General features: G+C 66.4%; 61 protein-coding genes and 1 tRNA gene (1 of these 62 only partly in view). 38 read left to right on the top strand and 24 right to left on the bottom strand.

Annotated elements, in window-relative coordinates:
* Positions 1-1477: the 3' end of a glutamate synthase large subunit gene (gene gltB / locus N0B15_RS01895; protein ID WP_263017647.1), read on the top strand. It extends 3074 nt beyond the left edge of the window; 1477 of the gene's 4551 nt are visible here — the last part of the coding sequence; the start codon falls outside the window, past its left edge; its stop codon occupies positions 1475-1477.
* A gap of 85 nt (positions 1478-1562) precedes the next feature.
* Here gltB and N0B15_RS01890 read toward each other — a convergent pair whose 3' ends face one another.
* The 3 genes from N0B15_RS01890 to N0B15_RS01880 all read right to left on the bottom strand — a co-directional run bounded on the left by N0B15_RS01890 (position 1563) and on the right by N0B15_RS01880 (position 4369).
* Positions 1563-3113: a hypothetical protein gene (locus N0B15_RS01890; RefSeq protein ID WP_263017646.1), complete on the bottom strand. Its 1551-nt coding sequence runs from the start codon at positions 3111-3113 to the stop codon at positions 1563-1565.
* 90 nt (positions 3114-3203) lie between these two features.
* Complete coding sequence (locus tag N0B15_RS01885; RefSeq protein ID WP_263017645.1) at positions 3204-3854, bottom strand: class I SAM-dependent methyltransferase; 651 nt, start codon at positions 3852-3854, stop codon at positions 3204-3206.
* A gap of 71 nt (positions 3855-3925) precedes the next feature.
* Complete coding sequence (locus N0B15_RS01880; RefSeq protein WP_263017644.1) at positions 3926-4369, bottom strand: universal stress protein; 444 nt, start codon at positions 4367-4369, stop codon at positions 3926-3928.
* Between the two features lie 95 nt (positions 4370-4464).
* Here N0B15_RS01880 and N0B15_RS01875 point away from each other — a divergent pair, with 95 nt between their 5' ends.
* Positions 4465-4902 carry a universal stress protein gene (locus tag N0B15_RS01875; protein ID WP_263017643.1) on the top strand — a complete coding sequence of 146 codons (438 nt, stop codon included), beginning with the start codon at positions 4465-4467 and terminating at the stop codon, positions 4900-4902.
* Here N0B15_RS01875 and N0B15_RS01870 read toward each other — a convergent pair.
* The 4 genes from N0B15_RS01870 to N0B15_RS01855 form a co-directional block, all read right to left on the bottom strand.
* Positions 4890-5303 carry a hypothetical protein gene (locus tag N0B15_RS01870; RefSeq protein WP_263017641.1) on the bottom strand — a complete coding sequence of 138 codons (414 nt, stop codon included), beginning with the start codon at positions 5301-5303 and terminating at the stop codon, positions 4890-4892. The two genes, N0B15_RS01875 and N0B15_RS01870, sit on opposite strands and share 13 nt — an antisense overlap.
* A gap of 85 nt (positions 5304-5388) precedes the next feature.
* Positions 5389-6087, bottom strand: coding sequence for a DUF4336 domain-containing protein (locus N0B15_RS01865; RefSeq protein ID WP_263017640.1), 699 nt, complete (start codon positions 6085-6087; stop codon positions 5389-5391).
* A gap of 42 nt (positions 6088-6129) precedes the next feature.
* Positions 6130-6978, bottom strand: coding sequence for a universal stress protein (locus tag N0B15_RS01860; protein WP_263017639.1), 849 nt, complete (start codon positions 6976-6978; stop codon positions 6130-6132).
* Between the two features lie 111 nt (positions 6979-7089).
* Complete coding sequence (locus N0B15_RS01855) at positions 7090-8502, bottom strand: sulfatase family protein (protein WP_263017637.1); 1413 nt, start codon at positions 8500-8502, stop codon at positions 7090-7092.
* A gap of 143 nt (positions 8503-8645) precedes the next feature.
* Between N0B15_RS01855 and N0B15_RS01850 the strand changes: the two genes are divergently transcribed.
* Positions 8646-9068 carry a universal stress protein gene (locus N0B15_RS01850; RefSeq protein WP_263017635.1) on the top strand — a complete coding sequence of 141 codons (423 nt, stop codon included), beginning with the start codon at positions 8646-8648 and terminating at the stop codon, positions 9066-9068.
* Between the two features lie 45 nt (positions 9069-9113).
* On the top strand, positions 9114-9530 hold the full coding sequence (locus N0B15_RS01845) for a universal stress protein (protein ID WP_263017633.1): 417 nt from the start codon (positions 9114-9116) through the stop codon (positions 9528-9530).
* Between the two features lie 6 nt (positions 9531-9536).
* Here N0B15_RS01845 and N0B15_RS01840 read toward each other — a convergent pair whose 3' ends face one another.
* From N0B15_RS01840 to N0B15_RS01825, 4 genes are all read right to left on the bottom strand, one after another.
* Positions 9537-10169, bottom strand: coding sequence for a universal stress protein (locus N0B15_RS01840; RefSeq protein ID WP_263017631.1), 633 nt, complete (start codon positions 10167-10169; stop codon positions 9537-9539).
* 79 nt (positions 10170-10248) lie between these two features.
* On the bottom strand, positions 10249-10710 hold the full coding sequence (locus N0B15_RS01835) for a hypothetical protein (protein WP_263017629.1): 462 nt from the start codon (positions 10708-10710) through the stop codon (positions 10249-10251).
* Positions 10707-11654 carry an eCIS core domain-containing protein gene (locus N0B15_RS01830; protein WP_263017628.1) on the bottom strand — a complete coding sequence of 316 codons (948 nt, stop codon included), beginning with the start codon at positions 11652-11654 and terminating at the stop codon, positions 10707-10709. The genes N0B15_RS01835 and N0B15_RS01830 overlap by 4 nt, the downstream gene beginning before the upstream one ends.
* Before the next feature lie 306 nt (positions 11655-11960).
* Positions 11961-12509 carry a hypothetical protein gene (locus N0B15_RS01825; RefSeq protein ID WP_263017627.1) on the bottom strand — a complete coding sequence of 183 codons (549 nt, stop codon included), beginning with the start codon at positions 12507-12509 and terminating at the stop codon, positions 11961-11963.
* Positions 12510-12644: 135 nt separating this feature from the next.
* Between N0B15_RS01825 and N0B15_RS01820 the strand changes: the two genes are divergently transcribed.
* Entirely contained in the window at positions 12645-12830 is a 186-nt protein-coding gene (locus tag N0B15_RS01820) for a hypothetical protein (protein ID WP_263017626.1), read from the top strand.
* Here the strand turns inward: N0B15_RS01820 and N0B15_RS01815 are convergent.
* Both N0B15_RS01815 and N0B15_RS01810 read right to left on the bottom strand, forming a co-directional pair.
* Entirely contained in the window at positions 12818-13198 is a 381-nt protein-coding gene (locus tag N0B15_RS01815) for a hypothetical protein (protein ID WP_263017625.1), read from the bottom strand. The two genes, N0B15_RS01820 and N0B15_RS01815, sit on opposite strands and share 13 nt — an antisense overlap.
* Before the next feature lie 148 nt (positions 13199-13346).
* Entirely contained in the window at positions 13347-14084 is a 738-nt protein-coding gene (locus N0B15_RS01810; protein WP_263017624.1) for an SDR family NAD(P)-dependent oxidoreductase, read from the bottom strand.
* Between the two features lie 85 nt (positions 14085-14169).
* Here N0B15_RS01810 and N0B15_RS01805 point away from each other — a divergent pair, with 85 nt between their 5' ends.
* From N0B15_RS01805 to N0B15_RS01740, 14 genes are all read left to right on the top strand, one after another.
* Positions 14170-14622 (top strand): universal stress protein, encoded by a 453-nt coding sequence (locus tag N0B15_RS01805; RefSeq protein WP_263017622.1) that lies wholly within the window; start codon positions 14170-14172, stop codon positions 14620-14622.
* A gap of 158 nt (positions 14623-14780) precedes the next feature.
* The gene (locus N0B15_RS01800; RefSeq protein ID WP_263017620.1) at positions 14781-15758 is read left to right on the top strand and encodes an ROK family protein; all 978 of its coding nucleotides are present in this window, start codon (positions 14781-14783) and stop codon (positions 15756-15758) included.
* Positions 15759-15800: 42 nt separating this feature from the next.
* Entirely contained in the window at positions 15801-17387 is a 1587-nt protein-coding gene (locus N0B15_RS01795) for an LVIVD repeat-containing protein (RefSeq protein ID WP_263017618.1), read from the top strand.
* A 103-nt stretch (positions 17388-17490) separates the two neighbouring features.
* A complete protein-coding gene (locus N0B15_RS01790; RefSeq protein ID WP_263017616.1) occupies positions 17491-17847 on the top strand; it encodes a NifU family protein in 357 nt (118 codons plus the stop codon).
* A 161-nt stretch (positions 17848-18008) separates the two neighbouring features.
* Positions 18009-18584 carry an amino acid-binding protein gene (locus N0B15_RS01785; RefSeq protein ID WP_263017615.1) on the top strand — a complete coding sequence of 192 codons (576 nt, stop codon included), beginning with the start codon at positions 18009-18011 and terminating at the stop codon, positions 18582-18584.
* Complete coding sequence (locus N0B15_RS01780) at positions 18584-19531, top strand: homoserine dehydrogenase (RefSeq protein WP_263017614.1); 948 nt, start codon at positions 18584-18586, stop codon at positions 19529-19531. Before N0B15_RS01785 ends, N0B15_RS01780 begins: the two co-directional genes overlap by 1 nt.
* A 201-nt stretch (positions 19532-19732) precedes the next feature.
* Positions 19733-20998, top strand: coding sequence for a translation elongation factor EF-1 subunit alpha (tuf, locus tag N0B15_RS01775; protein ID WP_263017612.1), 1266 nt, complete (start codon positions 19733-19735; stop codon positions 20996-20998).
* A 3-nt stretch (positions 20999-21001) separates the two neighbouring features.
* Positions 21002-21310, top strand: coding sequence for a 30S ribosomal protein S10 (rpsJ, locus tag N0B15_RS01770; protein WP_263017610.1), 309 nt, complete (start codon positions 21002-21004; stop codon positions 21308-21310).
* Positions 21311-21484: 174 nt separating this feature from the next.
* On the top strand, positions 21485-22096 hold the full coding sequence (locus N0B15_RS01765; RefSeq protein WP_263017608.1) for a rhomboid family intramembrane serine protease: 612 nt from the start codon (positions 21485-21487) through the stop codon (positions 22094-22096).
* Between the two features lie 46 nt (positions 22097-22142).
* Positions 22143-22214 (top strand) — tRNA-Ala (locus N0B15_RS01760).
* Positions 22215-23706: 1492 nt separating this feature from the next.
* Positions 23707-23859 carry a hypothetical protein gene (locus tag N0B15_RS01755; protein ID WP_263017606.1) on the top strand — a complete coding sequence of 51 codons (153 nt, stop codon included), beginning with the start codon at positions 23707-23709 and terminating at the stop codon, positions 23857-23859.
* Positions 23860-24018: 159 nt separating this feature from the next.
* A complete protein-coding gene (locus N0B15_RS01750) occupies positions 24019-25998 on the top strand; it encodes a heavy metal translocating P-type ATPase (protein ID WP_263017604.1) in 1980 nt (659 codons plus the stop codon).
* Between the two features lie 55 nt (positions 25999-26053).
* Positions 26054-26422 carry an LWR-salt protein gene (gene lwrS / locus N0B15_RS01745; RefSeq protein WP_263017602.1) on the top strand — a complete coding sequence of 123 codons (369 nt, stop codon included), beginning with the start codon at positions 26054-26056 and terminating at the stop codon, positions 26420-26422.
* A gap of 84 nt (positions 26423-26506) precedes the next feature.
* The gene (locus N0B15_RS01740) at positions 26507-27223 is read left to right on the top strand and encodes an HAD family hydrolase (protein ID WP_263017600.1); all 717 of its coding nucleotides are present in this window, start codon (positions 26507-26509) and stop codon (positions 27221-27223) included.
* On the opposite strand, the gene N0B15_RS01735 is transcribed toward N0B15_RS01740, so the two are convergent.
* Positions 27220-27867, bottom strand: a complete 648-nt coding sequence (locus tag N0B15_RS01735; protein WP_263017598.1) for a helix-turn-helix domain-containing protein — start codon at positions 27865-27867, stop codon at positions 27220-27222. The genes N0B15_RS01740 and N0B15_RS01735 overlap by 4 nt on opposite strands.
* Positions 27868-27955: 88 nt before the next feature.
* Positions 27956-29836: a molybdopterin biosynthesis protein gene (locus tag N0B15_RS01730; protein ID WP_263017597.1), complete on the bottom strand. Its 1881-nt coding sequence runs from the start codon at positions 29834-29836 to the stop codon at positions 27956-27958.
* A 224-nt stretch (positions 29837-30060) separates the two neighbouring features.
* Here N0B15_RS01730 and N0B15_RS01725 point away from each other — a divergent pair, with 224 nt between their 5' ends.
* On the top strand, positions 30061-30774 hold the full coding sequence (locus N0B15_RS01725; RefSeq protein WP_263017596.1) for a YIP1 family protein: 714 nt from the start codon (positions 30061-30063) through the stop codon (positions 30772-30774).
* A 24-nt stretch (positions 30775-30798) separates the two neighbouring features.
* On the opposite strand, the gene N0B15_RS01720 is transcribed toward N0B15_RS01725, so the two are convergent.
* Complete coding sequence (locus tag N0B15_RS01720; RefSeq protein WP_263017595.1) at positions 30799-32079, bottom strand: molybdopterin molybdotransferase MoeA; 1281 nt, start codon at positions 32077-32079, stop codon at positions 30799-30801.
* 90 nt (positions 32080-32169) lie between these two features.
* Between N0B15_RS01720 and N0B15_RS01715 the strand changes: the two genes are divergently transcribed.
* From N0B15_RS01715 to N0B15_RS01685, 7 genes are all read left to right on the top strand, one after another.
* The gene (locus N0B15_RS01715; RefSeq protein WP_263017594.1) at positions 32170-32991 is read left to right on the top strand and encodes a GIDE domain-containing protein; all 822 of its coding nucleotides are present in this window, start codon (positions 32170-32172) and stop codon (positions 32989-32991) included.
* Positions 32992-33129: 138 nt separating this feature from the next.
* Positions 33130-33492: an Hsp20/alpha crystallin family protein gene (locus tag N0B15_RS01710; protein ID WP_263017593.1), complete on the top strand. Its 363-nt coding sequence runs from the start codon at positions 33130-33132 to the stop codon at positions 33490-33492.
* Between the two features lie 16 nt (positions 33493-33508).
* On the top strand, positions 33509-35170 hold the full coding sequence (locus N0B15_RS01705) for an ABC1 kinase family protein (RefSeq protein ID WP_425494205.1): 1662 nt from the start codon (positions 33509-33511) through the stop codon (positions 35168-35170).
* A gap of 34 nt (positions 35171-35204) precedes the next feature.
* Positions 35205-36266: an enolase-like domain-containing protein gene (locus tag N0B15_RS01700; protein WP_263017592.1), complete on the top strand. Its 1062-nt coding sequence runs from the start codon at positions 35205-35207 to the stop codon at positions 36264-36266.
* Between the two features lie 49 nt (positions 36267-36315).
* Entirely contained in the window at positions 36316-36543 is a 228-nt protein-coding gene (locus N0B15_RS01695; protein WP_263017590.1) for a DUF8074 family membrane protein, read from the top strand.
* A gap of 165 nt (positions 36544-36708) precedes the next feature.
* Positions 36709-37587 carry a prohibitin family protein gene (locus N0B15_RS01690; protein ID WP_263017588.1) on the top strand — a complete coding sequence of 293 codons (879 nt, stop codon included), beginning with the start codon at positions 36709-36711 and terminating at the stop codon, positions 37585-37587.
* A complete protein-coding gene (locus N0B15_RS01685) occupies positions 37580-37744 on the top strand; it encodes a hypothetical protein (RefSeq protein WP_263017587.1) in 165 nt (54 codons plus the stop codon). The genes N0B15_RS01690 and N0B15_RS01685 overlap by 8 nt, the downstream gene beginning before the upstream one ends.
* A 7-nt stretch (positions 37745-37751) precedes the next feature.
* Here the strand turns inward: N0B15_RS01685 and N0B15_RS01680 are convergent, their stop codons facing one another.
* The 4 genes from N0B15_RS01680 to N0B15_RS01665 all read right to left on the bottom strand — a co-directional run bounded on the left by N0B15_RS01680 (position 37752) and on the right by N0B15_RS01665 (position 39812).
* Positions 37752-37916 (bottom strand): hypothetical protein, encoded by a 165-nt coding sequence (locus N0B15_RS01680; protein ID WP_263017586.1) that lies wholly within the window; start codon positions 37914-37916, stop codon positions 37752-37754.
* Between the two features lie 439 nt (positions 37917-38355).
* Positions 38356-38796, bottom strand: coding sequence for a hypothetical protein (locus N0B15_RS01675; RefSeq protein WP_263017585.1), 441 nt, complete (start codon positions 38794-38796; stop codon positions 38356-38358).
* A gap of 5 nt (positions 38797-38801) precedes the next feature.
* Positions 38802-39218 carry a type II toxin-antitoxin system death-on-curing family toxin gene (locus tag N0B15_RS01670; RefSeq protein ID WP_263017584.1) on the bottom strand — a complete coding sequence of 139 codons (417 nt, stop codon included), beginning with the start codon at positions 39216-39218 and terminating at the stop codon, positions 38802-38804.
* Between the two features lie 96 nt (positions 39219-39314).
* On the bottom strand, positions 39315-39812 hold the full coding sequence (locus N0B15_RS01665) for a hypothetical protein (protein ID WP_263017583.1): 498 nt from the start codon (positions 39810-39812) through the stop codon (positions 39315-39317).
* 157 nt (positions 39813-39969) lie between these two features.
* On the opposite strand from N0B15_RS01665, the gene N0B15_RS01660 reads away from it, so the two are divergent.
* Complete coding sequence (locus N0B15_RS01660) at positions 39970-40344, top strand: translation initiation factor IF-5A (RefSeq protein WP_263017582.1); 375 nt, start codon at positions 39970-39972, stop codon at positions 40342-40344.
* Positions 40344-41165, top strand: coding sequence for an agmatinase (speB, locus tag N0B15_RS01655; RefSeq protein WP_263017580.1), 822 nt, complete (start codon positions 40344-40346; stop codon positions 41163-41165). The genes N0B15_RS01660 and speB overlap by 1 nt, the downstream gene beginning before the upstream one ends.
* 40 nt (positions 41166-41205) lie before the next feature.
* Here the strand turns inward: speB and N0B15_RS01650 are convergent, their stop codons facing one another.
* The gene (locus N0B15_RS01650) at positions 41206-42027 is read right to left on the bottom strand and encodes a hypothetical protein (protein WP_263017579.1); all 822 of its coding nucleotides are present in this window, start codon (positions 42025-42027) and stop codon (positions 41206-41208) included.
* A 95-nt stretch (positions 42028-42122) separates the two neighbouring features.
* On the opposite strand from N0B15_RS01650, the gene N0B15_RS01645 reads away from it, so the two are divergent.
* Together N0B15_RS01645 and N0B15_RS01640 are read left to right on the top strand one after the other, a co-directional pair.
* Positions 42123-42899 (top strand): Nif3-like dinuclear metal center hexameric protein, encoded by a 777-nt coding sequence (locus tag N0B15_RS01645; RefSeq protein ID WP_263017578.1) that lies wholly within the window; start codon positions 42123-42125, stop codon positions 42897-42899.
* A 49-nt stretch (positions 42900-42948) separates the two neighbouring features.
* Positions 42949-43980, top strand: coding sequence for a deoxyhypusine synthase (locus N0B15_RS01640; RefSeq protein WP_263017577.1), 1032 nt, complete (start codon positions 42949-42951; stop codon positions 43978-43980).
* Between the two features lie 7 nt (positions 43981-43987).
* On the opposite strand, the gene N0B15_RS01635 is transcribed toward N0B15_RS01640, so the two are convergent.
* Positions 43988-45487: an MATE family efflux transporter gene (locus N0B15_RS01635; RefSeq protein ID WP_263017575.1), complete on the bottom strand. Its 1500-nt coding sequence runs from the start codon at positions 45485-45487 to the stop codon at positions 43988-43990.
* Positions 45488-45943: 456 nt separating this feature from the next.
* On the opposite strand from N0B15_RS01635, the gene N0B15_RS01630 reads away from it, so the two are divergent.
* Positions 45944-46354 carry a DUF5518 domain-containing protein gene (locus N0B15_RS01630; RefSeq protein WP_263017573.1) on the top strand — a complete coding sequence of 137 codons (411 nt, stop codon included), beginning with the start codon at positions 45944-45946 and terminating at the stop codon, positions 46352-46354.
* Between the two features lie 227 nt (positions 46355-46581).
* Here the strand turns inward: N0B15_RS01630 and N0B15_RS01625 are convergent, their stop codons facing one another.
* Positions 46582-47298 (bottom strand): glycosyltransferase family 2 protein, encoded by a 717-nt coding sequence (locus N0B15_RS01625; protein ID WP_263017572.1) that lies wholly within the window; start codon positions 47296-47298, stop codon positions 46582-46584.
* A 98-nt stretch (positions 47299-47396) separates the two neighbouring features.
* Between N0B15_RS01625 and N0B15_RS01620 the strand changes: the two genes are divergently transcribed.
* The 4 genes from N0B15_RS01620 (at position 47397) to N0B15_RS01605 (ending at position 50620) form a co-directional block, all read left to right on the top strand.
* Positions 47397-47771, top strand: coding sequence for a CBS domain-containing protein (locus tag N0B15_RS01620; RefSeq protein WP_263017571.1), 375 nt, complete (start codon positions 47397-47399; stop codon positions 47769-47771).
* 86 nt (positions 47772-47857) lie between these two features.
* Complete coding sequence (locus tag N0B15_RS01615) at positions 47858-48949, top strand: hypothetical protein (RefSeq protein WP_263017570.1); 1092 nt, start codon at positions 47858-47860, stop codon at positions 48947-48949.
* Between the two features lie 57 nt (positions 48950-49006).
* Complete coding sequence (locus tag N0B15_RS01610; protein WP_263017569.1) at positions 49007-49759, top strand: hypothetical protein; 753 nt, start codon at positions 49007-49009, stop codon at positions 49757-49759.
* Positions 49760-50083: 324 nt separating this feature from the next.
* Positions 50084-50620, top strand: coding sequence for a hypothetical protein (locus N0B15_RS01605; protein WP_263017568.1), 537 nt, complete (start codon positions 50084-50086; stop codon positions 50618-50620).
* Positions 50621-50643: 23 nt separating this feature from the next.
* Here N0B15_RS01605 and N0B15_RS01600 read toward each other — a convergent pair whose 3' ends face one another.
* Complete coding sequence (locus N0B15_RS01600; RefSeq protein ID WP_263017566.1) at positions 50644-50766, bottom strand: hypothetical protein; 123 nt, start codon at positions 50764-50766, stop codon at positions 50644-50646.
* Between the two features lie 12 nt (positions 50767-50778).
* On the opposite strand from N0B15_RS01600, the gene N0B15_RS01595 reads away from it, so the two are divergent.
* Together N0B15_RS01595 and N0B15_RS01590 are read left to right on the top strand one after the other, a co-directional pair.
* Complete coding sequence (locus N0B15_RS01595) at positions 50779-50943, top strand: hypothetical protein (protein WP_263017564.1); 165 nt, start codon at positions 50779-50781, stop codon at positions 50941-50943.
* Positions 50944-51728: 785 nt separating this feature from the next.
* The gene (locus tag N0B15_RS01590; protein WP_263017563.1) at positions 51729-54509 is read left to right on the top strand and encodes an N-6 DNA methylase; all 2781 of its coding nucleotides are present in this window, start codon (positions 51729-51731) and stop codon (positions 54507-54509) included.
* The last annotated feature ends 91 nt before the right edge of the window (positions 54510-54600 follow it).

Genomic DNA, 54600 nt, shown 5'->3' with positions numbered 1-54600 from the left:
CGGCACCATCGCCGCGGGCGTCGCGAAGGCCAACGCCGACGTCGTCCACATCTCCGGCGACTCCGGCGGGACCGGCGCGTCACCGCGCACCTCGATCAAACACGCCGGTCTCCCGTGGGAACTCGGTCTCGCCGAGGCGAACCAGATGCTCTGTCAGACCGGTCTCCGAGACCGCATCCGCGTCTCGGCCGACGGCGGGATGAAGACCGGCCGCGACGTCGCCGTCGCCGCCCTCCTCGGCGCAGAGGAGTACATCTTCGGCACCGCGAGCCTCGTCACGAGTGGCTGTGTGATGGCCCGCCAGTGTCACAAGAACACCTGCCCCGTCGGCGTCGCCACCCAGCGCGAGGACCTCAGAAAGCGCTTCCCCGGCGAACCCGAGCACGTCATCAACTACATGACGTTCCTCGCCGAGGAACTGCGCGAGATCATGGCCGACCTCGGCTTCCGCACCGTCGAGGAGATGATCGGTCAGGTCGACGTCCTGACCCAGCGCACCGACGTCGACCACCCCAAGGCCCGCCACGTCGACCTCTCGGCAGTCATCGCCCCGCTCGAGGGCGAGGCGCGGACCAAACGCCGCGAGCAGGACCACGAACTCGAGGACCAGCTCGACCGCGTCCTGATCGAGCAGGCGCAGACGGCCATCGACGAACAGGTTCCGACCACGCTCACCACCGGGATTTCGAACGTCGACCGCTCGGTCGGCGCGATGGTCTCGAACCGGGTAACCCGCCGGTACGGCGAACCCGGTCTCCCGGAGGACACCCTGACGGTCGACCTCGAGGGCACCGCCGGACAGAGCTTCGGGGCGTTCCTCGCCAGCGGCGTCTCGATGCACCTCACCGGCAGCGCCAACGACTACGTCGGCAAGGGTCTCTCCGGCGGCAAGCTCTCGGTGCGCACGCCCGCGACGGCCGCCTACACCGCCGCGGAGAACATCGCCATCGGCAACGTCGCCCTCTACGGAGCGACCGGTGGCGAGTGTTACGTCAACGGTCTCGCGGGCGAGCGTTTCGCCGTCCGCAACTCCGGCGCGAAAGCCGTCGTCGAGGGCGTCGGCGACCACGGCTGTGAGTACATGACCGGCGGCGTCGTCGCCGTCCTCGGTGAGACGGGCAAGAACTTCGCCGCGGGCATGTCCGGCGGCGTCGCCTACGTCTACGACCCCGACGGGTCGTTCGCCGACCGCGCCAACACCGAGATGGTCACCCTCTACGACGACCTCGACGAGTCCGACGAGAGCATGCTCCGACGGCTCGTCGAGAACCACGTCGCCTACACCGGCTCAGAGCGAGCCACGGCCCTCCTCGAGCACTGGGAGCGCGAACTCGAGTCGTTCGTCAAGGTGATGCCCGACGCCTACCACGACGCAATCACCGAGGACGGCCGTGACGACGTCCGCGAGACGCTCCCCGAGAGCGCGTCGGCCCCCGTCGAGGCGAGTTCGACGGAGTTCGCGACGAGCGACGACTGACACGGCGACCTGGTCTTTTTCGCGTACGATCTCTCGGAGACCACTGTGTACCTGTGAGAATATTCACGGTCTGTACTGAGCCGTCTCAGTAGACGACCAACCGCCAGGCCAGTTCACCCAGGTGCGGTGTTCCGACCTCTTCGGGTCGGTCGATGCCGATCTCGTCGACGGTGTACGTCTGTCGCGCGTGGTGGTCGATGTGAGTCTCGAAGCCTTCACGGTCCGGTTCACCGACGGTCACGTTCACCCGTAGCTCGGTCTCGAGGAGCGTCTCACGCTCCGTATCGACCGTCGCCCGTGCCCACGATTCGTTCACATCGGTGACTTCTCTGTGAGCACTGGAATCGGCGAGTGGGTGCAGTTGGTCGTGGTCGTCGACTTCGAGGGTGATCGTGTTCTCGTCGCTCGCTACGATCGTCCACCCCGTCACGCCCGGGAACGGATCGTAGAGTTCGTACTCGTTGGCGGTGTAGACGTAGCCAGGTTCAGCCGAGCCGATTCGGCCGTCTTCCATCTCCCACGTGCCGAGTGAGAATCCCCGAACGCCCGGCCCAGCAGCCATCACGCCGGTCGAGTGATACGCCCACTCGGTGGCGTCGTCACTCGCCCAGTACAGTACGAACTGACGTGTGTCCCGGTCGATTTTCTGCACGAAGACGGACGACTCGTCCGAACTGGGGGACCACGAGCGAGTGTCGTGATTCGCCCGGTCGGTGTTCTCGAGTGCCGTCGCATAGAGACCGTCCGGATCAGCCGGAAGGGGTTCGGGTGCGGTGTCGACTGGCCGTACCTCCCCCATTCGGACGGCTCCCGCGGCCGTAACGAGGGCCGTGAGGACGAGACACACCACGAGGAGGCGCACGAGCGGGAGCGGCCGGTCGCTCGAGGACGGAAGCGACGTGGCGGCCAGGGCGAAAAACGCCGCGAGTCCGATCGAAACCGCAGCAGCGATAGGCAGGAGGAATACCCAGGTGACGACGTGCGAGTAGAGTCCGGCGCGAACTGCACCGAGACCATCGCTGACCGACTCCACGGCGACTCCGGTGAGCACCGCGAGCGCACCGAACCCTCCGGCACACACCGCAAGTAGGAGGAGGGCACGTGGCTGCTCGAGCGCCACTGTCACTGTCTCACGGAGTGCCTCTCTCGCGCTCGCACCGCGCTCGAGACGGACCACCGTCAGTGTCGGCAGTGACCAGCAGGCGGCCGTACAGATGGCGATACCCAGCAACGGTCCCAGAAGCGTCCACTCGAGCGTGATCCACTCCTGGACACCGAACCAGTACAGACCGTACCGGATCGGCGTATCGACGAGGACGAAGAGCGCGCTCCCGAGAACGAGTGCAACGGCGTGGCCGACGACGGCGACGATACCAACCGCCACGAGTCGCCTCGTCCACCCCGGACGGCCACTCCCTTCTGGACCGGATTCGACACCGAGGTCGGCTCGTACCGGTGGCACCACCGTGGCCATCGCGAGCACGGCGAACACCGGTGGCCAGCAGACGAACAGTAGCGGGTGGATTCCGGCGAGCACGGATCTGAGCAGTATCTCGCCGAGTCCTGCTGCGAGAGCAACGGCGAACAGTCGTTCGTCTTCGAGAGTCACCCCGAGGGCGGTGCGGAGGGCTGCCATATCCTCTGGTTTGTGCGACGATAGATGTATATTTCGCAACAAGTGTCCGAATAGATGTACAGCCGATTGTATCGAATACGGGCTACTCGCTCACGCGACTCGAGCGTGCACGTACGAGAACCGCGCCTCGTCCTCGACCATGCCGCTGTCGACCTCGCCGCGCTCGAGGACGGTGAAGCCCGCTCGTTCGAGGTGTCGGCGGGTCTGTTCGCGGCCTGCCATCTGCCAGCGCATCTCGACGCCGGCGTCGAGCCAGTCCGGGTTGGTGCCGGTCCAGGGCGTGCACCCACCGGTGAGGAGTAGCCGGCCGCCGGGGCGGAGGACGCGGGCGAACTCCGAGAGGACGGCACCGTCCTCGGCAACGGGGACGTGAATCAGTGAGTGGAGGGCGACGACGACGTCGAAGGATGCTGCGGCGAACGGGAGCCGTGCCATCTCTCCCTGACACAGCGATGCCGCGGGTGCGCGCCCGCGGGCGATCTCGAGCTGGCCACTCGAGAGGTCGAGACCGACGGCGTCTACCCCGTCTGGCTCCGGCTCCGGACTGCTCACCGCCGTCAGTACTGGTTCACCGACGCCACAGCCTGCGTCGAGGAGGCGGTCGCCTGGCTCGACCGTCTCGAGGAAGTCAGTGACGACGGCCGACTCGAGCGGCGTCTCGGCCCGTCGCTCCGCGTAGGTTGGGGCGAGTCGGTCGTAGCCGCGCCTGATAGCGGTTTTTTCGCGAGTGGCGTCGTCCATACTGCTCGGCAATGGGGATGGGAGACATGCCTCTTCCGGTGGTGTGTGCCTCCTTCCCACGGGCTGGTGGGTTAGTTGTCGCCGTGCTCGTCCGCCAGGGCAGGAGGCACCACCGTCACCGGCACCGACGCGAGTCGCGTCACCCGGTCGGCGGTGCTCCCAAGGATGGCTTCGGGGAGCGTCTGGTCGCCGTGGCGGCCGAGGACGATCGTTTCCGCCCCGATTTCTGCTGCGTACTCGAGGATCACGGTGTCCGGACGGCCCCGACGGATCTCGACGTCGAACGCCGGTCCGTTTCCGTCGTAGGCGTCGACGACGCCCGCGACCGTCTCCGTGACGGTTCGGTTGAGGTCGTCGACCTCGTCGACGCCGAACCGGAGCGGGTTCGCCCCGGAGTCGACGACCGAGAGGACGCTGACGGTCGCCTCGACGCTCCGCGCCAGGTCGATCGCGTGCGCCAGCGCCGCGGCCGCCGTCTCGCTGTCGTCGATCGCGACCAGAATCGTGTCGTACATACGGACGCTACGGTGCGTGCAGTGAAATCGGTACCCCTCCTCGAGCGCACCCCGCCTGGGCAGTGATTTACCGTGCTCGAGGTCGATGGGGGCGTATGTTCGAGACGATACTGGTTCCGACCGACGGGAGCGAGCACGCCGCGGCCGCCGTCGACCGGGCGCTCTCGCTCGCGGCCGAACACGACGCGACCGTCCACGCCGTCTGCGTCGCCGAGACCGGCCCGCTCGGCTACCTTCGGTTGCCGGGAGAGACCGAGAGTGCCGAGGAGGCGATCAACGCCCAGGCGAGACGCGTCGTCGGCGCGGTGGCGGACCGGCCGGCCGCCGGCGGTCTCACGGTGGAGACGGCAGTGCTCACGGGACCGCCCGGAACGGCGATCCTCGAGTACGCCGGCGAGGTGGACGCGGACCTCATCGTGATGGGGTCGCGTGGACGCGGTGGGGTCCACCGTCTCGCGGTTGGGAGTGTCACCGACCACGTGATCCGCTTCGGTGACCTCGACGTGTTCGTGACCACGGCTCACTCGTCGTGAGCGAACCGGTTGATCGCGTTCGTTCTGACGCCGATCGACCAGCCGACGAGCGCGAGACCGACGTAGATGCCGACCGCCGGCAGGGCGTAGGCCTCGAGGACGAGTTCCGGTGTGAACCCGAGCGTGTCGAGTCCCAGTCCGAGCAACAGCGAGCAGAGAAACAGCGCCACGCCGACGTCGAGCGAGCGAAGCGACGGCACCGGACCGGGATCCGAGAAGAGGCGACCGATGGCGTACCAGCCGACCGTGTACGTCGCCCAGCCGAGGACGAGGACGGCAGACACTGTCAGGCGCTCGTCGGGGAAGTACCGCGGCAGGTACGCGAGGTGGAGGATACACGTCGCGACGAGTGCGCTCACGCCCACGACGAACACCGTGGCTGTCTCCGACCGGGAAGTCATCGACCGTCCCAATGTGGTGCGCCGACAAAGGCGTTCTCACGTCAGCCGTGAACGCACGGATGCTCTCGCAGCCGTCGTGATGACTTCACCACAGCCAGCCGAATCCCTCGAGTACCGCCCGTTTGCCGCCGGTCTCGAGGACGTCACCGTGGCCCGGAACGACCCGATCGAACTCCCACGCGAGGACCTCGTGCATCGACCGCCGGAGCGTCGCCTCGTTGGTCACCGTCAGCCGGTAGTCGATCGGTGGACCGATGCGCCGGTAGACGCCGACGAGGCGCGCGTAGAGGCGCGTCCGGAGCGGGCTCCCCGGGCCGATGTGGTAGCCGATATCGCCCAGCAGGAGCGTCCGACTCGGCCGGTGGACGAACGCGAGTTCGGTCAGCAGCCGGTTGCCCATGATCGCGACCTGGTCGATGTCCGTCGCCCACCGGGGATCCGGCGTGTCGCCCAGCAGGCCGTCGAAGGTGAGGTCGGTTCGGCGCCCGTCGAGTCCGGGCGCGGCGAACAACTCGACGTCCGGCCACGCCGCCCGGTACTGCTCCATGTACAGGTGGCCGTGGAGTTTGCTCGCGGGAACGACGAAGCGCACCGCTCCGAGACGCTCGAGTGCCGCATGGAGCTGTGGCGTCAATTCGGCCGGCGAGTGAACGAAGAGTCCCCCGCTCGAGAGTCGGACCACGGTCATGATCCGGCCGATTTCGACTCCGAGAAACCGGAGCGGCTCCTCGTAGGTCCAGAGATTCGGTCCGCGCTGTCTGAGTCCGTCCGGTGCGGTGACCATCGTCGGTCCAGTTCACCGCCCGTCTCGAAACGCCTACTGGTCTCACTCGTCGCCGTCGCTCGCACGGACCGTCAGGACCGGGATCTCGGCGGTTCGCAACACGTCCTCGGCGACGCTCCCGAGAACCATCCGGCTCAGCCCGCCACGCCCGCTCGTGCCGACGACGAGGAGGTCGGCCTCGGACTCTGCGGCCCCCGCACGGATCTCTTCTGCGGCCTCGCCGAACCGCACCTCGCTGGTGACCGCTTCGAGTCCGGCCTCGCTCGCGAATTCTTCGGCCCGCTCGATCGCCTCGCGGGCACCGGACTCGAGGCGGCCGATCCGGGTGTCGTCGGGACCGTTCGATTCGAGGTCCTCGGGTGGCACGTCGGCGACCGACAGCAGGTGGACGGCCGCGTCGTGCTCGCGTGCGAGGGACACCCCCGCAGTGACTGCCGCGGTCGCGGCCTCGCTCCCGTCGGTCGCGATGGTGACGTGACGGTAGGGGTACTCGTGGCTGGCGTGGCCGTCGGCACCGACGACGATGACGGGGACGGGTGACTCGCGGACGACGCCTTCGGTGACGCTCCCGAGGACGAGACGCTCGAGTCCCGCCCGTCCGCACGACCCCATGACGATGGCGTCGACGGTGGCGTCCCTGGCGGTCTCGAGGATCGTCTCCGTGGGGTCGCCCCCGCGGACGTCCTCGATCGCGTGTGCGCCGCGGTCGTCGACGAGCGTTCGGCCGTCGCCAGCGATCGCTGCACCGGTCGTATCGACGGTATCGTCTCCGTCGCCGACGTGGAGGACGTGGACCGTCGCGCCCACGGCCGCCGCGAGGTCGCCTGCGTGCTCGAGCGCTGCGGTCGCCGTCTCGCTGCCGTCAGTTGGGACGAGAATCCGATCGTACATGGTCGGGGGATTCTCACCGGAGGTACTTGGATTCGTGCGTTCGCTCGCCGCCGAACGCCGCCAGCGGACTCTCGTCCGTGGCCGGGTCGAGCACCTCTCAGACGGACCGTTTCACGTCGTGTCCGTCGGCCAGCTGGTGATCTCTTCGTAGTCGCCGGGTGGGAGTGGCCCCTCGAGCAGCGGGTCGTCGGTCGCCTCCATCCACTCGCGGAGTGTCTCGGAGAGGTCGGCGACGACGTCTTCGTAGCGTGGCTCGCGGACCACGTTGTCCTGTTCCTGTGGATCCTCGTGGAGGTCGTACAGCTCCTCGTACGCCCGTGGGGGCGTCGCCCAGTCCTCTCTGACCTCGCGGCCGGCCTCGCTCGCGAAGATGTCCTTGGTGAAGTACACCTCGGGGAGGTGCCAGAAGTTCTTGATGAACTTGTAGCGCTCAGTGCGGACGGCCCGGACCGGGTCGTACATGTCGTGCCAGGTCATCTCGGCGAACAGATGCTCGTGTGGCCGGTAGCCGTCCTCATCGCCGCCGCCCGCACTTCCGTCCTCACCCGCACTCCCGTCGGCTCTCCCACCTCGCTCGTCGTCGAGTAACCCGAGGAAGCTCCGGCCGTTCACCGCGTCCGGGACCTCGAGTCCGACCAGTTCGAGAACCGTCGGCAACACGTCGACGTTGCTGAGGAGTTCGTCGTAGTGACGGCCGCCGTCGGCGACGCCCGGGTAGCGGACGATCAGCGCCGCCTCGATGCCCGCGTCGTAGACGCTTCCTTTCGCTCGCGGGAAGGCGATGCCGTGTTCGGTCGTGAAGATGACGACCGTCTCGTCGGCGATGCCTGCCTGCTCGAGGCTCTCACAGATCGTCCCGACGGCGTCGTCGAGGGCGTAGACCATGCCGTGCATCTCCGCGAGGTCGAGCCTGATTCCACGGCGGTCCGGCAGGTACGGCAGTGGGCGGACCTCGTCTGGGTCGTCGGTGTCGTAGTGGCCGGCGTCGAAGCCAAAGCGGCCGTTCTCCTCTTCGACGCGGTGGAGTTCGAAGAAGCCGACGGAGGCGAAAAACGGGCCGTCGTACGCCCCCTTCTCGAGGAAGGTCGAGACGACCGAGGCGACGTTTCGCGCCCGGTTCGCCTGGTGGACTGCGGGCGTCACTCCGGGGTAGAGGTTCCCCTCCGAGTGGACGTGGTCGTACTCGAGGCGGTCGGTGTCCTGTGTGACGTGCTGGAGACCGAAGAGGTGCGTCTCGTAGCCCGCCTCCTGTAAGTACTGGGGCATGATCCGCTCGTCGGTCCCCAGTTCCCAGCTTCCGTGTGCGAGCCCCATCAGCCCGTTGACGTGGGGGTACCGGCCGGTCAGCAGGCTGCCACGGCTCGGCGAACACTGCGGAGCGGTGACGAAGTGACGGTCGAAGACGGCACCGTCGGCCGCGAGCGCGTCGATCGCTGGCGTCTCGATGTCTTCGCCGTAACAGCCCAGATAGCGCCCGAGATCGTGGCAGTGTATCAGGAGTACGTTCGGCCGAGAGTCACCCATGACCTCCATCCTACCACGACCCGCGGGATAATACTTCGAGGTACGGACAGCCGTCAGCGCTCGGCGTCGGCGAGCGGCGTCTCGAGCGTCGCGGAGCGTTCCAGAGCGCGTGCATTGATACGCGCGCCGGGTGAATGCGTCCCATGGCCCGTACGATCCTCGTTCCGTTCGACGGCTCGCCCCACGCCCGCGCCGGACTCGAGTACGCCTTCGAGACCTACCCCGACGCCGCCGTCACCGTCTTACACGTCGTCGAACGGACGGGTGAACTCGGCTTCGACGACCAGGCGCTCGAGGCGTGGCTCGAGCGCGTCGACGCCGCGCGCGCGGACGCACAGGACGTCCTCGAGCGGGCGGAAGCGATTGCAGCGCAGCGAGACCGTCCGCTCGAGACGGCGCTGTGGGTCGGGCGGCCGACGACGGCGATTCTCGCCTATACGACCGAGGCGGACGTCGACCACGTGGTCATCGGGAGTCGCGGCACGGGCGATGCCGACGGCCACCTCGGCAGCGTCGCCGACGCCGTCGTCCACCGCTCGCCGGTGCTCGTCACCGTCGTCCGCTGAGACCGCTGGCGTACAGCTAAGTGCGTCCGCCGACTGCTCTCGAGTATGCACGTCCTCGTCGCACTCGACGACTCTGAGCCCGCCCGGGTGGCGTTCGACTACGCGCTCGAAACCTTCCCCGACGCCGACATCACCGCCGTCCACGTCGTCGACATCTCCGGGAGTGTCTACGGCGAGTACGGCCACGTCGGGGCCGACGCCCTCCTCGAGCAGAAACGTGAGGACGCCGCGGCGTTGTTCGACGACCTCCTCGAGACGGCGCCACCACACGACGGGTCGATCACCACCGAGACGGCCGTCGGTAGTCCCGCGCGCGAACTCGTCGCCTACGCCGACGAGCACGACGTCGACCACGTGGTCATCGGCAGCCACGGCCGCTCGGGCGTCTCGCGCGTCCTCCTCGGGAGCGTCGCCGAAGTGGTCGCCCGTCGCGCCCCCTGTCCGGTGACGATCGTCCGGTGACCGCTCTCACTCGGTCTCGGTGACCGTGACCGCCCCGCTCAGTCTGTCGACGTGGGCCGTGTACGCTCGCTCCCCGTCAGTCGCGTGAACGAGCCAGAAGCCACCGCGTTCGCGTACCTCCTCGAGCGTCGCCTCCGCCTCGAACGCCGCCTCATCCTCGAGTGCGCTCGCTGCGAGCGTCCGCGCCTCCCCGGGGGTCGAGACGCGCTCGTCCTCCTCGCCCGCGTGACTCACGAGGACCGACCGGTCGGCACGCTGCATGATCGTCTCCGTGACGCTCCCCAGCACGAACCGGTCCATGCCACGGCCGCCGTGGGTCCCCATCACGATCAGGCCGACGTCCTGGCTCGCTGCGTACTCGAGGATGGTCTCGTGAGCGACGCCGTCGTCGACGACCGAGACGACCTCGAGTCCGTCGGGTGCGTCCGCGGCGATCCCGTCGGTGACGGCTCTTGCCCGTTCGTACACCGCCTCGCGAGCGTCGTCTACGGGCGGGCCGAACGGGAACGCTCCCTCGATGTCGACGACGTAGAGGACGTAGACGGTCGCGTCGAAGCGCGTCGCGAGTTCGAACGCCTGTTCGACCACGCGTGCGGCGGTCTCGCTCCCGTCGGTCGGCACTAACACGGTGCGGTACATACCTCGAGCGTCGACGGCCAGCACCAAAGCGCTCGTGTCGATTCACACGGTGCGAACGCACTCGACGCGCGTCCGTCGCTCACTCGAGTGCGGCCAGGTCGGTCCGAGACGCGAGCACCCGCAGGTGAGGGCCGTCGGCGCCTCCCGCCTCGAGACAGCGCGCCAGATCCGCCGATGGCTCGACGGAGATGGTCCCACAGCCGATATCGAGAACGACGCCACCGTCCGCGTCCGTCGCACACACCCGGCCGAGAAACTCGTAACTCCACGCCGATGCCCCCTCGTCCGTCTCGCGGACGTCCCTCGTCGGTGTGTCGAGGCGTTCGACCGCACTCGAGAGCACCGAGACGGCGAGGTCGACCGTCGATCCCACGTGGTCGTCCGTCACGGCCATCGAGGGGTCGAACAGCGCGAGTCTCGTGGCGCTCGTCGTCGCCTCCTCGAGTGCGACCGTCACCGTCTGGTCGTAGACGACGCCCTCGTACTCGGCCTCCGGTGTCCGTTCGCAGACGGTGGCGGTGAGTGTTGGCTCGAGTGTCATTTCTTCCTCTTTGGATGAGCCGTCACGACGAATCCGTTCGAACCTACACCAACGACGATATTCTTGGTCTCTGTAAGGTTATCCTTGTACTGCCTTCGCCCCTTGCTTGTCCCTTCCGTGCCGTACTGTATCGCGTTCATGATTGCATTTCGTAGCGTATCCCCTTCGAATCCCAACTCCTCGAACTGTCCTCCGTGTCTGCTGATAATGTGTGTCCACCCGGCCCTCTCGTTCCCTTGCTCTAACCAGCAGACCTTCCCTTCCTGGTCCGTTACGACGAATCTCGTCGTCTCTGGATCGTGTTTCTGGTGCCTGTACGTCTCCATGTGCGCCTCGGTCACATCTGGGCCGAGTACTGCCGTCGCTGGGAGTCCGTACCGCTCCTGTAGCGATGTGCCACCTCCCGACGCGCCACCTCCGGACGCTGCACCGCTTTCAGACTCACTCCCACACCGCTGGAGCGCTCGCTTCCTACTGGACTGGCGAACGTGGGCAAGTTCGTGTGCAATGAGGTATCGTCCACTTTCACTCTCCGGGTCGTACTCGCCGCGGCCGAACGCGACGTGGTTGCCGACGGTGAACGCCCGCGCGTCGACCGCCGAGGCGGCCGCCGCCGCCCGCACGCCCGTGTGGATTCTGACGTCCTCGAACGATGTCCCTAGCTTCGCTTCCATCTCCTCACGAACCGACGCCTCGAGCGGCTGGCCGGGTTCCGAGACGACCGCTCTCACGGCGTCTGGCACACCTGCATCTCCAGCAGGCTCGGTCTCCGCCTGTGCGCCCGCCGATCGGTAGAGGCTCGTCGTGTCGATGTCGGTCCCACTCTCTCGGCTCCACTCAGTTCCACGCCGAATCGTCTCGCCCGCCTCGGTGTTGAACCCCGCAGGCAGCCCACCCTGACTCGCCCAGTAGTGGACCTGCTCGAGACCGTGTTCTTCGACCAACCGAAAGACGTACCGGCCCGCCTGGCTATCCTGACGCGCCGGATCTGCCCAGGAGAGAGCCGGTCTGGCCGACCGCCGTGCTGGCTGGCGTCGGTCGGTCTCCGACTGCTCCGTCGACTGCTCCCGTCTCGCTCGCTCACGATTTAGCACCATCCATCACCTCGGTTCGCTCTTGTTCCTGCCGCGTCTGCTGTTCGTTCCCATTGACTCGCTCTTTAGCAAGTCTCTATCCAATGGGCATTACTGTTGCTGCCATTCACCCTGGCGTCGGGATACGCCGATGCACGTAGAAACTGGTGTGGCACCTCACTCGAGCAACGCCTCGAACTCGTCGAGGAACGTCGCGAACGCGGGTTCGGCGACCTCGTAGGTCTCGGCACGACGCTGGTACGCCCGGCCTGCCTCGAGCGCCGCCCGGGACAGGTCGTCGAGGTTCACGAGGTAGCCCCGCGCGCTCTCCGGGTGGGGCGTGGGGACCTCGGATCCGTCGCCGAGCTGCTCGTGGGTCTGGAAGGCGAGACGGAGGTGCTCGTCGGTGACCGGCTCGAACAGCAGGTAGTAGCGCCATCCCTCGAAGGTGTGCTCGAGGGAGTCGTAGCGTTCGACCTCGCCGCGGAGGAGTCGCTCGAGACGCTCGAGGATGGCGGGGAGGTCGAGTGCGAGGAAGTCCCCGACGTACTCGGGGTCCCACTCGCCCCACTCGAGGGCCGCCTCGTTCACGAAGCGGGTGACGCGCGTGCCGTCGACGCTGACGCGGAGCGCGCCGCCGCCGACCGAGCACAGTTCGGGACCGTCCGCGGTGACGATCGATACCTCGACGCTGCCGTCTACGGGTTCGCTGGTGTGCTGGCTCATGGGTTCTCCCGAGGAGCGCGTTTCCTGGACCTCACTCTCTGTGACCGGTTCTGGGCTGGGCGACCCTCACTGTTGTGCTGGACGCTCGAGCCACCAACAGTGATACCACCCCGCGTGGTATCCGCGCAGACACAGATGGCCACACTCGAGCGCTCTCCGGCCGACCGGGTGACCGTCGCGCTGACGGTCGTCTTCTCGCTGTCGCTCCTCGTCGTCTCCCGCAGCGGTGACCCACGTCTCTGGATCGGCTGGTCGGTGCTGATGGTCGTCCTCTCGGGTGCCGCCCTGATCCGGTTCAACCGGCCCACTCACCGTCCGTAGTCGTACCAGAGCGCGTAGAGGCTCGTGACACCGACCACGACGAGAATCGGCCACGCGGTCCCCACCGTGACGAGGTACGTGACGTACTGCTCCCAGACGGGGAGCGACGGATCGACCGGAAGCACGGTGACAACGTACTCGTCGTAGAAATTAGGTCCCACTGCAGTCGGATGCCCCACCCAGGCCACCAGTGCAGTATGCCCGCCTGCCAGCAGCCTGCGACCGAGTTCGATCGCGAACACGGCGGCGAGGCTGGTCGCCACGAACAGGCTGGCGAGGTGGCGGACCACGCAGTCGACGTGGTAGGCATTCCTGACGAGTACCGGATCGCGGGCCGCACCCATCGTCGTTCGTCGTCTCTCAGTCATACACCACGGTTCGTCCTCGTCACAATCAGTTCACGTGGGTGTTCTCTCGAGTCGAATCCGCTCACCCGACTTTTTACCCGTCCGTTCGACTGCCCCACTCCGCCTCGCGACTCGCTCGTTCGGCCGCTCGCTCGAGCGCACCCCGTCCTCACACCCGCTCGGGCAGCCAGCCGCCGTCGACCTCGAGATTCTGCCCGCTGACGTACCCGTTCTCGGGGTCGAGGAAGAATAGCACGGCGCGCGTGAGGTCCTCGAACGAGGCGGGCCGCCCGCGGGGGAGTTCCGCGGGGAACTCGTCGCTGTTCTCGACGACGTACGGCGAGACGGCGTTGACGGTGATGCCATCATCCTGCGTGTCTCCGGCGAGCATCCGTGTGAACATGATGACGCCCGCTTTCGCCGCGAAGTACGGGAAGTTCACCGGCGAGACGAGTCCCTGCTCGCTCGAGGCGTAGCCGACGTTGACGATCCGGCCGTAGCCCGCCTCGCGCATGCTGGGCAGTGCGCGTTTCGAACAGAGGTAGGTCGCGGTGAGGTTCGTCTCGAGAACGCGGTTCCAGGTCTCGAAGGAGAGTTCCTCCCAGTGGCTGGGCGCGAAGTCGCCGACGTTGTTCACCAGCGTGTCGACCGCGCCGAGGTCGGCTTCGACCGCAGCGAAGAGACCGTCGACGGAGTCGGGGTCGGTCACGTCGGCCTGGACCGTCGTCACCGCCCGCCCGCCGCGAGACCGCGCCTCGGCTGCCACCTCGCGGGCGGCGTCGGCACTCGTGTGGTAGTGGACGGCGACGGCCGCACCACGGTCGGCCGCCGCGAGCGCGAGTGCGCGTCCGACGCCGCGAGCGCTCCCCGTGACCAGCACCGTCCGCTCCGAGAGATCCGGTTGCATACGCGTCTTTCTCCCCTCCGGCGCTTAGGTCCGGGGGTCGCCACCGCCGGATACTATTATGGGTCTGGGTGAGGGAGAGTGACAGATGGCACTCGAGACGATCCTGCTGGCCGTCGGTCCCGGGGATGCGACGCGCACCGACGACCTGGCGGAGGCGGTCGTCGAGGTGGCGGAACCGGCAGGCGCGACCGTCCACCTCGCGCACGTGTTCACCCAGGCGGAGTACGACGAGGTGCTCGCCCGACTCGACTTCGACCTCGAGGTCGACGAGGTCGACCCGGACGAGGTCGCAGACCGCCACGCGACGATTCGCGCGCTCGTCGCCGTACTGGACGACGAGGGCGTCGACCACGAGGTTCACGGCGCGGTCGGCGACCACGGCGCATCCATCGTCGAGGTCGCGACCGCGGTCGGCGCCGACCGGGTCGTCGTCGGCGGCCGACGGCGCTCTCCCGCCGGAAAGGCGGTGTTCGGTAGCACCGCCCAGGAAGTGCTCCTCTCGGCTCCGTGTCCGGTGACGTTCGTCCGCGGCGAGTGACTTCGTTCGTGTGACCGCATCCTTCGCTCGTGTGAGTCCGTCTCCCATCCACCATGTGTTCGGTGGTACCACAGACCACGCAACCTGTCGACTCGAGACTCAATTCTGCGAAAAGATGTGTGCAGTTAAATGCTGGGGCCTGTATCAGTACCTCACGGATGGTCTACTACGCGGGTGTCGATCTCGGGGCGACGAACGTTCGCGCCGTCGTCGCCGAGGACGACGGAACGATCATCGGCGTGAGCCGAAACGGAACGCCGAACGGACCGACTGGAATCGACGTCACGGAGGCGGTGTTAGCGACGCTGCGCGGTGCGGCGGCCGACGCGGGCGTCGCTCCCGAGGCGGTCGAAGCCGCCGGCATCGGCTCGTTCGGGCCGTTCGACCTCGCGGCGGGCGAGGTGATCAACCCGGCCAACCTCCCCGATACGGTCGACCGCATCCCCCTGACCGGTCCCGTCGAGAACCTCATCGACTCCGAACAGGTCTACTTACACAACGACACCAACGCCGCCGTCATCGGCGAGCGCTTTCACTCCGACCGCAACCCCGACGACATGGTCTACCTCACCATCTCCTCGGGCATCGGCGCTGGCGTCTGCTGTGACGGCGAGATACTCGATGGGTGGGACGGCAACGCCGGCGAGGTCGGCCACTACGTCGTCGACCCGACGGGCCTGATGACCTGTGGCTGTGGACTCGAGGGCCACTGGGAGGCCTACTGCTCGGGGAACAACATCCCCGAGTACGCCCGCCTCCTCGCCGAAGACGACCCCACGCTGGTGACGGCGCTCCCGCTCGAGGACCCCGACCTCTCGGCGAAGGACGTCTTCGACCTCGCCGGGACGGACGAACTCGCCGACTACACCATCGAGCAGGTCGCCCACTGGAACGCCATCGGCGTCGCGAACCTCGTCCACGCCTTCGCCCCCATCGTCATCTCCATCGGCGGCGCGGTCGCGCTCAACAACCCCGAACTCGTCGTCGACCCGATCCGCGAGCGCGTCGCCGACATGGTCATGTCGAACGTCCCCGAGATCACGCTCACCGGTCTCGGCGACGACGTCGGCGTCGAGGGCGCGCTCGCGAGCGCGCTCACCGAAGGCACCGGCGACCGCAGACTGCTTCGCGCCTGAATCGGGCGACGAACTCTTATTCACTCGAGCGCGAGGCTAGCCATGCGACGCCGAGCGTTCCTCCGAACTGGTGTCGGTGCCGTCGGCGCACTCGGTGTCCTCTCGAGTCCCGCCCTCGCGTGTGCGACTCACGACCACGCGGCCGCCCTCGGCGCGGGCGTCACCGACGACGACCTCCTCGAGTCGGACCCGCCCGCCGACTCCTACGAGCCACTGGGGGCGCTCGCACTCGAGGGGGCCGCGGAGGCGGTCGTCGGTGACGACGGTGAGACGGTCTACGTGGCGACCTACGATGGTTTCGCGACCGTCGACGTGCGTGATCCCGCAGCGCCGACGCTGCTCGCCGACGAGCGCGATTTGCTCGCCGAGACTGGATACGACCCGGTCACGGAGATTCTCGACGTGAAGGTGAGCGGCGACCGTCTCGCCGTCGTCGGTCCGGCGAATCCGGCCTCGGCCGACGAGTTCCACGGCCTGCTCGTCTACGACGTGGCCGACCCGGCCGACCCGACGCTCGTCGGCGACCCCTCCGAGATCGGTGTCCACCTCCACAACTGTTTTCTCGCGGACGATCTGTGCTACCTCGTCACCAATCCGGGGGGCGACGGCGTCGACGGCCCGAACGAACTCGTCATCTGTGACGTCTCCGGCGAGACCGAGGTGGTGGGCCGGTGGTCGCTGCTCGAGATCGACGAGCGCTGGGGTGACGTCCACTGGCTGCTGTGGTACCTCCACGACGTGTTCGTCCACGAGGACCTCGCCGTCCTCGCCCACTGGAACGCCGGAACGGTCCTCCTCGACGTGAGCGACCCGACGGCACCGGCCGTCCTCGCACAGGTCGACCCGGTCGACGTCGACGACCTGCTCGCGGTCGGCCCGGGCGAGATCACCGAGACCCAGCAGACCCTGCCGGGGAACGACCACTACTCGGCGGTCGACGACACCGGGGGGCTGCTCGCCATCGGCCGCGAAAGCTGGGCTGCAGACGCGGGCGACCCCGACGGCGCGGGCGGCATCGACCTCTACGACGTCACTGATCCGACCGATCCCGTCTACCGCTCGACGGTCGAGCCGCCGGAGACGCCCGACGCCTCCTACAACGCCGGTCTCTGGACGACTGCACACAACTTCGAGCTTCGCGACGAGACGCTCGTCGCCTCCTGGTACCGCGGCGGCGTCACGGTCCACGACGTGAGCGACCCCGGCCAGCCACTCGAGCGCGCCTCCTGGCGCGACCCCGACACGGCGGCGTTCTGGACCGCGCGCGTCGCCGGCGCCGAGACGTTCGTCGCCAGCAGTACGCCGCTCGTCCCGAACGCACCGGCCGTCGGCGGTCTCTACGTCTTCCCCATCGAGGACGGCACGCAGGCCGACCAGCCGTCGATGGCCGACGCACAGACCGGCGTCGAGTTCGGCGGCGAGACGGACGACGCCTCGAGCGGGACCGACGACTCCCGCTCGGATTCGCCGGCACCCGACCACGGAAACGCGAACGCCAGCACCGGTGCGGGCGACGGCGGCGGAGCGGACGCGGTGCCGGGCTTCACGGCCGGTGCTGGCGTCGCCGGTGGTGCACTCGCCCTCGAGTGGCAGCGCCGTCGGCGGGCGGCGGACGACCAGGGGCGCTGAGCGGCCGTCTCGACTCTCGCCCGGATCCTCTGTAACGGTCGTACACGCCATGCTCGAGGCCTGAACCCCAACTCTTTCGGTGATCGGGGTTCTACTCACGCGTATGAGTGATTCCGAGGCAGGGCAGGCGTCGTTACAGGAGCGCGTCGAGAAGTGGCTCGCCCGCGAGATGCCGATCATCCAGATGCACGGCGGGACGAGCGCCGTCCGCGAGGCCGATCCGGACACCGGCGTCGTCGTGATCGAACTCGGCGGTGGCTGTAGCGGCTGTGGCGTCAGCGACATCACGACCGCGAACATCGAGGCGGCGCTGCTCCAGTGGGAAGAGGTCAACGAAGTCATCGTGCGCGTGCCCGACCCGCGCGAGAGCCTCGGCGGGCCCGAAGGCGGCGAACCGATCATGGGTATCGACCGCACCGAGGGCGGCCGCGGTGACTGGGGTCCACTGCGGTCGAACTAGTCCTGCGGGCGAGCGAATCGATGTCTTTTCCTGCCTCGGGCGATGGAGATGTGGACGATGGCCAGTTTTGGGAACGCCTGTACGCTTTTTATCGCTCCGGTGCACACTCCGTGCAATGACGGCGACTGGACGTTCGCGAGTGCAGACGCGAGTGATCGGCGATGAGTGACCGCGCAGACAGCCACGAGGAGCCAGCCGAGGACGACGAGCCGGAGACCGACGGCGGTCTCCAGGCCCACACCGTCCGCCTCGAGCTCGTCGACGAACCCGGCGAGTTGCTCCGGACGCTCGAGCCGATCGCCGAACGCGGCGCGAACCTCTTGAGTATCCACCACGAGCGCGGGAACATCACCCCGCGCGGACACATCCCGGTCGAAGTCGACATCGAGTGTCCCCCCGACCGCTTCGAGGGCATCGTCGACGCCCTCCGCGAGGCGGGTGTCAACGTCGTCCAGGCCGGTGCGAACCGCTACGGCGAGGAAGTCAACGTCGTCCTCGTTGGCCACCTCGTCGAGACCGACCTCTCCGATACCCTCTCTGCGATCGAAGACAGCCCGCACACCTCGGTGATCGACCTCTCGCTGGCCGCCCCCGAGGGCATGGACGCCGTCTCGAGTGCGCGCGTCAGACTCGCGGTCAACACCGGCCGCGCCGAGGACGCGCTGGCGACGGTCCGCGAGATCGCCGACGCCAAGGAGTTCTGTGTCGTCGAACCGTTGCCCGGAGGTGAGACCTGATGCGTCTCGCTATCCTCGGTGCGGGCGCGGTCGGGCGCTCGGTTGCCGACCTCGCCCCCGAGTACGGCCACGAGGTCGTCGCACTCGCCGACTCGAGTAGCGCCGTCGTCGACCCAGACGGCATCGCCGTCGACGCGGCGCTCGGACGGAAAGACGGCGGCGACGCCCTCGGTGCCAGCGACCCCGAGGACGTCTTCGAGACCGACTACGACGTGCTGATCGAGGCGACGCCGACGACGCTCGGCGAGGCCCAGCCCGGCTTCTCCCACGTCGAACGCGCGCTCGCCGACGACCGCCACGTCGTCCTCGCGAACAAGGGTCCCGTCGCCGAACGCTACGAGGAGCTGCGCGCGCTCGAGACCGAGAGCGCGGGATCGATCCGCTTCGAGGCGACCGTCGGCGGCGCGATTCCGGTCTGCTCGACGATCGAAGACTGTACGCCCCAGTCGGTGAGCGCGGTCCGCGGCGTCTTGAACGGTACCGCGAACTTCATCCTCACGCGCATGGCCGCCGAGGGACTCGGCTACGAACACGTCCTCGCCGAGGCCCAGGACCTGGGTGTCGCCGAAGCCGACCCGACCTTCGACGTCGACGGCACCGACGCCGCGCTCAAGTTCGTCATCTTGGCGAACGTCCTCGCCGACGGCGGTTTCTCGCTCGACGACGCCGAGGTGACCGGCATCCAGGACATTCCGGGCAGCGCGCTCGACCTCGCCGCCGAGGACGGCCTGACGATCCGACTCATCGGCGAGGCCACTCGCGAGGGCGTCCGCGTCGGTCCTCGCCTCGTCCCCGAGAACGGCGCGCTCGCCGTCACCGGCACGCGAAACATCGTCCAGATCGAGACGAAAAACGCCGGCAGCCTCCACAACAGCGGCCGCGGTGCCGGTGGACCGGAGACCGCTACGGCCGTCCTCTCCGACGTGGGCCGTCTCCCGCTCCGCTGACGGTCGCTCACCGCCTGCTCGAGTCGGCCGCTCGATCTCCGGTCACGGGACCGCGATTCGCGAAACCGACATCGTCGTCCGTGTGAATAACACGCAAACCGATAGACGGCGTGGGGGTGGCCGAAACGCGCTTTCGAAATGGTTTTAACCGCTACTGCCAAACAAAACCGATATAAGCGCCTCTGCGCGTGAGCTACAACAATGAGTGACAAACCGCACCAGAACCTGGCCATCATCGGCCACGTTGACCACGGGAAGAGTACGCTGGTCGGGCGACTCCTCTTCGAGACGGGGAGCGTACCCGAGCACGTCATCGAACAGCACCGACAGGAAGCAGAAGAGAAGGGCAAGGGTGGCTTCGAGTTCGCCTACGTCATGGACAACCTCGCAGAGGAGCGAGAGCGCGGTGTGACCATCGACATCGCCCACCAGGAGTTCGACACGGACAAGTACTACTTCACCATCGTCGACTGTCCTGGTCACCGTGACTTCGTCAAGAACATGATCACGGGCGCCTCCCAGGCGGACAACGCCGTCCTCGTCGTCGCCGCAGACGACGGTGTCGCCCCGCAGACCCAGGAGCACGTCTTCCTGGCTCGCACCCTCGGCATCAACGAACTCATCATCGGCATCAACAAGATGGACGTCGTCGACTACTCCGAGGACTCGTTCAACGACGTCGTCGCCGAAGTCAACCAGCTGCTCGGGCAGGTCAACTTCCAGGTCAGCGACGACTCGTTCATCCCCATCTCGGCGTTCGAAGGCGACAACATCGCCGAAGCCTCCGACAACACCGACTGGTACGGCGGCCGCACCCTCCTCGAGGCACTCGACGACCTCCCGGAGAACGAGCCACCGACGGAAGCGCCGCTGCGCCTCCCCATCCAGGACGTCTACACCATCTCCGGCATCGGGACCGTCCCCGTCGGCCGACTCGAGACCGGTGTCATGAACATCGGCGACAACGTCTCCTTCCAGCCCAGCGACGTGGGCGGCGAGGTCAAGACGATCGAGATGCACCACGAGGAAGTGCCAGAAGCCGGTCCCGGTGACAACGTCGGATTCAACGTCCGCGGCATCGGCAAAGACGACATCCGCCGTGGTGACGTCTGTGGTCCCGCCGACGACCCACCATCGGTCGCCGACACCTTCCAGGCACAGATCGTCGTCATGCAGCACCCCTCGGTCATCACCGCCGGGTACACGCCGGTCTTCCACGCCCACACCGCACAGGTCGCCTGTACGGTCGAGTCCATCGACCAGAAGATGGACCCCGCGACGGGTGAGGTCGCAGAGGAGAACCCCGACTTCATCCAGTCGGGCGACGCCGCTGTCGTCACCATCCGACCGCAGAAGCCACTCAGCATCGAGCCATCCAGTGAGATTCCCGAACTCGGGAGCTTCGCCATCCGCGACATGGGTCAGACCATCGCCGCCGGCAAGGTCCTGAGCGTCAACGAGAAATAATCGATGCAACAGGCACGCGTTCGACTCGCGGGCACCAGCCCACAGGACTTAGACGACATCTGTAGTGACGTCCGCGAGATCGCCAACAACACCGGCGTCAACCTCAGCGGCCCGATCCCGCTGCCGACGAAGACGCTCGAGGTGCCAGCACGCAAATCGCCCGACGGCGAAGGAACGGCGACGTGGGAGCACTGGGAAATGCGCGTCCACAAGCGTCTGATCGATCTGGACGCCGACGAACGCGCACTCCGCCAGCTCATGCGCATTCAGGTACCGAACGACGTCTCTATCGAGATCGTCCTCGAGGACTGAGACGGTCCCTCGTGATTCCTCAGCCGGAGTTTCCCGCTCGAGCGATCTCCGGCTGATCGGTCACACCGACCCGTCTATTTGCGACTCCGACCTCGATTTTCTCGCCGCTCACCCCGTGAGCCACCGCCCGCGCGAGTGTGAGCGCTTTTGTAGCCTCCGGCCGTTGTTCCGGCCATGCTCCGCTCGTCTCCGGGTGACACTCGAGGCTCGACGTCCGACTCGAGTGCGAGTCCGATCCTCGAGACGCTCGTCGTCTTCGTCCTCGTCTTCGTCGCCCAGTTTCTCACCGAACTCGTCGGGCTGATGGGCATGCTGTTCGTCCTCGCGCCGCCGGTCACGACCAACCCGTGGACGGTCGTCACGAGCGTCTACGCCCACGGCGGCGTCGGCCACCTCCTCTCGAACAGCGTCGCCCTCGTCGTCTTCGGCTGGCCCATCGCCCGCGCGACCACCCGCCTGCGCTTTCACACCTTCTTCGTCGTCACCGGCGCGCTCGCCGGCCTCTCCCAGATCCTGCTCACGGAGGCCGTCGGGACGGCCACGCCCGTCCTCGGTGCCAGCGGCGCCGTCTTCGCGCTCTTTGGCTACCTCCTGACCGGCAACCGCCTCACCGAGACCGTCGCCTCGCGGCTCACCGTCCACCCCTGGGTGACGCTCATCGTCTTCGTCGTCCTCGCCGGACTCGTCACCGTCGCCACCGGCCGCCCCGGCGTCGCCCTGATCGCCCACTTCACCGGCTTCCTCCTCGGGCTGGTCGCCGGCCGCGCCCGCCTCCTCCAGCCCTAGGGCGAAACACAAGCTACAAGTAGCGATACCGGCTACAATCCCTCGAGGGCTCGTAGATCAGTGGTAGATCGCTTCCTTCGCAAGGAAGAGGCCCCGGGTTCAAATCCCGGCGAGTCCACTTCTTCACGTCGCTTCGCTCGTTCAGTCGTGGACTCACCGTACCTCGCAAACCCTCCGGGTTTGCTCAGTCCCGGCGAGTCCATAATTCTTGCGCGGCTCACACATTCGTGAGCCGCGCGAATTGTCGTCGAAGGCGGGATTTGAAGCCCTGGAAGTCGCAGCGCGAGCGAAGCGAGCGACAGTCTTCCGTTGAGTCCACAATTCTTGTGCGGCTAACACTGATCCGAGTGAACCAGGGTGGTCTGCGCGAACGCCGAGGAGTTGCTCGAGGACGCTCGCGACGTGTCTACTGACGGCGCTCCCGCACCAGACGGGACCGAGAACCGCTGGTCGTTACGGACGATCGGTTTCACCGCTCGAGTCTTCGTCTCGACCCACGGGCTCACCCGTTCGAGGATCGTAGTATTCTCTCCCGAAAAACCCACGGAGCGCCATCGTCGATCCGATATAGGTGCCAGCGACGAGCAGGACGAACCCGAGTAGTAGATCCCACATCATGTGGTAGTTTTCTGAACAGACTGTTTAGGTCTATTCGTTCTACACGCAATCTGGCGCGGTGCGACCTCGAGTTACCTGCTTGAGGACGTTCCGTCGGAGATCGCCGTGCGTGCTCGTCTCGACGAGGAGCGCACGTCACTCCCACACCGTCTGGAACGCCGCTCGAGCATCGGGTAGCGGGCGGCCTGGCGAGTGACAACACTACTTTCCGGGACTATCACCCTCATACCGTCCTCCCGCGGCGCGTGGCGACGGATACCCCTGATTATTTCAATTCCAAATGCTATGTGTTATTTGCTCTATGAGGATCGGAGATGTAGAACACATACCTAAGGTATTTGTCGAGAACAGACATATTGGATTTTTCATTCCACCGGCAACCTTTGGTTATTTGTATCTAATCAGTTCTGATCCATTACACCTGTTCTTCTTTTCAATAATGTCTGCAGTTTCCATTGTCATTTACATGTTTTCAGATCTCCCTCAGCATGGCATTTCTATAAATGAGACAAAAGAGGCAGGAAATTTTGCTGCAAGTTTTCTCATCGCTGGTTATATTATCGGTTGCATTTTTTTGTATATTGAACATTCTATATCGGCAAACGAAATAACTTCAGAAGAAGTTGTATTTCTTATACTGTTATTTTCAAACATTTGTTGGCTTAGTGGCTTTTCCGTCTATAATATGTTCAAGACTAAGTAATTACAAGCTTTCTCTCCTCTCCACGGTTTCCGCTCTTCTCAATCCCTCAGGGCTGGGGGACACACGCTGCGAAGATTGATTTGCCGAATATGGATACGAGCGCGAATCGGTCGTGTTCATATTCGATCGTTCACGGGCATGGGCGCACCGATTGGGACACATCCCTGGCGCCCCATTGTAATTGAACGCCCGTTGAGTGACTGAACGCTTCTAGAATATCCAGTTCGTGTTCACGAGGAGGGACCGTACTCACCACAACCTTTTGCGACCAGCGCCAATAGTTGCCAGTATGAGCCTGACCACTGACGATTTCACGGCGTTCCTGACCGGTGATCCCGAGGACGACGAAGACATCCCACTTGGTGATGCGCTCCGTGAACTAGCGGTCGAGATCGAGACGGACGCCGTCGAAGACGTCCGTGACGGCCGCGAACGGTTCTGAGGCTGTTTCTCGAGCCACCCACCATCGTCACGGCGGTCACACGAGGTACCGTCTCGAAACTCGAGGAAGTGATTAACCGGAGTGGCGCGACCCTACTGTATTCCTCGAGCCACCCACTCACCTCCGAACGCTTATCGCACACTGGACGCACCATAGGACATGAAAACGACGACGGAGTTCCTCTCGAGCGCGCACACTCGAGCGGGTGCCTCGGCGGTTCGCCCGGTCGTCCGCCGACAGGCGGTGTTCGTCGCGCTCACGTTCGCCGGGATGATCGGGGGGCTGGTCGGGGGGTGGGTCGGCGCTCCCGACACGGCGGTGTGGGCCTGCTATGCGGTCGCCTACGGCTTCGGTGGCTGGTACGGACTGAAGGGGAGTCTCCAGAGTCTCCGGGTGCCGGAGGTCGAGATCGACCTGCTGATGATCATCGCCGCGCTCGGGGCGCTCTACATCGGCGCGCCGTTCGAGGGGGCGATGTTGCTGTTTCTGTTCTCGCTCTCGGGGGTGCTCGAGGAGTACGCCATCGGGCGCTCGCGGACGGCCATCTCCTCGCTCGTGGAGATGCGCCCGGAGTCGGCGCAGGTGCTGGGCGAGGGCGGTGAGTCGGCCGTTCCGGTCGAAGACGTTGCGGTGGGTGACGTCTTCGTCGTCAGGCCGGGTGCTCGAGTTCCGCTCGACGGCGTCGTCGAATCGGGTGAGAGCACGGTCGATCAGGCCTCGCTCACCGGCGAGTCGGTGCCGGTCGCGAAGGGACCCGGCGACGAGGTGTTCAGCGGGACGATCAACGAGACGGGGAGTCTCGAGGTTCGGGTCACGCGAGCGGCCGAGGAGTCGGCGATCTCGCGGCTCATCCACATGGTCGAGGAGGCCCAGAGCAAGCGAGCGCCGACCCAGCAGCTGATCGACCGCTTCGAACAGCCCTACGTGCTGGGCGTCTTCGCGATGACGGCGGTCGCCATCGCCCTCCCGCTCGCGCTCTTGAGCCACGCCTTCGAGCCGACGTTCTACCGGGCGATGACGCTGATGGTCGCCGCCTCGCCCTGTGCGGTCATCATCTCGACGCCCGCGGCGGTGCTCTCTGCGATCTCCGCCGGGGGCCGCCAGGGCGTCCTGTTCAAAGGCGGCGAGCACATCGAGACGGCGGGCAACGTCGACGCCATCGCCTTCGACAAGACGGGGACGCTGACCGAGGGCAACACCCGGCTGACCGACCTCGCCGTCCGCGAGGGTGCGCGTATCGACGGCCGCCCGCTCGAGGAGACGGCCCTGTTGCGCCTCGCTGCGGCGGTCCAGTCGCGCTCGGAGCACCACCTCGCGGAGGCGACCGTCGAGGCGGCGGCCGAACGCGGTCTCGAGACTCCGTCTGCGAGCGGCTTCTCGGCGGTCGTCGGCAAGGGTGTCCACGCCACCGTCGAGGGTCAGACGCTCCACATCGGCAATCCGCGCTACTTCGAGACGGTGACGGCGGGTGAGTCGATCGAGGGTCTCGAGACGGGGCTCGACGCCGTCCGCGAGCTGGAGGCGCGCGGGAAGACGAGCGTGCTCGTCGTGAGCGAGCGCGGTGGCGCGTTCTCAGTCCTCGGCTGGCTTGCGTTCACCGACACGATCCGGCCGGACGCCGCCGAGATGATCGCCAGCCTGCGCGAGCGCGGCATCGAGCGCATCGTCATGCTCACCGGCGACAACGAGCGCGTCGCCCAGTACATCGCCGACGAACTCGGCATCGACGAGTACTACGCCCAGCTCTTACCGGAGGAGAAGGTCGCCCACATCGAGGCGCTCCAGGAGCGCTACGAGTCCGTCGCGATGGTCGGCGACGGCGTGAACGACGCGCCCGCGCTCGCGACGGCGGACATCAGCATCGGCATGGGCGGGGCGGGCACCGACGTGGCACTCGAGACCGCGGACATCGTCCTCATGTCCGACCGACTCGAGCGCCTCCCCTACGCGTTCGCGCTGAGTCGGGCGACGCGGCGGACGCTCTTCGTCAACTTCTCGATCGCCTTCGGCGCGATCGCGATCATGGTGGTGGCGATTCTCACGGCCGGGATTCCGTTGCCGGTCGCCGTGGTCGGCCACGAGGGTTCGACGGTCCTCGTGAGCCTGATCGGGCTGCGGCTGTTGCGTTTCGATGGGTGAGTCCCCCGCCCACCGCAGACACCACATTCACCACTCTCGAGCACCAACTCGCGCTATGGACGCCCACTACGCGTTCGCGGTCACGATCCGTCTCGAGCCAGCTACCGACGAGGTCCGCCTCGAGCGGCCGACACTCGAGCGCCGGTGTTTACTCGAGGCCCCGGAGCCGGGGACGGAGGGCTGGATGCGGTTTCGAGAGCTGTGCTGGCGTGGCGAGGTCGCAGACGAGACCTACGCCCGGCGGCTGCTGGGCGAGAAACTCGGCCTGTCCGTCGAGGCGGTCTCGTTCCGAGCGCTGCACACCGACGAGGCGTATCTCGAGGCGCTGAAAGCCGAGATTGCCGAGTCGCTCGAGGCGTTCAAGGCCGACTCGGTGACCGAGGTGCTCTCGAAGTATCTGGGCTCGTCGCTCGTCGTCGAGTAACCCGTTTCAGTTGGTCCTATCGCACCGCGTGTGAGAGGCCGAAACGCACTTACTCGCGTCGTCCGTAGATAGCTGTCCTAACGCATGGTCCCATCGTACGATTTCTGGTTGCTCGACCTCGACGGGACGCTGATCGACGTCGACTGGTCGTACACCCGCGAGGTGTTCGACGCGGTGGGTGACCGGCTGGGTCGGCCCTTCACCGACCGGGAGGCCGAGATCATCTGGAACGGCTTCACCGGCTCGCGCGACTACCAGCTTCGCGAGTGGGGAATCGACGCCGAGGCGTTCTGGGATGCCTTTCACGCCGAAGAGGACCCGCAGGTCAGAGCCGAACAGACCTACCTCCACGACGATGCCCGCTTCGTCGCCGACCTCGAGACGCCCGTCGGACTGGTCACTCACTGCCAGCAGTTTCTGACGGACCCGGTGATCGACCACCTCGACATCCGCGACTGGTTCGACGTCGTCCTCTGCTGTACGGCCGAGACGGGGTGGAAACCGGACCCCGACCCCGTCGAGCAGACGGTCTCGAGCCTCGGCTTCGAAGTTGGTAACGGCCACCGTGGCGTGCTCGCTGGCGACGGCTCGAACGACGTGGGCGCGGCGTGGAACGCGGGCCTGGATGCGATTCACGTCGAGCGCATCGGCCACGACCGCCGGGGGCGCTGTGTCCTCGGCGACTACCGCGTGCGCTCGTTCGACGAACTGGACCTCACCTCGAGCGCGGCGGCGACCCGGGAGGCGTCGCTCATGCGCGAGGGCGACACGGCGACGTCCGACGCCTCAGAAGGGGTCTAGTTCGGCTGGTCGCTCATCGGCTGTAACTCGGCGTCGACGAGCGTCTCGTAGGCCCGCCGGAGGCGCTCCGAGAGCGCCTGGTGGGAGATACCCAGTTCGGCGGCCAGTTCCTCCATCGAGATCCGACGCGGAATCTCGAAGTAGCCGTGTTCGAACGCCGCCGCCAGCGCCTCCTGTTGTTGTGGCGTCAGCCGTGTGTGTGGACTCGAGGCGTCGGTGAGTTCGGTCACCCGCCGGAGGTCGGCGTTGATCCCTCGCTCGACGAGGCGGTCGTGAGCACGACAGAGGTCCTCGCGGTCGCGAAACCGCATCCGGACCTGCCACCCGCCGCTGGTGACCGTCGCCTCGAGCAGTGACGCCTCGTCGCCGAGGAGGTCGTCTAAGAACCCCCGGGCGTCGGGGGTGAACGAGACGTCGTAGAGCAGTCGGCCGTCGGCTTCGACCAGCAGTTCGAACGCGTCGACCGTCGGGTCGTCGTCGAGTGCGGCTTCGACCGCCTCGGCGTCGACGTCGTTGATCCACAGGCAGGGCAGCGTCTTCGAGACCGACGGCTCGAGTTCGACGGTCGCCGTTGGCACGTACTCGAAGACGACCGACAGTGCCGTCTCTTCGGCTGGCAGACGAAACTCGGCAATCGTCGACATCACTCGAGGTACACCACTCAGCGGTAAAACTGCTACCCCGCTTCGCAGGACGGTCACTGAACCTGTACAGTCATGGTGATCAGTACCGTTACCTCGACGCGAGTTCCCGCTCGAGTGCCTCCTCGAGTGTGCCTACGCCCGGCTTCTCCCGGCGTGGCGGGTTCACGAGGACGCGCACCGGCTGTTCACCGAGCGGGACGAACCCCAGGCCGAGGTGGCTGGCAGTTTCCCGGAGTCCGACCCCCGCGTCCGCCTCCCCGGCGGCGACGCGCCGGGCGGGACTCTCGATTCCGCGGAGTCGCAGGTCGTAGCCCTCGATCGCTCGCTCGAGCGCTCGCGGTCTCTCACCGCGGTCGTCGGCCAGCGCCCGCACCCGTGTTTCGAGTCCGCGGGCGAGACTCGAGTCCGCGTGGACGTTCACGAAGCGGGTGTCGCCCTCGAGCAGCGACGCGAGACCGTCGACTTCGTCGGGGTTGCCGGCGGGGACGAGCAGTCCCCACTCGCGCTCCCACGAGGCGAGCGTCGTCGCGTCCGCGGGCGTGCGCCCCTCGGCCGGTCCGGCGACGACGGCCACGTCCGGGATGCCCTCGCGCAGCCGCCGCAGTGCCGGGCGCGCACCGATCGGGAGGTAGCGTGCGCCCTCGACGCCGTCGAGTGCGCGCGAGAGCGTCGGATCCGCGTCGCCGACGCCGAGCAGCGCCGGCGGGCGGACCGCCGGGGAGAACAGGCGAACGGTGACGCGCTCGTCCGCGGCGAGGTAGGCGGTGTCGGGGTGGACCTCGACGAAGCCGTCGGCGTGGGCGAGGCTGGTCGTCGCGCCGCTGCCCTTGTCGACGGGGTAGACGAGGAACTCACCGTCCGCGCTCGTCTCGTCGGGTCCCGGCTCGAGGATGCCTACCGGTGCCAGCCGTAGCCGCCCCTCTTCGGAGCGCTCTTCGATCGCCATCCGGCCGGTGACGGTCGCCGTCTCGGGTTCGGGGAGACCCGCCGCCTCCCTGATCGCCGGGGCGACGAACGTCCGGAACACCATCATCGCCGACACCGGGTAGCCGGGGAGACCGACGTAGGCGGAGCCGTCGAGTTCGCCGACGAGCATCGGCTTGCCGGGTTTGACGCTGACGCCGTGGAGCAGGAGTTCTCCCCGCTCTTCGATCACGCGATACACCACGTCGACGGCGCTCGCACTGGTCGACCCCGACGAGAGCACGAGATCACACTCGTCGGCCGCCTCCCTGAGAACGCGCTCCATCTCCGCCTGCTCGTCGCCCGCGTGCGGGTAGACCACCGCCTTGCCGCCCGCTTCCTCGACGCCTGCGGCGACCGTGTAACTGTTCACGTCGTAAATCTCGCCGCGCGTGCTGTCGATCTGCTCGCCCGGCCTGACCAGTTCGTCACCCGTCGAGACGATGCCTACTCGGGGACGCGAGCGCACCGCCACCTCCTCGACGCCGAGCGCCGACAGCAGGCCGATCTCTCGAGGCGTCAGCCGCGTCCCCGGGCCGAGGGCGCGCTCGCCCGCAGCGACGTCCGCCCCGGCGAACATCACGTTGTCACCCGGGGCGAGTCCCGTCCGCACGAGGACGTCCTCGCCGTCGCGGTCCGTCCGCTCGACGGGCACCATCGCGTCCGCCCCCGGCGGCATGACGGCACCCGTCGAAATCTCGAGTGCCTCGCCCGCCTCGAGCGCCCGGCGTGGCGCGTCACCCGCGTGTACCTCGCCGACGACCCGCAGGCGGGCGGGGTCGCTCTCGTCGGCTCCGAACGTCTCCCGTGCGCGCAACGCGTAGCCGTCCATGCTCGCGCGGTCGAATCCCGGCACGTCGAGTTCGGCGTCGATTCGGGCGACGAGCACCCGGCCGTGGGCGTCTGCGAGCGGGACCCGGTCGATGCCACCCTCGAGTGCGAGCGAGCGAATCGCCGCCCGTGCGTCGTCGGGCGAGGCGAGGTCGCGAAACTCCTTGCGGTCCATGCGCCACCTTCGAAGCGGACGGGTAAAAACGTCGGTCGGTTCGGCGGGTGGTGTTTAGTTAGGCGAAAACCGACCGGACAACCGCCACAGGGTGGGATTGAAAGCGGCGGGGCTTTCTGGGTGCTATCCACCGACGAACCGGCACCCATTGCCAAACTAAACACGACCGCCAAACGTAACAGAAACCCTATCGGTGTTGCCGCGCGATGGCCGGACGAGTCCCCATGTCCCTCCTCGACCTCTTCGTCCGCCCGCGACGGTTCTTCCGCGAGCGACCCGGCGCGTTCGCGCTCGGCCCGGTGCTGGCTGCGCTCCTCGTCGCGGTCGTCGTCCTCACGGTGGCGTACCTCGCCATCGGTCGGCTGTTCGCGGCCGAACTCACGGCGACGACGACGGTCGACAACCCGAACCGGCCGCCCGACTGGCACTGTGCGAACCTCCCCGACGACTCACCCGTGACCGACCGCTGTGACGAACCCGAGACGCTCGAGCGCCGCGAGGGCGCGCTGCTCTGGGAGGCCTGGACCGGCCTGGTGTTCGCCATCCCGGTCGGCGTCGGCTTCGGCTGGCTCTGCTACGGCGTCGGTCTCCACCTCACCTCCGCGCTCTTCGGCGGGCGCGGACCGATCACCCGAACCTTCGCCGTCGCCGCCTGGGGGCTGCTCCCGGTCGCCCTCGGCGTCGCACTCGCGGCCGTCGCGCTGGCGCTCGTCCTCCCGGCCGCAGCCATCCCGCCCGACCTCGAGGGACTCGTCGACTGGCTCCAGACGCCCACAGTCAGCACGGCCACGCTCGCCTTCGGCGTCGCCCTCTCGCTCTGGCAGGGTGCCGTCTGGTACGGCGGGCTGACCGAGGCTCGGGACCTCGAGCCACCGTCTGCGGCGCTCGCAGCGGGCGCGGTCGTCCTCGTCGACGTGCTCTGGCGTCTGGTCCTCTGAACACGCACTTTCGAGCCCGTGACCTTACGCCGAGTACTCCCAGTTCTCGACACACACTGTCTCGCCCGCTGGAATCCCTTCGCGGCTCTCCTCGACGACGACCCAGCCGTCGGCGAGGGCGACACTCGAGAGCACGCCCGCGCCGCTGGCCCGCGTCGGCACCGCCACCCGCTCGAGGCACCCGTCCTCACCCTCGCGCTCCTCGAGACGGACGCGTGCGAACGTCCGGGTGCCGGGTTCGCTCGGAATCTTGCGCTCGAGGCGGGTCTCGAGGCTCGCGTGTGGGTCGGGGGTCGTCCCCTCGAGCCAGGCGAGCAGCGGCCGGAGGAACTGGACGGCGTTGACGATGCAGGCGACGGGGTAGCCCGGCAGCGCGAGGACGGGCGTCCCCTCGACGAGACCGAGACAGACCGGGTGGCCGGGTTTCAGCGCGACGCCGTGGACGAGCACCTCGCCCAGGCCGTCGATCACTTCGGGGAGGAGGTCGCGCTCGCCGACCGAGGAGCCACCGGTGGTGACGACCACGTCTTTCGTCAGGTCGCGCTGGATCGCCACCCGCAGCGCCTCGGGGTCGTCGGTGACGATCTCGCGGTAGGTCGCCCGGCCGCCCCAGCGCTCGACCAGCCGCGAGACGGTGAGCGCGTTCGTCTCGACCACCTCGCCGGGTGCGGGGTCACGCTCGACGAGTTCCTCACCCGTCGGCACCACCCCGACGGTCGGGCGCTCGCGAACGCGGACGCGCTCGAGACCGACCGAGCGCAACAGGCCGAGGTCTGAGGGGCGAAGCCGGTGGCCCGCCTCGTAGAGACGCTGGCCCGCCTCGACGTCCTCGCCGGTCGGGGCGACGTTCTCGCCGACGCCGACGGCGTCGTGGACCTCGAGTTCGACGCCCTGCTCGAGTGGCAGTTCCTCGACGTGTTCGATCATGACGACCGCGTCCGCCCCCTCGGGGAGTTCGCTCCCGGTGTGGACGCGCACTGCGGTGGCGTCGTCGACCCGGTCGCTCCCGTCGGGCGCTGCCTCGAGGACGGCCGGTGAGCGTCTGCTCGCGCCGAAGGTGTCGGCGGCGCGGACGGCGTAGCCGTCCATCGCCGCGCGGTCGTAGTGGGGGACGGCCCGCGCTGCCGTCACGTCTTCGGCGAGGACGCGCCCGTCGGCCGCCGCGAGGTCGAGGTGCACCGTCCGCTCGTCGGCGCTCGCTGGCTCGAGCGCCGAGACGGTCTCGCGGAGTGCGTCTCGAGCGGCGCGGACGCGCGTCCGTTCTTTGAACCCCGACTCGGTTCGGTCGCGTGCTGGCCCGGTCATACCTCGAGAGGAGGTGGCCTGTGGCAAAAACGTGCGGGGACCCGGGTCGCTGTCGGTGCGTATATGATACCTGGGCGACACCCCCTCGGTATGGCCGCGTTTCTGACGAACCCGCTCGCCGCCGGTCTCTTCGTTCTGGCCGCGCTGGTGGCGCTCGTCTGTCTGCTCTACGGCGTCCGGGAGCTCCAGCTCGCCAACCACGTCCTGCGCTCGACGCCCCACTCGGTGCTCGAGACGACCCGGGGTGGACCGGTCGAACTCCGCGGGAAGGCGACTCCGGCGACCGGCGTCCTCCGCTCGCCGCTTACCGACACGCCGTGTCTCGCCTACGAGTACGAGGTCGAAGAGGAGTACAGCACGAAAAACGGCTCCTCCTGGCGGACCATCGACTCCGGCGACCGCTCCGTTCCGTTCCGACTCGAGGACGACTCCGGGTCGGTCCTGATCGAGGCCCCGCTGGCGTCGTTTCGCCTCGAGCGCGACGCGCGGATTCGCGTCGACGGTGGGACGACGCCGCCGGAAGCCATCAGGCGCTACATCGAGCGCACCGAGGACGTCGACTGTCAGGACAGTTCGGTCGACTTCGGTCTCTTCGAGATGCGGACGGGGAGCGACCGGCGTTTCTCCGAGCGCCGCCTCGACGTCGGCGCCGAGGTCCACGTCCTCGGTACGGCGCGCTACGACACGACGGTCTCGAAAAACGCCGGGGAGGTCAACGCGGTCGTCGGCGAGGACGAGGCGGTGTTCTCCGAGAGCCGCTGGGAACGACTTCGCTACCGCCTGCTCGGCTACCCGTTCGTCGTCTCCGACCGGAGCGAGCGCGCGCTCGGTCTCCAGGCGGCGACGTACGGCCTGCTCTCGATTCTCGCCGGTGTCGTCGTCCTCGCAGTCGCGACGGTCTTCCTGGCGTGAGCGCCGCGCTCCCGCGGAGACCGGCCGGCTGGAGGTGTGAGGGTGGCCAGTTGCTGGTGTGAGACCGGCCACTCGAGCCCGGCCGACTCGCCGTCTGCGACCGCGGCCTTTTTCGTATCGCCGTTCGAACGTGTAGCCATGTCCGCGCTTCGTGACGCGTTGCGGAACCTCCCCGATGGGGTATTCTTCGACCTGTTAGAGAGCGACGAGGCGTACCTCCTCGTTCTCGACGTTCCAGGCGTCTCGCCCGATTCGCTCGAACTCACCGTCGAGAACGGCCGCATCTCGATCGAAGCCAGACGCGAGAAGGACCTCTCCGGCGAGTACCGCTACGTCGCGGAGAACCGGCCGCTGTTCGTCGAGGCGGACCTGCCGCTGCCGGACGACGCCGACGACGAGGAGGCGGACGCCACCGTCACCCACGGCGTCCTCGAACTGCGCCTCCCGAAACGCGACTCGGCGACCGAGACCACCATCGAGATCGTCGACGAGGACGGCTAAGCCGGGGTGAGTGACTCTGCTCACGCTCCGCGCGTACCGACGGTTCGTCGTCGTCGCGTGGCAATTTCTCCCGCTGTTGCTCGCCTACGCACGCGACCGGCGGCGGTTTCTCGTCGTCGGCCGCCCTCGCCACGTCAGCAGTGAGGTCCATCGGGCACGCGCAGAGCGTCTCCTCGAGTCACTGTTGACGCTCGGACCGACGTTCATCAAACTCGGGCAACTGCTCTCGACGCGTCCCGATATCCTCCCGCCGGAGTACGTCGGGGTGCTCTCGGCGCTCCAGGACGAGGTCCCGCCCGCGCCGTGGCCCGAGGCGAAGGTCGTCCTCGAGGAGGAACTCGGACCCCTCGAGGAGCGCTTCGAGTCGTTCGACACCGAGGCCATCTCCGGGGCCAGTCTCGGCCAGGTCTACACCGCCCGCGTCGACGAGACCGACGTCGCCGTGAAGATCCGCCGCCCCAACATCGAGACGCTCGTCGAGGCCGACCTCCGCGTAGTTCACTGGTCGCTGCCCATCCTCATGCTCTTCGTCGGCGAGGCCCGCGCCTTCTCCCTCGAGAACCTCGCCGACGAGTTCGCGAAGACGATCCGCGAGGAGATGGACTACGAGCGCGAGGCGACCATGCTGCGTGAGATCCGTGGAAACTTCGCCGACGACGACCGGTTTCTCATCCCTGCCGTCATCGAGAGCCACTCGAGTTCGCGCGTGCTCACGATGGAGTACGCCGCCGGCACCAAGATCAACGACGTCGAGACGCTCGACGAGCGCGGCATCGACCGCCGCCGGATCGCCGAGAACCTAGAGCGGTCGTACCTCCAGATGATCATCGACGACGGGGTGTTCCACGCCGACCCCCACCCCGGAAATCTGGCGGTCACCGACGACGGCCGGATCATCTTCTACGACTTCGGCATGAGCGGCCGGGTCGACGCCTTCGTCCAGGAGAAGATCGTCGACTTCTACGTCGCCATCGCCAACCAGGACATCGACGCCATCCTGGACGCACTGATCGAGATCGGGACCCTGAGTCCCGACGCCGACCGGGCGGTGATGGCCGACGTGATGGAACTCGCCATCGCCGACGCCCGCGGCGAGGACATCGAACAGTACCGCGTCCAGCAGATCGTCGGCCAGATCGAAGACTCGATCTACGAGTTTCCGTTCCGCCTGCCTGCGAACCTCGCGCTCGTCCTCCGGGTCGCCACCGTCGTCGAGGGCGTCTGCGTCACCCTCGACCCCGACTTCGACTTCATCGCGACCGCGACGGCCTACCTCACCGAGGAGGGCTACCGCGAGGAATCGATCCGCCAGTTCCTCGAGGAGTCGAGCGCGAACCTCGGGGAGTCGCTCACTGCCGCCACCCGGATCACGCCCAAAGCCGAGCGGACGCTCGACCGACTCGAGCGCGAGGACCTCTACGTCAGGATCGGCGTCGAGGACTCGAACGGCGTCTTCGACAAACTCGCGAAACGGCTGGTCTACGGCATGTTACTCACGATGGGGCTGTTCTCGACGGGCGTCCTCTACGCGCTCGAGGCCCCCGATGCGTCGGTCATCGCGGCGGTGTTCTCTGCGCTGTTGACGATCCAACTGTTCCGGTCGTTCCGCGCACCTCGCTCGATCCGGACGAAACCCCAGTTCACCCGCCAGAACCTCCGCCGTCGCGACCGCGAGTGAGCAGGTCTTTCTGTCCCGGCGACAACTCGAGCGTATGGACTACGAGCAGGTCGCTTCGCTCCCGGTTCGGATCGACGCCGTCTCGACTGCCCAGCGGACGCGCGAGACCTCGAGTGACTTCACGCGCGTGACGACGGTCGTCTCGCTCACCGGTGAGCGAGACGACGGCGACGGCGTCGTCACCGGCCGTGGCGAGGACGTCACCTACGAGACGGCCGAACACGAGGCGCTCGCAGAACGGGGGCTGCCCGACCTCACCGGCGAGTTCACCGTCGACTCGTTCTCGGCTCACCTCGACGGTCTCGATCTCTTCCCGGGCGGTGCACCCGACCGCTCCGTCTTCCGCAACTACCGCCGCTGGGCGCTCGAGAGCGCCGCGCTCGACCTCGCGCTCAGACAGGCCGGAACCGACCTGCCGACGGCGCTCGGACGCACCGAAGAGCCGCTCCGGTTCGTCGTCAGCACCCGCCTCGGCGAGCCGCCGACGACCGACCGCCTCGACACGCTGGCCGAACGTGACCCGTCACTCGAGTTCAAACTCGATCCGACACCCGAGTGGGACGACGACCTGGTGGCGTCACTCGCCGAATTCGACGCGGTACGCATCCTCGACCTGAAGGGGCAGTACGAGGGAACCGAGGTCGACGTGCCGGCCGACCCCGACCTCTACGAGCGGGTGCTCGAGGCGTTCCCCGACGCCGTGGTCGAAGACCCCGCGGTGACCGACGAGACGCGTCCGGTTCTCGAGACCTACACCGACCGCCTCTCGTGGGACGCGCCGATCCACGGCGTCGAGGACGTGGAGGCGCTGCCGTGGGAACCCCGCTGGCTCAACGTCAAACCCTCCCGATTCGGCTCGCTCGAGTCGCTGTTCGAGACGCTCGCTTACTGTGACGAGCGCGACATTCGCTGTTACGGTGGCGGCCAGTTCGAACTCGGTGTCGGCCGCGGCCAGCTACAGCAACTCGCCGCGCTCTACTACGCCGACACGCCGAACGACGTCGCCCCGCGGCGGTACAACGATCCCGACCCGGGCGAGGGGGTGCCGGGGAGTCCGCTCGCGCCACCCGCCGAGACCGTCGGCTTCGGCTGGTGAACGCGTCCCGGACCGGTCGCTTTACGGTCTCACCCTGAGAAACCGGGGCATGGCTCTCACGATCGACCATCTCAGCGTGTTCCTGTACAATTTCGCCGTCGTGGTCAGCGGCGGCTTCATCGTCATGCAGCTCGAATTGACCGACCGCTTCGCCCTGCTCGGCATCGCCGCCATCTTCGCCGTCTTCTGGTCGGTCTACTTTTTCGTCGCCATGGTGCCACGGCTGGCCGCCGACGAGGACGACGGTGACGACCGCGAGAGCGAACCCACCCCGTAGCTCGAGACGGAACGTCCTCTCTCGTCTCCACTGGACGCTCGTCGTGGCCGTCGTCTCGAGACAGCCGGCCGTGAAACTCGTTTCGCGTTTTTGTACGTTCTGTACAACTGAAACCGATACACTCATCCCAATCTGCTCAGAACGCAGACAGTACTACGTGACAACATGGTAAGTGAATCGCAATTACAGGCAGCCGCGGTCGTCGGTGTGGTCTTGCTCCTGGTCGGCGGGATCGGCTACATTATGATGGTCGCGAGCGTCGACGAGGGGGACCGTGGCGTGAAGAAAGCACAGGGGGCGGTTACGGGTGAGGTTCTCGACCCGGGATGGCACTTCCCGCTGGTCCCGTTCTACCACTCGGTCGAGTACATCGAGATTCGCCCGCAGACCTACACGATGAGCGGTGACGTCCACGACGGTGACGTCGACCAGGAAGACGCCGTCGACTTCCGCTCGGCCGACCAGCAACACGTCGGTGCCGACATCACCGTCCGCTACAGCATCGTCGAGGACGAAGTCGTCGAGTTCCACCGCGAGTGGAACACGATCGAACAGTACGAACAGCGCCTCCTCCGGCCGGAGACCATCGACACGGTCGCCCGCGAGGCCTCCGCGCTCAACGCGACCGAGGCCAACTCCGATACGGGCCGTGCGCTGCTCAGTGACATCATCACCGACGCGCTACGCGAGGAGTCACCCTCCTACGTCGACATCGAGTCGGTCCAGGTCAGAGACATTCACTTCGACCCCTCCTTCGAGCGCGCACTCGAGGAGGTCGAAATCGCCAGCCAGGAGGCCGACGCCGAGCGTACCCGCGCCCAGGGTGACGCCGACGCCGAACGCATCCGCGCCGAAGGTGAGGCCGACGCCCTCCGGGAGGTCCAGGAGGCGCTCACCGAGGAGAACCTCGCCCTCGAGCAGATCCGCGCCTACGACGAGGGAACCGTCTTCGTCACCGACGGCGGCACACCCGTGATCCTCGACCCCGACACCGCGAGCGCCACCGACGGTGACCCCGAACCGGAAAACGAGACCGATGATTAGAGCGGTCTTCTTCGCCGGCGTCCTCCTGCTGGGCCTGGTGGGGATCATCCTGCTCTACCGCGTCTCGCTGCGGCGCATCGAGGCGAAGAAGGAACTGCGCGAGCGGGAACTCGAGCACGAAGAACGGAAGGCGCTGTTCGACGACGACGAGCTGTGAGTGGCGGCTAGCGGCGCAGCGCCGCCGCCTCCTCCTGCGTGAGATAACAGCCACAGGAAGCGACGATGGTGTCGGGACCCGTGGCGGTCACGCCGACCACCACACTCTCGCGGTGGGGACACCGCGGCGGGTTCCACTCCTCGCCGCCCCAGCGGCCGAGGTCCTCGCTCATCGGTGCCCTCCCGACGGCATCGCTCGAGCGGTCGGCGCTGGCCGTGCATCCGGCGTGAGGTGCGCTCGAGCGACCCCGAGATCGCTGCGAACGAGAGCGTTATCACTCCGAGAATCGGCGTTTCGCGGGCTGTACGGCGCGTATTCGTACCTTTTAAGGTTGCGTGGTCGGTAGAGAGTCATGGCTCCTCGAACCCCTTCCAGGGTTGATGGAAGCCACGCCTCGGGTGCTTCTACCACCCGGGGTATGTTCTGGTGCGTACCCCAACCGGTGTGCGGCGGGCGTCGCTTCCAGCGGTGAATTTCACGGAGAGATACATATAATTTCTGGAAATGGTCGGTGGCTATGGCGGTGGGCGCGCCGTGTCCGGTTCACAGATGCGAGACGCCGCTAGCAGGTTCGGTTTCCGGACACAGACAGCGGACTCGAGTGCACCGACTCACTCGTGTTCGAGCGCGTCGTACGTCTCACGGTTGAGTTCGCGTAACAGCTTCGACGTCACTCGGACGGTGTTCATTCGCTCCTCGACTGATTCAGCCGCTTCAGATGCTTCCTGGAGGCGTTGGACCCCTTCTCGCGTCGCAGACACCCGAGCGGCTCGGTCTTGGGTCTGGGAGACCGTCTCGAGCGTCTCTGCAATCTTCGCGAGTGTGGCCAGTTCCTGCGGATCGACTGCCTGTGTCGCCTCTGCGAGGGTGTCGAGGGCGTCGAATGCAGCAACGACTTCGGAAGCGAGAAGGGATGTCCCCGCTTCGTCGTCCAACTCTTGGAGCCTGTCCCTGAGCGCAATGAGTTCACTGAGCACGTCTGGATCGACAGGAGTTGGCGCACTGTCCCTGTTGTCCGCGTCGGCCATGGTATCTGGGTCTACGTCGGTCATGCGTTTCACTCTTCTGTGCCCGTCCGGATCGAATTTTCCTGGCAGTACGATACAAATTCGACCATGTCAACACTGTCGGCATCTGTCGCCAGTTTCTGTAGCCACTGACGGATCTCGCGACCATCGTACGTGAACAAGTAGCCGTTCATCGCGTAGAACACCTCTGTCGCCGCCAGTGCAGTTCGTTTGTTCCCATCTACGTAGGGATGTGCCGTGACGAGCATGCGTAACAAGTGGGCTGCTTTCTCGTGAATCGTCTCTGGGACCTTCCCGTAGTGTCCTTCGCTGATGTAGTGCAGCGCTGAGTCGACATCTCGCGGGTTTTGTATTCCTGGCTCCGTCTCCTCGCCCTCTTCGACGATATCTTCGTGAATCACGTGGATTTCATCCACGGTTGGATATGATAGCAGGTCCTCACTCATCGCCCTCTCCTCTGCCCCAACAGACCCTGTACGCTGGACATGCTCTCTAGTGTACGCACGGTGACCTTGGTCGTTTGGGGGGTAATCGAACCCCACTCACCGAGACTCGAGCCAGCCCACACCCTCCGGATGGGCTTCCACCGCCCGCTCGAGCGCCCGGGCGTTCGAGTCGCCCACAGCCGCCTCGGCCACTTCGGCAGGAACGCACACCCGGCGAGACGAGCGCGAGACGAGCAGGCCGTCGGGACCGAAGGTGAACTCGAGGTCGTAGCGCTCGAGTCGTTCGTCGGCGAAGACGGGGTGGAGCGCCGCTAACACGTCGGCGACGTACTCGAAGACGAGGTCGGTGCCCGGCTCGTCGGCCACGCCGAGGGTGACCCGGACCACCGGCACTACCGTTCCGTCCGGCCGCCGTTCGACGGCTCGGATCTCGGGGGCACGCTCGAGGTGGGTCCCGACGCCCGGCGGGAGGTCACGCTCGAGCGCTTCGTTCGCCGCGGACGCGAGCGGGTGGCGTACACGGCGACGGTGGGTGAGGACGACCGCGAGTGCGAGCAGGGCGGCCAACACGCCGGCGAGGGCGACCGTCTCCATCACGTACGCAGAGGTGGGCGTGGGAGAAAAACCTCTGTCGGCCGCGTTCGCGTTCTCGCTCGACGGCCGATATTCGCCGTACTGGCCGCTCGCGTCCTGCTACCGTCCTCGAGTCGGTTCCAAACGGTTTATGCCGCTCGGTTGATTATCCGCTCCCATGGCGAAACAGCAGAAGGAAGTTCGCGACCTCCAGGAAGGCGGCTACGTGATGATCGACGACGCCGCGTGTAAGATCAACGCCTACAGCACGGCCAAGCCAGGGAAACACGGCAGCGCGAAGGCCCGCATCGAGGCCCGTGGCGTCTTCGACAACAAGAAGCGCTCGCTCAGCCAGCCGGTCGACGCGAAGATCTGGGTCCCGATCATCGACCGCAAACAGGGCCAGGTCGTCTCGACCGACGGCGACGACATGCAGGTGATGGACCTCGATACCTACGAGACGTTCACGATGCTCATCCCCGAGGACATCGACGCCTCCCCCGACGACAACATCGAGTACCTCGAACTCGAGGGCCAGCGAAAGATCATCTGATGTTTCCTGGGGCGACTGCCGAGCGCGAGGACGCGAACTTCGTGGTCGTCGGTGCGCCCCTGGACGTATCGACGACCTTTCAGCCGGGGACCCGCTTCGGTCCCCAGCGAATCCGATCTTTTGCCGCGACGTTCGACGACTACGACCACCGGACGGACCGACACTTCTCCGACTGTGCCGTTGCCGACCACGGCGACGTCCACGCCTGGAACGACGCCGAAGCCTACCTCGAGTGGCTCGAGGGCGTGCTCACCGACGTGGTCTGGGACGATGCCGTCCCGGTGCTCCTCGGCGGAGAGCACACCGTCAGCGAGGCCGGCGTGAGGGCGTGTGACCCCGACGTGTTCGTCTGTCTCGACGCCCACCTCGACCTCAGAGCCGAGTACGACGGCGACCCGTTCTCACACGCCTGTGTCACCCGACGGGTGCTCGAGACCGTCGACGAAGCCATCGTCGTCGGCGCGCGGACGGGCAGCGAAGACGAGTGGGAGCGCGCCGCCCGTGACGACGTGACGGTCGTCGCCCCCGACGCCGTCGACGACTGGCTGGCGGACGGCCAACTCGAGGAGCGACTCGCGGGCCGGGAGTCGTACCTGAGCGTCGACATCGACGCGCTCGACCCCGCCTTCGCGCCGGGGACGGGGACGATGGAGCCGTTCGGTCTCACGCCCCGTCAGGTCCGCGACGCCGTCCGGGCGGCCGCCCCGTTCGCGACCGGCTTCGACGTCGTCGAGGTCAACGACCGCGACGACGGCCAGGCGGCGACGCTCGCCGGAAAACTCCTCCGAGAGTTCGTCTTCACCCGCGCACCACGGCCGTGACGTTCTCCTGACCGGCCGTGGCGGTCGCGGGACCGGACACCTAGATGGGACCACGCCACTCGTCCTCGTCTTCCTCTCCGAGTGCCTCACGCGCCTCCGTCAGCCACGCCGGCGGTTCGGGTCTCGTCTCGCCGAGGCGGGTGTGCGTGGTGCGTTCTGCGTACTCGAGTCCGGTCTCCGTGTCGGTCGCCCAGAGGTCGTACTGGACGACGAGTCCGTCTCCCCTGACGAGCGCGTTCACGGCGTGGGTCTCGTTCGCTTCGAAGGTGAACGGGACCTGGCCGCCGTCGGTCTCGAGGCGGTAGAGGTCCTCGCCCTGGTGTTGGCCGATCCACTCGACGCTCGTCTCGTTCGCCTCCGCGAGCGAGGTGACGACCCAGGCCAACGGCGTCCACACCTGTTGCGGTCGCTCTCGGCTGTACGATACCGACCCGTTCACCGCGTCGGTGCGGACGATCCGTTCACCGTCGTCGATCCAGTGGGTTCGCACCCCCGCTTCGAGGTCGCCGTGTTCGCCACGGATGTGTTTCGTCGCGAGAACGGTCCGCCCCCTCTCTGCCGACTCGACCTCGAGGTCGTACGTCCCCACCACGGTCCGTTCGTCTACGTACTCTCCCCTGATCGACTGGGTGTACGACTGTCCGTCGAGCGCCCTGTGGTGTGCGTCGTACAGCGCATCCCCGTCGAAGACGCCGTCGCTCGCCAGGCCGGGCGCTACCGCCTCGGCCGTCTCCCCGCCCGCGAGCGACGACTCGAGTGGCTCCTCGACGCCGAACGGCTCTCGGTCGACTGCTCCCTCTCCAGCGAACCCGCCACACCCCGCCAGGAGGACGACGAGGACGACGGCCGCGAGCCGACTCATGCCCGTTCCCTTCGTGCCACGGGCCAAATTCGTTGCTGTTCGATCACACACGACAACCGCCAGGATACAAACCCCTCGCTCCCGAACGCCCGCGTATGGATCTCACCGAGTTCGTCGACCGACTCGACGCGGAGCTGCGAACCGACGCCTACGCCGACCTCGACGCCAGCGCGAACGGTCTCCAGGTCGGTCCCCGCGAGGGGTCTGTCGACCACGTCGCCTTCGCCGTCGACGGCGTCCTCGAGACGGTCGAGCGCGCGGCCGACGCCGGAGCGGACGTCCTCGTCGTCCACCACGGTCTCTCCTGGGGCGGCTTCGACCGGGTGACCGGCCGGACCTACGACCGCCTCGCGCCGCTGTTCGACCACGGCGTCGCGCTCTACGTCTCACACCTGCCGCTCGACGGCCACCAGGAACTCGGCAACGCCGCGGGCGTCGCCGACGTACTCGGACTCGAGGAACGCACCCCCTTCGGCGAACTCGGTCCCGAGTACGTCGGCCAGCGCGGCCACCTCCCCGACGGCGGTCTCACCGCGGAGAGGCTCGCCGACCGCCTCGAGACCGCTCTCGACACCGGCGGCGAACCCGTCGACGTGCTCCCGTTCGGTCCCGACCGTATCGAGTCGGTCGCGGTCGTCACCGGCAGCGGCACCGACTACGTCGACGAGGCGGTCGCCGCGGGTGCCGACGCGCTCGTCACCGGCGAAGGGAAGGGGAAAGCCTACCACGAGGCGAAGGAGGCCGGACTCTCGGTCTTTCTCGCGGGCCACTACGCCACAGAGACGTTCGGCGTCCGCGCGCTCGAGCGACTCGTCGGGGAGTGGGAGGCAGGTCTCGAGACGACGTATCTGGACGTGCCGACAGGTCTCTGACGCCAGCGAATCCGCGCCCTTGAAACCGCTGGCGGTCTCACTCGAGGACATGACCGACGAGCACGGAGACGCAGACCCCGCTCGAGAGACGTTTTCGCCCGACCCGGTGGGACACACCGACGCCCGCGCGGGGCTGACCGCGAACGAGTTGGCGCTCGAGTACGGCCGCGCCGGACTCGGTGCGGCGACCCTGAGCGAGGCCGTCGACGTGACTGAGGCGATGTTCGACGAGGACGTGACCGTCTTCTTCGGACTCGCGGGGGCGATGGTCCCGACGGGGATGCGTCGGGTCGTCTCCGAGCTGATCCGAGACGGCTACATCGACGTACTCGTCACGACGGGGGCGAACCTCACTCACGACGCCATCGAGGCCATCGGCGGCAAACACCACCACGGCGAGACCCACGCCGAGGGCAAGACCGAGCGCGAACACGACGAGACCCTGCGCGAGGAGGGTGTCGACCGCATCTACAACGTCTACCTCCCCCAGGAACACTTCGCCGCGTTCGAGTCCCACCTCCGAGCGTCGGTGTTCCCGCCGCTCGAGCGCGAGTGCGACGAGAACGGCTCGGTCTCGATCGAACGTCTGACCCGCGAACTCGGGACGGCAAACGCCGAGGTGAACGACCGCGAGGGTATCGCCGAGGACGCGGGCGTGGCTGCGGCGGCTTACGAACACGACGTCCCGATCTACTGCCCGGCGATCCAGGACTCCGTGCTCGGCTTGCAGGCCTGGATGTACGGCCAGACCACCTCGCTGACGCTCGACGCGCTCGCCGACATGACCTCGCTGACCGACCGCGCCTTCGAGGCCGACGAGGCGGGCGCGTTCGTCGTCGGCGGTGGTGTTCCGAAGAACTTCGTCCTCCAGACGATGCTCGTCACCCCGCGTGCCTACGACTACGCCGTCCAGCTCACGATGGACCCACCCCAGACGGGCGGTCTCTCGGGGGCGACGCTCGACGAAGCCCGCTCCTGGGGTAAACTCGAGCCGACGGCCGAGAACGTCTCCGTCTACGCCGACGCCTCGATCACGCTGCCGCTGATCGTCTCCGCCGTGCGCGAACGGCTCGAGGGCTAACTCTCACTCAGCCACCGCCGTCGCCCGCCGTCGTCGCCGGTTCAGCAGCAGTGGTCTCGTCCTCGGTGTCGATGACGTGCTCGAGCCAGCGCCCGCGGAAGAACACGAGCGCACCGACGAGCGCTGCGGTGACGTTCGAGAGCGCGATGGCGTACCACGCGCCACTCGCTCCCAGCCCCACGCCGAGGATGAACACCAGGGCGAACACCGCCCTGGCACCCCACAGGGTCGTCACGCCGATGGCCATCGCCATCCGGGTCGATCCCGAGCCGTAGAACGCGCCGTTCATCATGTGGTAGACGGCCATGATCGCCCACGTCGGCGCGACGATTCTGAGGAACGTCTCGCCGTGGTCGACGACCGCCTCGGCTCCGGGACCGGTGACGAAGACGCCGACGATGGGGCGAGCGAAGACGACCGTCAGCGCCCCGGCGAGGAGGAAGGCACTCGAGAGGATGGCGATGGCGACGTAGACCGTGTGGCGGGCGCGCTTCGGGCGGCCGTGGCCGAGGTTCTGGCCGACGACGGTCTCGACGGCCATCCCCATCGCGACGGTGGGGAGCCAGACGAGCGAGATGAACCGGTTGCCGATGCCGTAGGCGGCCACCGCGTCGGCGCTGACGGTCGCGATGAGCGCCGTCATCACGATGGCGGCGACCGACTCCGTGCTCTGGTCGATGGCTCCGGGGGTGCCGATGCGGACGATTTTTCCGACCGTCTTCGCCTCCGGCCGGAGGTCTGCGAGCGAGAGGTGGATGCCGACGTGGCCGCTGAACAGCAGCCAGAGACCGATTGTCGCAGCCACTCCCTGCGAGGCGACCGTCGCCAGCGCCGCCCCCGCGACGCCGAGACCCGAGAAGCCGGTCGCGGCGAACAGCGCCGACTCGAGTCCCTCGAGTCCGAGCCAGCCGAACAGCGGATTGTCGGCGAAGCCGAGGACGGCGAACGGGTCGAGGGCGGTGTTGAGTGCGACGCTCAGTGTCGCCAGGTACATCGGCGTCTTCGTATCGCCCCAGCCGCGGAGGAGCGAGAGGAAGACGTAGAAGCTCACGGTGAAAGGCATCCCGAGGAAGACGATCCGGGTGTAGGTGCTCGCGAGGCTGTGGACCGTCGTCCCCGGCGTCGACCCGATGGCGGCGAGCAACTGCGGTGTGAGGTAGGTGCCGAGGGTCCCCGCGGCGACGGCGATCACGAGCGCGAAGCCGAGCGTCTGACCGGCGACCCGGGTCACCCGCTCGTCGTTTCCAGCCCCGACGTGCTGGGAGACGAGGATGGTCCCCGCAGTCGTCATCCCGCCGCCGACACTGACGAGCAAGAAGATGATCGGCCAGGAGAACGACAGCGCCGTCACCGGGTCCGTGCCGAGCTGTCCCACCCAGAAGGTGTCCGTGAGGTTGTAGACGACCTGTAACAGTTGCGTCGCCATCAGCGGCCCGGCGAGTGCGAGCAACGGCCACGTGATCGACCCCTCGGTAAACCGCGTCGACCGGTCCGGCGTGTCCGTCACGCGTTCCCTCCACGGCGCTGGCTGGTGGTTTCGCTCCTCCCTCCCGACTCGAGTGTCGTCGATGCTGGGTCTCTCGGGCCGAGGCTCGAGTGGCCGCCCTCAGATCGTTCGCTTCCGTGCGTGCTGTGCCTTCCGGGCCGTCTGCGCTGTGCGCCGTGCATGTCGTGTGTGGTGTGTGCTCATGGGTGTTTTCGGTCGCCGAGCGAGTCGCTCGTCAGACTAGTGTCGCAGGAGACCCTGGCGACTGCCGCCGCCGAGGTCGAACGGCCGCGCTCTCGAGTGAGCGGGCGGGTCGTGGGCCTGCGAGTCAGGCCCAGTTACAGGGCGGCGCGCATCGAATCAGGCGAACCGAAGCGCACGCCGCAGATATAGGTGTTGGTCTGAATCTCTCCTCTTCACTACAGCCCGATCGCTCTCGAAATCTATTTGTGTCAGTCATCCTTCCAGAAGAGTACTGTGTCACTTTCCACTGGTGCGTGGCGATTCGCGCTCACTGGCTTTCTAGCTTCGCTCCCGATCACTGCCGTTCTCTACTCTCCGCCGAACCCGATATGGACCACCGGTGCTGGTCTCGTACTCGTCGGACCATTCCTCGCGGGGGCCGTCGCCGCGACCTACTCGTCAGATCCGGGTGCTGCTGGCATCCGCGCTGGGTTCATTGGTGGTCTCCTCACACCGCTCGAACTTTTCGTGCCAGTATTCCTGGGACTGACGCATCCGAAATCACTCTTCACGATCGTCTTCACCCTTGCACTGGCGGTGGGAATTGGACTCCTGCTCGGTCTCGTATTCGGCTATGTCGGTGGGTGGGTGACGGCCACCGCACTCTCCCCCGGAGAGCCAGTGCGGGCCCACCGTGGCGACTGATCGTCGGACAGCTGTACTGAACGTCTGTGTCACATCGTCTGCGAGTAGCACGTCTTCGTGCATCTCGGCAGCCAGCCATCTGTGCTGGAAGCTGTCGCACGCCCTCGTCGACTCGTCTATTTCGTATCGCGCCTGCTGGTTTACGACCCGGTCAGTAACGCCGTCGCTCGAGCGTCGAACCCCTCGGAGATGCGTCGAAACGGCCGATGCGGCGTTCTCGGAACCGGTCACCCCGTTTGCTGGCTCGTATCGCGCCCGTAGCCGCTGCGGAGTCGGTGGGCATCGAGTCGCAGGTAGTGTACGAGCGTGCCGGTCAGCCCACAGCGCTCGATTCTGCGCCCGGAACTCTCGACGAGCACCTGTGGGCAGTAGCCCGTCGGCACCTGCCGGGCGAGCCCGCGACTGAACGCCGTGTCCTCGTTCGCGACGTTCGGAAAGCCACCCGCACGCTCGTAGGCCCGGTGGTGGACGACGAGGTTGAACCCCGGCAGGATTGGGTAGGCCAGCCGTGAGAAGACGTGGTTGATCGTCGTCTCCACCAGTTTCGCCTTCGCGGGACCGGTGATCCGACAGCGCGAACTCGCCGCCGCCAGCCGCTCGCCCTCTAAAAATCCGAGCATCGCCGTCAGGTAGTTCGCCCTGAGTTCGGTGTCGGCGTCGACGAACACCAGCCACTCGCCGCGGGCGGCCTGTGCGCCCTCGTGGCGACCCGCGCCGATTCCCCGCCCCGACTGTTCGAGGAGCGTCACGTCGTACTCGGTGGCGACCGCTCGGGTGCCGTCGCTCGAGCCACCGTCGACGACGAGCACCTCGTACTCGTAGGCCGTGTCCAGACTCGCGATGCTCGAGAGCGTCCCGCGGAGGTACTCGCGTTCGTTTCTCGCCGGGACGACGAAACTCACATCGGGGCGCTCCGGCATCCGACGCCGTGTGGGACTCGCCATCGGTCGTCTATCTCACGCGGGGTGCTTAAGTTGCTGCCCCGCCGCGCTGGCGCGACCAGTGGGAAAACACCAATACCCCTCGCCCTCCTCGAGTGAGTATGGACAGAGACAGACGCATCCGCGTCGAAGACGTGATGTCGACACCGCTCGAGACTATCCCCTCGTCGACGACGGTCGAGGAGGCGACGCAGGTGATGCGCGAGAAAGACATCAACGCGCTCGTCGTCACGACTCAGCCGCCGTCGATTCTCACCAGTACCGACGTCCTCGACGCCGTCGCTGCGGGCGAAGACACGGCGAGTCTGTCCGTCACCGCCGTGATGACCGAGTCGGTCGAGACCGTCCCGCCGGACCTGTTGCTCGAGGAAGTCGCCGCCATGATGACCACCTTCGGTATCAAGCACCTCCCGGTCGAAGACGGCGACCTCGTGGGGATGATCTCCTCGACCGACGTCGCCGCGCAGCTGGCCTGAGACCTCACACGGGTGGTCCCGCTCGAGTGCCGGTCTCGTGTGTGGGGTGTGGCGGCTATATCGTCTCCCGAATGCTACTTTGTGACATGGCACGTGCCGAGAGTCAACTCGAGGTCGTCGACACCGACGTCACCGGGTGGGAGTCGGTCGTCCTCACCGCCGACGCGATGGCCGCTCGAGACCTCGAACCCGGCGCCGTCGCTCTCGTCGCCGGAACACGAACGACGGCCGGAACGGTCGAACCGCCTGCGGACGGTCTCGAGGAGGGGACGGTCGCACTCGGTGAACCGGTTCGCTCGAACGCCGGCGTCGCCTCCGGCTCGCTCGTCTCGGTTACCGCTCGCGAGCCGAGAGACGCCGACTCGCTCACCGTCGTCGAACTCGAGTCGACGGGCCGGGTGACCGAAGCCGCGATCAAGCGAGACCTCAGCGGACGCGTCGTGACGGTCGACGACGAGTTCGACCTCGAGTTCGACGACGCCACCAGCGCCCGGGTACGCGTCATCTGCGGCGACCCGACCGTCTTCGACGAGGACGAAGTGTTCTCGACGGTCGAACCGCTACGCGTGTCCGACGCGACCACACTGCACGTCAGCACCACGCCGAGCGCCGCCGTCCGCGACCAACTGCTCGCCGAGTCGCGCACCGTCTTCGAGCAGTCGGTTACCCGCCGGAACGAACTCGAGACCGCTGCGCTGGGTGTCACCGAACAGAACGCGCTCATCGTCGGACTCGTCTTCGCCGGGCTGACGCTGTGGGCCGACCTCCGCTCCGGGGGTGATCCCTCGAGTTTCGTCGCCGAGTTCACCTTCTTCCCGCTGCTGGTCGTCGGCCTGCTCTCGCTGTTGCTCTCGGTGGTCCTCGCCGTCTACACCTACGCCGACCGGAACCACCGGCTCTCTCGCGGCGGGCTGTCGATCGAATCGGTCGGCCGGTTCGCCGGCATCGGTCTCGACGACGTTCGCGCCGTCATCCGCAGCGAGTACGAACCGGACACCCTCTCACTCCGGCGTGCGGAGGCCAACACCCGCTGGGCGCGGCTCAACAACCAGAAGAACCGGGAGATGAAACGCTGGACCACCAACGCACAGATCGCCCTCGTCGTCGGCTTCCTGCTGATCGGTCTCGTGCTCGTCCTCGAGCTCCTCGTCATCCTCGGCTACCTGACCCCGCCGTAGCCGACTCGCTCGAGCGACGAAAACGGCTATCGCACCCGGCTTCGAATCTCTCCGCGAATGGGTACCCACTACCACCTCGCGTCGAACCACTTCGACGGCGAGCACGCCAACAACCCCTACCGGGTCGTCTACACCCCCGAAGACGACGCCGACTTCCAGCTCGTCGAAGGCGCGATGCACTCTGAGTACGCCACCGTCGCCTCCGCTCGCGAGATTCTCGCCGACGAGCGCTGGCAGTCCCACCTCGAGCGCGCCGACTGCCTGTGGCTCCGCCCGTACCTCGAGCGCATCGCCGCCGGCGAGGAGGTCTCGGCGGCCGACCTCCTCACCGCTCGCGACCTCGCCAGCGCGGCCCGCTGGGCCGACCGCACCGCCGGCGTCAGCCGCGAGGACGAGCGCGCGTGGGCCGCTGCCGTCGACGTCCCACCCCACCCCGAGGCAGTCTCCGAAATCCGCCGGACGCTCCGGGAGGCGCTCACCGAGCCCGACGCCACGAACTGGCCGCGCTGTCGCCTCGCGTGCGTCCGGCTGTTCGCCCACGGTGACCCCGCCGACGCCCTCCTCATCTGGCGCGTTCGCGACGCCGCCCCCGGTCTCGCCGGTGGCATCGAGACCGAGCTCTGCTGTGGTGCCGGTCTCGAGGCGACGCTGGCGGCGCTCCGAGAGGCGTCCGCACCCGACGCGGCCGACGCCGTCGCCGCCCTCGAGCGACTGGCCGAGGAATCCACCGTGTTCGACGAGTGGACGCCCGCGGCGTACCGCCGCTTCTGGGGGCGCTACTACGGTCTCGACGAGCGACCTGAAGTGTAACCTTCCAGACATTCGTCGCTGACCCACCGCCTACAGCGGCACTGGACACTCTCGACAGCACTCGCAAACGTAGGTCGTGTTTAGTTAGGCGAAAACCAGCCAGCCAACCGCCGTTGGGTGGGGCTGAAAGGGGCCGACGCTCCCGGGGTGCGAGACGATGCAAGAACCGCAGGACGGAGTCCGAGGATCGCAGCGAGTCGCAGCCCTCGAGAGCGTCGGGGGCTTTCTGGGCGTTCGCGGCCAACGAGTCGGCAGGTTGAGCTAAACTAAACACCACCCAAACTCATAGGCGAAATTATATACTCGAGCGCCCCTCTCTCCGCTATGGACGTCTACTTTCAGCTCACTGCCATCATCTTGACCGTCTCCATCGTCGCTGTCCCGCTCTGGTATCCCCGATTCTCCCGCTTCCGGCGCGACGCCGACGCGGGCATCGACCACCTGCGTGAGTCGCTCACCATCACCGTCGAGGACGACGACACCGGTACCGTCCGCGTCTCGACGCTCGAGGCGGGCGACCGTGGCTTCGCCGAACTGACCGCCGCCATCGGTTCTCAGACCACTCTCGCCGACGACCCCACCGGCATCGAACTCGTCTTCACCGAACTCGACACCGAGTACGACACCCTCGTCATCGGCGGCGGTGACGTCTCGACCGGTGACGAGGCCACCCTCCGCGTGACCTACGACGACGAGCGTGCGACGACCGTCCTCGACAGCGCCGACAGCTCGCTCGAGCGCGTCCTCGACCTCACCGACCTCTCGGCGTGGCTCGACGCACACACCCACGCCCGGAGCCACTACGCGACGACCACGCTCGTCGTCCTCTGGGGGACGGCGCTGGTGCTGGCGATCCTCTAGGCCGAAAAAAACCGCTCCTCGTGTTACGTCCGCGCCGGCAGGACGCGACAGCCACACGGCGAGACGTAGCCGGTCTCCGGACCGACGACCGTCACCGTGACGATCCGCGCTCCACAGACCGGACACCGCTTCTCGGCGTCGCTCATCGCGGTAACTCCGTGGGCGGGCGCTGGCTCGAGTTCGTTGGATTCGTGCTCGAGTCGGTGCTCTCGCGGTGGGTGGAACTCGAGTTCGTGAGATCTGGTCTCGAGATCGTGGAATACGTGCTCGAGTTCGTAGTGGTCGCACTCGAGGATCTGCGCTTCCCACTCGAGTCTCCGTGATTTACACCCGAGGTCGCGCTGAGGCCCCTCGAGCGGTCTCCCAGCGCGTGGTCTCGAGGGTGGCGGTGTGCTCGCTCGAGGGCGGGTGCTGTTCGTCTGCGATACGACTGGCTTGCGAGACGTTTATGTCTCGATGGCAGCAAGTGATACATGGCATCCGAAGCCGCGTGGGTTTTGGAAGCCAGTCTTGGGTGTCTTCAGCACCCAGGGCGTTTCAATAACGCCCACCCCTGGTGGTTTCGAAGTGACCGACTTCCGTGCTGACGTAGTTCACGGAGAGTCTTAACTGTTCTGAACTGTTCTAGGGGACTGGGTGTTTAGAGCCGTCCCCGAAGGGTCTTTGAGACAGCGGGGGTACGCTCGAGTGGCCGATGACGACGCACCCGCTCGGAACCGGACTCGGCACCCGGTGGTGATGAGCCCTATGAGTGCCGAGGCTAACTCTCTATCCACACATTCTTCGGAAGAAGTGAACGAACGTCAGAGAATCACGTCTACTACCCTCTGAGAGAGGACAGTCGTCAGTTCGAGTCGGATAGAGTGCACTCTGAGCGGTCGTATAGGCCTCGTCACACCGGGAGTGGTGCGTCAACCCTCGATTGATCAGTCTCGTATTCCACAAGTAGGAGAAACGACGCATAATCCGACAGAAACACCCGTACCAAAATGGGGAGAATACATCCGAGATACTGTTAGACCGGATTTCTGTGCTCGATTATTTCCGTCATGGGAGCGAGTTCTCACGTCGTTAAAACTTTGAGGTGTGGATAAGAAGCAGTTATATAATGAGCGCAAAGGAGGCGAAGTTCCACGGCATATTTTACACGCGTTTGCTCGACTACATCGAGGAGAACGATACGCTCTTTGAGGAGCCTGTCAGCGAGAAGACGACGGACGAGGGCTTCGCCGACATCTTCATCCCATCTGCACTGAACGGCGAGATGGTCATCGAGGTCAAGAACGACAAGATCTACCCGCGGGACAAGAGCGTGATCAAGCAGGCCCGCGAGTACACCGACGCTCTCGATGCCGAGTTCTTCGCCACCTGCAACAGCAACGACTTGTTCCTCTTCCACTATCAGGGAGAGATCGAGTTGGCGGACATCGACTTCTACTACTTCAACCTCCGAGACACCGATTTGACCGAGGCGATTCCGCAGCTCCTCGGTGTCGTTGAACACGTCCACGAGGCGCAGTCGCTCCCCGATCAGACTGAGCGGGACAGGCTCGTCGGGATTCTGCGTTCGTTCCATAGTTCGATCTGGCCGACGTACCGGGAGTTGGCGCGTGAGAAGTACGGAAGCAACGAGCGGTTCACTCAGCAGTTCGACGAGTGGGTGGCGGAGAACGACTACTCGGATCTGGACGACGCGGAGCAATTCGAGGTGGCCGGGAAGCAGTACGCCTACCTGTTGACGAACAAGGTGTTGTTCTACGAGGTCATCCGGGAGAAGACGAGAGGGAAGTACGATCCCGAGACTGGCGAGACGGTGCCGGAGATCGAGACGGAGAGCGGGTTCGAACTTGACCCGTTGTACGGCCACACCACGCTCTCCAACCTTGAAAACCACCTTCAGAACCAGTTCAATGCGATCATCAAGGAGATTGACTATGAACCGATCTTCGATGACGGGACGAGTCTGTTCGCTGACTTCCCGCAGAACCGCAAGACGCTCCAGACGTTGGAGGACTTCTTGGAGAACATCGAAGCGGAATCCGTCACTCGGCTGGACGAGGACTTGCTCGGGGAGATCTACGAGGAGCTGATTCCGGCGGAGGAGCGGAAGATGCTGGGGCAGTACTACACGCCGCCGAAGATCGCGGAGACGCTGGCGTCGTGGGCCGTTCCCGACAGCTCTTCCGACGACGTTCCGAGGGTTCTTGACCCGGCGTCGGGCAGCGGGACGTTCACCGTGGAGGGATACAAGCAGTTGAACCAGTTGCCGTCGCAGCCGTCTCATCAGACCATCGTTGACCATCTCGTAGCAGTCGACATCAACAAATTCCCACTCCACCTCACCGCGTTGAACATCGCCTCGCAGAACGTGAGCGAGAAGACCGACCGGATTCACACGCACCACGACAGCTTCTTCAACCTCTCACCGGACATCGACTCCCTGTTCTCGACGAAGGTTCACGCCGAGGATGACGGCGAAGTGGGACTCTTCGACGCGGCCATCGGCAATCCTCCGTATATCGATCAACGTCGATTGTACCCCGACAAGGAACACTTCCGTCGGCATCTCACGAAGTTCGGGCCGGACGGATCTATCCCGTACTACGACGGGGACAAGCGGTTCAGCAAGCGGTGCGACGCCTACATTTACTTCATCACTCACGCGACGCAGTTCCTCAAGGACGATGGCCGTCTCGGTTACATTGTTCCGACGAAGTGGATGATGACGGGGTACGGCGAGGAGTTCCAAGAGTTCCTCCACGACTACTACAAGATTCGAGCCGTCGTCGCATTCGGGGCGCGGGCCTTCGAGGACGCCTTCGTGGACGGTGCTCTGTTGATGATCGAACGGTGCGACGACGAGGAGGAGCGGCGCAACAACGTGGTGAACTTCATTCGGGTGAAGGGGGAGATGGAGGCCGAGGACATCGTAGACACGGTTGAGTACGAACTCGACTTGGGCGACAGCCGGGAGATGATGATCCTCACTCGTGACTCCTATCGGACGGTTGCGGTGAGTCAGGAGTACCTAATGGAGCGCGAATCGGCGAAGCTCGGACACTTCGTGTCCGCGCCTCAGGAGTTCATCGAGTTGCTCGAAAACCCTCACGTCACGTCGTTAGAGAACCTGTTGCGGGATTCGAGTCGTGGGGTGACGACGGGGGACAACGACTTCTTCCTTATCGATGAGGAGGACGCCGAAGCGAGAGGGATTGACGACCGCTTCCTCGCACCCGTCATCAGATGGATCAAGCAAATGGAGCCACAGTCGAAGTTGACCGAGGACTCGACGGACGTGTACCTTCTCAACGTCCATGACTATGTCGAGGAGGCCATGTCGAGCGGTAGTTTCGAGCAGTCAGATCTGGAGGAACGCGTGAAGAGTAAACTCCGGGACGACGGATACACCGCGTTGCTGAACTACGTGCGTGAGGGCGAGGCTCAGGGAGTCAACGAGAAGCGGACCTGTGCATCGCGCGACGTGTGGTTCAATGTCGGCGAGCTCGAGCGGGCTGACATCCTTCACCCGAAGGGCTTCAAGTACCGGTTGTTCGCGTTGCGGAACGTGGACGATATGGCGGCGAACAATCGCCTCTACCGTCTCCACCCGGGGCGCGGAATCGACACGATGGTTCTGCTCGGAGTGTTGAACTCGACGGTGTATCAGGCCGCCGTGGAGACTCTCGGACGGAGCGAGGGCCGTGGAATGTTGGAGTTGTCGAAGGGAGACTTGCTCAGCCTACCCGTCCTTGACGTGCGCAAACTCGACGACGAGCAGAAGCAAAACATTCGGGATACGTTCGTCGAGTGGGAGGCCGGCGTCGACGGGGCGCAGGACGAGTTGGACGGAGTGATTCTGGACATTATGGACGTAGACCATCCGTTCTAGCTTAGTGGCTGGCTGAGATGGCGATCACGCCGAAATTGCGTCGAGTCTGACCGCAATCATGCTGAGATGACTGCTGTTCCAGCAAACCAGT

The organism is Natronobiforma cellulositropha, from assembly GCF_025629245.1.
Lineage (GTDB): Archaea > Halobacteriota > Halobacteria > Halobacteriales > Natrialbaceae > Natronobiforma > Natronobiforma cellulositropha.
Note: the sequence above shows the minus strand (reverse complement) of the source record. Positions and strands in the feature narration are given on the sequence as shown.

What these genes read in the sequence shown, in the direction of transcription:
- N0B15_RS01640 (WP_263017577.1), top strand. Translation starts at nt 42,949, where the DNA reads ATGACCGACGAGCACGGAGACGCAGACCCCGCTCGAGAGACGTTTTCG.
- N0B15_RS01620 (WP_263017571.1), top strand. Translation starts at nt 47,397, where the DNA reads ATGGACAGAGACAGACGCATCCGCGTCGAAGACGTGATGTCGACACCG.
- N0B15_RS01845 (WP_263017633.1), top strand. Translation starts at nt 9,114, where the DNA reads ATGCACGTCCTCGTCGCACTCGACGACTCTGAGCCCGCCCGGGTGGCG.
- N0B15_RS01750 (WP_263017604.1), top strand. Translation starts at nt 24,019, where the DNA reads ATGAAAACGACGACGGAGTTCCTCTCGAGCGCGCACACTCGAGCGGGT.
- N0B15_RS01790 (WP_263017616.1), top strand. Translation starts at nt 17,491, where the DNA reads ATGAGTGATTCCGAGGCAGGGCAGGCGTCGTTACAGGAGCGCGTCGAG.
- N0B15_RS01675 (WP_263017585.1), bottom strand. Translation starts at nt 38,796, where the DNA reads ATGACCGACGTAGACCCAGATACCATGGCCGACGCGGACAACAGGGAC.
- N0B15_RS01680 (WP_263017586.1), bottom strand. Translation starts at nt 37,916, where the DNA reads ATGAGCGAGGACCTCGGCCGCTGGGGCGGCGAGGAGTGGAACCCGCCG.
- N0B15_RS01810 (WP_263017624.1), bottom strand. Translation starts at nt 14,084, where the DNA reads ATGCAACCGGATCTCTCGGAGCGGACGGTGCTGGTCACGGGGAGCGCT.
- lwrS (WP_263017602.1), top strand. Translation starts at nt 26,054, where the DNA reads ATGGACGCCCACTACGCGTTCGCGGTCACGATCCGTCTCGAGCCAGCT.
- N0B15_RS01860 (WP_263017639.1), bottom strand. Translation starts at nt 6,978, where the DNA reads ATGTACGATCGGATTCTCGTCCCAACTGACGGCAGCGAGACGGCGACC.
- N0B15_RS01880 (WP_263017644.1), bottom strand. Translation starts at nt 4,369, where the DNA reads ATGTACGACACGATTCTGGTCGCGATCGACGACAGCGAGACGGCGGCC.
- speB (WP_263017580.1), top strand. Translation starts at nt 40,344, where the DNA reads ATGTTTCCTGGGGCGACTGCCGAGCGCGAGGACGCGAACTTCGTGGTC.
- N0B15_RS01840 (WP_263017631.1), bottom strand. Translation starts at nt 10,169, where the DNA reads ATGTACCGCACCGTGTTAGTGCCGACCGACGGGAGCGAGACCGCCGCA.
- N0B15_RS01835 (WP_263017629.1), bottom strand. Translation starts at nt 10,710, where the DNA reads ATGACACTCGAGCCAACACTCACCGCCACCGTCTGCGAACGGACACCG.
- N0B15_RS01875 (WP_263017643.1), top strand. Translation starts at nt 4,465, where the DNA reads ATGTTCGAGACGATACTGGTTCCGACCGACGGGAGCGAGCACGCCGCG.
- N0B15_RS01805 (WP_263017622.1), top strand. Translation starts at nt 14,170, where the DNA reads ATGGCACTCGAGACGATCCTGCTGGCCGTCGGTCCCGGGGATGCGACG.
- N0B15_RS01605 (WP_263017568.1), top strand. Translation starts at nt 50,084, where the DNA reads ATGGACGTCTACTTTCAGCTCACTGCCATCATCTTGACCGTCTCCATC.
- N0B15_RS01855 (WP_263017637.1), bottom strand. Translation starts at nt 8,502, where the DNA reads ATGGGTGACTCTCGGCCGAACGTACTCCTGATACACTGCCACGATCTC.
- N0B15_RS01645 (WP_263017578.1), top strand. Translation starts at nt 42,123, where the DNA reads ATGGATCTCACCGAGTTCGTCGACCGACTCGACGCGGAGCTGCGAACC.
- N0B15_RS01870 (WP_263017641.1), bottom strand. Translation starts at nt 5,303, where the DNA reads ATGACTTCCCGGTCGGAGACAGCCACGGTGTTCGTCGTGGGCGTGAGC.
- N0B15_RS01780 (WP_263017614.1), top strand. Translation starts at nt 18,584, where the DNA reads ATGCGTCTCGCTATCCTCGGTGCGGGCGCGGTCGGGCGCTCGGTTGCC.
- N0B15_RS01600 (WP_263017566.1), bottom strand. Translation starts at nt 50,766, where the DNA reads ATGAGCGACGCCGAGAAGCGGTGTCCGGTCTGTGGAGCGCGGATCGTC.
- N0B15_RS01670 (WP_263017584.1), bottom strand. Translation starts at nt 39,218, where the DNA reads ATGAGTGAGGACCTGCTATCATATCCAACCGTGGATGAAATCCACGTG.
- N0B15_RS01610 (WP_263017569.1), top strand. Translation starts at nt 49,007, where the DNA reads ATGGGTACCCACTACCACCTCGCGTCGAACCACTTCGACGGCGAGCAC.
- N0B15_RS01700 (WP_263017592.1), top strand. Translation starts at nt 35,205, where the DNA reads ATGGACTACGAGCAGGTCGCTTCGCTCCCGGTTCGGATCGACGCCGTC.
- N0B15_RS01825 (WP_263017627.1), bottom strand. Translation starts at nt 12,509, where the DNA reads ATGAGCCAGCACACCAGCGAACCCGTAGACGGCAGCGTCGAGGTATCG.
- N0B15_RS01625 (WP_263017572.1), bottom strand. Translation starts at nt 47,298, where the DNA reads ATGGCGAGTCCCACACGGCGTCGGATGCCGGAGCGCCCCGATGTGAGT.
- N0B15_RS01725 (WP_263017596.1), top strand. Translation starts at nt 30,061, where the DNA reads ATGTCCCTCCTCGACCTCTTCGTCCGCCCGCGACGGTTCTTCCGCGAG.
- N0B15_RS01615 (WP_263017570.1), top strand. Translation starts at nt 47,858, where the DNA reads ATGGCACGTGCCGAGAGTCAACTCGAGGTCGTCGACACCGACGTCACC.
- N0B15_RS01685 (WP_263017587.1), top strand. Translation starts at nt 37,580, where the DNA reads ATGATTAGAGCGGTCTTCTTCGCCGGCGTCCTCCTGCTGGGCCTGGTG.
- N0B15_RS01755 (WP_263017606.1), top strand. Translation starts at nt 23,707, where the DNA reads ATGAGCCTGACCACTGACGATTTCACGGCGTTCCTGACCGGTGATCCC.
- tuf (WP_263017612.1), top strand. Translation starts at nt 19,733, where the DNA reads ATGAGTGACAAACCGCACCAGAACCTGGCCATCATCGGCCACGTTGAC.
- N0B15_RS01665 (WP_263017583.1), bottom strand. Translation starts at nt 39,812, where the DNA reads ATGGAGACGGTCGCCCTCGCCGGCGTGTTGGCCGCCCTGCTCGCACTC.
- N0B15_RS01850 (WP_263017635.1), top strand. Translation starts at nt 8,646, where the DNA reads ATGGCCCGTACGATCCTCGTTCCGTTCGACGGCTCGCCCCACGCCCGC.
- N0B15_RS01815 (WP_263017625.1), bottom strand. Translation starts at nt 13,198, where the DNA reads ATGACTGAGAGACGACGAACGACGATGGGTGCGGCCCGCGATCCGGTA.
- N0B15_RS01590 (WP_263017563.1), top strand. Translation starts at nt 51,729, where the DNA reads ATGAGCGCAAAGGAGGCGAAGTTCCACGGCATATTTTACACGCGTTTG.
- N0B15_RS01735 (WP_263017598.1), bottom strand. Translation starts at nt 27,867, where the DNA reads ATGTCGACGATTGCCGAGTTTCGTCTGCCAGCCGAAGAGACGGCACTG.
- N0B15_RS01720 (WP_263017595.1), bottom strand. Translation starts at nt 32,079, where the DNA reads ATGACCGGGCCAGCACGCGACCGAACCGAGTCGGGGTTCAAAGAACGG.
- N0B15_RS01730 (WP_263017597.1), bottom strand. Translation starts at nt 29,836, where the DNA reads ATGGACCGCAAGGAGTTTCGCGACCTCGCCTCGCCCGACGACGCACGG.
- rpsJ (WP_263017610.1), top strand. Translation starts at nt 21,002, where the DNA reads ATGCAACAGGCACGCGTTCGACTCGCGGGCACCAGCCCACAGGACTTA.
- N0B15_RS01890 (WP_263017646.1), bottom strand. Translation starts at nt 3,113, where the DNA reads ATGGCAGCCCTCCGCACCGCCCTCGGGGTGACTCTCGAAGACGAACGA.
- N0B15_RS01795 (WP_263017618.1), top strand. Translation starts at nt 15,801, where the DNA reads ATGCGACGCCGAGCGTTCCTCCGAACTGGTGTCGGTGCCGTCGGCGCA.
- N0B15_RS01660 (WP_263017582.1), top strand. Translation starts at nt 39,970, where the DNA reads ATGGCGAAACAGCAGAAGGAAGTTCGCGACCTCCAGGAAGGCGGCTAC.
- N0B15_RS01715 (WP_263017594.1), top strand. Translation starts at nt 32,170, where the DNA reads ATGGCCGCGTTTCTGACGAACCCGCTCGCCGCCGGTCTCTTCGTTCTG.
- N0B15_RS01865 (WP_263017640.1), bottom strand. Translation starts at nt 6,087, where the DNA reads ATGGTCACCGCACCGGACGGACTCAGACAGCGCGGACCGAATCTCTGG.
- N0B15_RS01785 (WP_263017615.1), top strand. Translation starts at nt 18,009, where the DNA reads ATGAGTGACCGCGCAGACAGCCACGAGGAGCCAGCCGAGGACGACGAG.
- N0B15_RS01765 (WP_263017608.1), top strand. Translation starts at nt 21,485, where the DNA reads ATGCTCCGCTCGTCTCCGGGTGACACTCGAGGCTCGACGTCCGACTCG.
- N0B15_RS01650 (WP_263017579.1), bottom strand. Translation starts at nt 42,027, where the DNA reads ATGAGTCGGCTCGCGGCCGTCGTCCTCGTCGTCCTCCTGGCGGGGTGT.
- N0B15_RS01885 (WP_263017645.1), bottom strand. Translation starts at nt 3,854, where the DNA reads ATGGACGACGCCACTCGCGAAAAAACCGCTATCAGGCGCGGCTACGAC.
- N0B15_RS01710 (WP_263017593.1), top strand. Translation starts at nt 33,130, where the DNA reads ATGTCCGCGCTTCGTGACGCGTTGCGGAACCTCCCCGATGGGGTATTC.
- N0B15_RS01695 (WP_263017590.1), top strand. Translation starts at nt 36,316, where the DNA reads ATGGCTCTCACGATCGACCATCTCAGCGTGTTCCTGTACAATTTCGCC.
- N0B15_RS01820 (WP_263017626.1), top strand. Translation starts at nt 12,645, where the DNA reads ATGGCCACACTCGAGCGCTCTCCGGCCGACCGGGTGACCGTCGCGCTG.
- N0B15_RS01690 (WP_263017588.1), top strand. Translation starts at nt 36,709, where the DNA reads ATGGTAAGTGAATCGCAATTACAGGCAGCCGCGGTCGTCGGTGTGGTC.
- N0B15_RS01800 (WP_263017620.1), top strand. Translation starts at nt 14,781, where the DNA reads ATGGTCTACTACGCGGGTGTCGATCTCGGGGCGACGAACGTTCGCGCC.
- N0B15_RS01740 (WP_263017600.1), top strand. Translation starts at nt 26,507, where the DNA reads ATGGTCCCATCGTACGATTTCTGGTTGCTCGACCTCGACGGGACGCTG.